The organism is Kitasatospora sp. NPDC032121, from assembly GCF_055580145.1.
This window is the reverse complement of the sequence record NZ_JBVILX010000010.1, coordinates 240,758-296,168: the sequence shown is the minus strand read 5'-3', so window position 1 is coordinate 296,168 and position 55,411 is coordinate 240,758. Positions and strand designations below refer to the sequence as shown.

50 protein-coding genes and 1 pseudogene (1 of these 51 only partly in view) are annotated in these 55,411 nt (G+C 74.1%); 22 read left to right on the top strand and 29 right to left on the bottom strand.

The genetic code is table 11. From position 1 onward, the window contains the following. Positions 1-4: 4 nt before the first annotated feature. A complete protein-coding gene (locus ACZ5OX_RS24995; RefSeq protein ID WP_465633103.1) occupies positions 5-841 on the bottom strand; it encodes an alpha/beta fold hydrolase in 837 nt (278 codons plus the stop codon). Positions 842-1,102: 261 nt separating this feature from the next. On the opposite strand from ACZ5OX_RS24995, the gene ACZ5OX_RS24990 reads away from it, so the two are divergent. Further along, positions 1,103-1,660, top strand: coding sequence for a Dps family protein (locus ACZ5OX_RS24990; RefSeq protein WP_465633101.1), 558 nt, complete (start codon positions 1,103-1,105; stop codon positions 1,658-1,660). A gap of 110 nt (positions 1,661-1,770) precedes the next feature. After that, the gene (locus ACZ5OX_RS24985) at positions 1,771-2,232 is read left to right on the top strand and encodes an SsgA family sporulation/cell division regulator (RefSeq protein WP_465633099.1); all 462 of its coding nucleotides are present in this window, start codon (positions 1,771-1,773) and stop codon (positions 2,230-2,232) included. A gap of 142 nt (positions 2,233-2,374) precedes the next feature. Here the strand turns inward: ACZ5OX_RS24985 and ACZ5OX_RS24980 are convergent, their stop codons facing one another. The 3 genes from ACZ5OX_RS24980 to ACZ5OX_RS24970 all read right to left on the bottom strand — a co-directional run bounded on the left by ACZ5OX_RS24980 (position 2,375) and on the right by ACZ5OX_RS24970 (position 4,453). Then, on the bottom strand, positions 2,375-3,142 hold the full coding sequence (locus ACZ5OX_RS24980; RefSeq protein ID WP_465633097.1) for a GPR1/FUN34/YaaH family transporter: 768 nt from the start codon (positions 3,140-3,142) through the stop codon (positions 2,375-2,377). Positions 3,143-3,278: 136 nt separating this feature from the next. Beyond that, positions 3,279-3,761 carry a DoxX family protein gene (locus ACZ5OX_RS24975; protein ID WP_465633095.1) on the bottom strand — a complete coding sequence of 161 codons (483 nt, stop codon included), beginning with the start codon at positions 3,759-3,761 and terminating at the stop codon, positions 3,279-3,281. Positions 3,762-3,790: 29 nt separating this feature from the next. Then, complete coding sequence (locus tag ACZ5OX_RS24970; RefSeq protein WP_465633093.1) at positions 3,791-4,453, bottom strand: hydrolase; 663 nt, start codon at positions 4,451-4,453, stop codon at positions 3,791-3,793. Between the two features lie 315 nt (positions 4,454-4,768). On the opposite strand from ACZ5OX_RS24970, the gene ACZ5OX_RS24965 reads away from it, so the two are divergent. From ACZ5OX_RS24965 to ACZ5OX_RS24950, 4 genes are all read left to right on the top strand, one after another. Further along, positions 4,769-6,649 carry an amidohydrolase gene (locus tag ACZ5OX_RS24965; protein ID WP_465633139.1) on the top strand — a complete coding sequence of 627 codons (1,881 nt, stop codon included), beginning with the start codon at positions 4,769-4,771 and terminating at the stop codon, positions 6,647-6,649. Positions 6,650-6,743: 94 nt separating this feature from the next. Beyond that, positions 6,744-7,430 (top strand): YoaK family protein, encoded by a 687-nt coding sequence (locus ACZ5OX_RS24960; protein ID WP_465633091.1) that lies wholly within the window; start codon positions 6,744-6,746, stop codon positions 7,428-7,430. A 127-nt stretch (positions 7,431-7,557) separates the two neighbouring features. After that, entirely contained in the window at positions 7,558-10,281 is a 2,724-nt protein-coding gene (locus tag ACZ5OX_RS24955; protein ID WP_465633089.1) for a helix-turn-helix transcriptional regulator, read from the top strand. Between the two features lie 314 nt (positions 10,282-10,595). Continuing rightward, the gene (locus ACZ5OX_RS24950) at positions 10,596-11,024 is read left to right on the top strand and encodes an Ohr family peroxiredoxin (RefSeq protein ID WP_392875088.1); all 429 of its coding nucleotides are present in this window, start codon (positions 10,596-10,598) and stop codon (positions 11,022-11,024) included. 318 nt (positions 11,025-11,342) lie between these two features. On the opposite strand, the gene ACZ5OX_RS24945 is transcribed toward ACZ5OX_RS24950, so the two are convergent. From ACZ5OX_RS24945 to abc-f, 4 genes are all read right to left on the bottom strand, one after another. Further along, on the bottom strand, positions 11,343-11,858 hold the full coding sequence (locus ACZ5OX_RS24945) for a hypothetical protein (protein WP_465633087.1): 516 nt from the start codon (positions 11,856-11,858) through the stop codon (positions 11,343-11,345). A gap of 141 nt (positions 11,859-11,999) precedes the next feature. Continuing rightward, positions 12,000-12,578 (bottom strand): CGNR zinc finger domain-containing protein, encoded by a 579-nt coding sequence (locus ACZ5OX_RS24940; RefSeq protein ID WP_392917784.1) that lies wholly within the window; start codon positions 12,576-12,578, stop codon positions 12,000-12,002. A 1-nt stretch (position 12,579) separates the two neighbouring features. Beyond that, positions 12,580-14,313 carry an ABC-F family ATP-binding cassette domain-containing protein gene (locus ACZ5OX_RS24935; protein ID WP_465633084.1) on the bottom strand — a complete coding sequence of 578 codons (1,734 nt, stop codon included), beginning with the start codon at positions 14,311-14,313 and terminating at the stop codon, positions 12,580-12,582. Between the two features lie 86 nt (positions 14,314-14,399). Next, positions 14,400-16,034: a ribosomal protection-like ABC-F family protein gene (gene abc-f / locus ACZ5OX_RS24930; RefSeq protein ID WP_465633082.1), complete on the bottom strand. Its 1,635-nt coding sequence runs from the start codon at positions 16,032-16,034 to the stop codon at positions 14,400-14,402. A gap of 449 nt (positions 16,035-16,483) precedes the next feature. Between abc-f and ACZ5OX_RS24925 the strand changes: the two genes are divergently transcribed. The 3 genes from ACZ5OX_RS24925 (at position 16,484) to ACZ5OX_RS24915 (ending at position 19,557) form a co-directional block, all read left to right on the top strand. Next, positions 16,484-17,206 (top strand): molybdopterin-dependent oxidoreductase, encoded by a 723-nt coding sequence (locus tag ACZ5OX_RS24925; RefSeq protein WP_465633080.1) that lies wholly within the window; start codon positions 16,484-16,486, stop codon positions 17,204-17,206. Continuing rightward, entirely contained in the window at positions 17,154-17,822 is a 669-nt protein-coding gene (locus ACZ5OX_RS24920) for a cytochrome b/b6 domain-containing protein (RefSeq protein ID WP_465633078.1), read from the top strand. The genes ACZ5OX_RS24925 and ACZ5OX_RS24920 overlap by 53 nt, the downstream gene beginning before the upstream one ends. A 121-nt stretch (positions 17,823-17,943) precedes the next feature. Beyond that, entirely contained in the window at positions 17,944-19,557 is a 1,614-nt protein-coding gene (locus ACZ5OX_RS24915) for a tannase/feruloyl esterase family alpha/beta hydrolase (RefSeq protein WP_465633076.1), read from the top strand. A gap of 183 nt (positions 19,558-19,740) precedes the next feature. Here the strand turns inward: ACZ5OX_RS24915 and ACZ5OX_RS24910 are convergent, their stop codons facing one another. The 4 genes from ACZ5OX_RS24910 to ACZ5OX_RS24895 all read right to left on the bottom strand — a co-directional run bounded on the left by ACZ5OX_RS24910 (position 19,741) and on the right by ACZ5OX_RS24895 (position 22,112). After that, positions 19,741-20,169 (bottom strand): SRPBCC family protein, encoded by a 429-nt coding sequence (locus tag ACZ5OX_RS24910; protein WP_465633074.1) that lies wholly within the window; start codon positions 20,167-20,169, stop codon positions 19,741-19,743. 70 nt (positions 20,170-20,239) lie between these two features. Then, on the bottom strand, positions 20,240-20,593 hold the full coding sequence (locus tag ACZ5OX_RS24905) for a hypothetical protein (protein WP_465633072.1): 354 nt from the start codon (positions 20,591-20,593) through the stop codon (positions 20,240-20,242). A 137-nt stretch (positions 20,594-20,730) separates the two neighbouring features. Then, positions 20,731-21,582, bottom strand: a complete 852-nt coding sequence (locus ACZ5OX_RS24900) for an alpha/beta fold hydrolase (protein WP_465633070.1) — start codon at positions 21,580-21,582, stop codon at positions 20,731-20,733. Positions 21,583-21,740: 158 nt separating this feature from the next. Then, positions 21,741-22,112 carry a hypothetical protein gene (locus ACZ5OX_RS24895; protein ID WP_465633068.1) on the bottom strand — a complete coding sequence of 124 codons (372 nt, stop codon included), beginning with the start codon at positions 22,110-22,112 and terminating at the stop codon, positions 21,741-21,743. A 265-nt stretch (positions 22,113-22,377) separates the two neighbouring features. Here ACZ5OX_RS24895 and ACZ5OX_RS24890 point away from each other — a divergent pair, with 265 nt between their 5' ends. Then, a complete protein-coding gene (locus ACZ5OX_RS24890) occupies positions 22,378-22,572 on the top strand; it encodes a hypothetical protein (protein WP_465633066.1) in 195 nt (64 codons plus the stop codon). A 441-nt stretch (positions 22,573-23,013) separates the two neighbouring features. Next, positions 23,014-24,237, top strand: coding sequence for an MFS transporter (locus ACZ5OX_RS24885; protein ID WP_465633064.1), 1,224 nt, complete (start codon positions 23,014-23,016; stop codon positions 24,235-24,237). Here ACZ5OX_RS24885 and ACZ5OX_RS24880 read toward each other — a convergent pair. From ACZ5OX_RS24880 to ACZ5OX_RS24865, 4 genes are all read right to left on the bottom strand, one after another. Beyond that, positions 24,221-24,880 carry a hypothetical protein gene (locus ACZ5OX_RS24880; RefSeq protein ID WP_465633062.1) on the bottom strand — a complete coding sequence of 220 codons (660 nt, stop codon included), beginning with the start codon at positions 24,878-24,880 and terminating at the stop codon, positions 24,221-24,223. The genes ACZ5OX_RS24885 and ACZ5OX_RS24880 overlap by 17 nt on opposite strands. A gap of 132 nt (positions 24,881-25,012) precedes the next feature. Continuing rightward, positions 25,013-26,308, bottom strand: coding sequence for an MFS transporter (locus tag ACZ5OX_RS24875; protein WP_465633060.1), 1,296 nt, complete (start codon positions 26,306-26,308; stop codon positions 25,013-25,015). A 12-nt stretch (positions 26,309-26,320) separates the two neighbouring features. Next, complete coding sequence (locus ACZ5OX_RS24870) at positions 26,321-26,797, bottom strand: hypothetical protein (RefSeq protein ID WP_465633058.1); 477 nt, start codon at positions 26,795-26,797, stop codon at positions 26,321-26,323. Between the two features lie 123 nt (positions 26,798-26,920). Beyond that, positions 26,921-28,294, bottom strand: coding sequence for a right-handed parallel beta-helix repeat-containing protein (locus ACZ5OX_RS24865; protein WP_465633056.1), 1,374 nt, complete (start codon positions 28,292-28,294; stop codon positions 26,921-26,923). 31 nt (positions 28,295-28,325) lie between these two features. Here ACZ5OX_RS24865 and ACZ5OX_RS24860 point away from each other — a divergent pair, with 31 nt between their 5' ends. Together ACZ5OX_RS24860 and ACZ5OX_RS24855 are read left to right on the top strand one after the other, a co-directional pair. Beyond that, the gene (locus ACZ5OX_RS24860; protein ID WP_465633054.1) at positions 28,326-29,543 is read left to right on the top strand and encodes a Dyp-type peroxidase; all 1,218 of its coding nucleotides are present in this window, start codon (positions 28,326-28,328) and stop codon (positions 29,541-29,543) included. Between the two features lie 152 nt (positions 29,544-29,695). Further along, complete coding sequence (locus tag ACZ5OX_RS24855) at positions 29,696-30,460, top strand: phosphotransferase enzyme family protein (protein WP_465633138.1); 765 nt, start codon at positions 29,696-29,698, stop codon at positions 30,458-30,460. A 122-nt stretch (positions 30,461-30,582) separates the two neighbouring features. On the opposite strand, the gene ACZ5OX_RS24850 is transcribed toward ACZ5OX_RS24855, so the two are convergent. Together ACZ5OX_RS24850 and ACZ5OX_RS24845 are read right to left on the bottom strand one after the other, a co-directional pair. Continuing rightward, positions 30,583-31,842 carry a cytochrome P450 gene (locus tag ACZ5OX_RS24850; protein ID WP_465633052.1) on the bottom strand — a complete coding sequence of 420 codons (1,260 nt, stop codon included), beginning with the start codon at positions 31,840-31,842 and terminating at the stop codon, positions 30,583-30,585. 102 nt (positions 31,843-31,944) lie between these two features. After that, entirely contained in the window at positions 31,945-32,583 is a 639-nt protein-coding gene (locus ACZ5OX_RS24845) for a TetR/AcrR family transcriptional regulator (protein ID WP_465633050.1), read from the bottom strand. 98 nt (positions 32,584-32,681) lie between these two features. Here ACZ5OX_RS24845 and ACZ5OX_RS24840 point away from each other — a divergent pair, with 98 nt between their 5' ends. Then, positions 32,682-33,131 (top strand): DUF4345 domain-containing protein, encoded by a 450-nt coding sequence (locus ACZ5OX_RS24840; protein ID WP_465633048.1) that lies wholly within the window; start codon positions 32,682-32,684, stop codon positions 33,129-33,131. On the opposite strand, the gene ACZ5OX_RS24835 is transcribed toward ACZ5OX_RS24840, so the two are convergent. Continuing rightward, on the bottom strand, positions 33,113-33,448 hold the full coding sequence (locus ACZ5OX_RS24835; protein ID WP_465633136.1) for an aromatic-ring hydroxylase C-terminal domain-containing protein: 336 nt from the start codon (positions 33,446-33,448) through the stop codon (positions 33,113-33,115). The two genes, ACZ5OX_RS24840 and ACZ5OX_RS24835, sit on opposite strands and share 19 nt — an antisense overlap. Before the next feature lie 212 nt (positions 33,449-33,660). Here ACZ5OX_RS24835 and ACZ5OX_RS24830 point away from each other — a divergent pair, with 212 nt between their 5' ends. Then, complete coding sequence (locus ACZ5OX_RS24830; protein WP_465633046.1) at positions 33,661-34,203, top strand: MOSC domain-containing protein; 543 nt, start codon at positions 33,661-33,663, stop codon at positions 34,201-34,203. A 77-nt stretch (positions 34,204-34,280) separates the two neighbouring features. Here ACZ5OX_RS24830 and ACZ5OX_RS24825 read toward each other — a convergent pair whose 3' ends face one another. From ACZ5OX_RS24825 to ACZ5OX_RS24810, 4 genes are all read right to left on the bottom strand, one after another. Next, positions 34,281-34,574: a hypothetical protein gene (locus ACZ5OX_RS24825; protein WP_465633044.1), complete on the bottom strand. Its 294-nt coding sequence runs from the start codon at positions 34,572-34,574 to the stop codon at positions 34,281-34,283. 173 nt (positions 34,575-34,747) lie between these two features. After that, on the bottom strand, positions 34,748-35,029 hold the full coding sequence (locus ACZ5OX_RS24820; protein WP_380355567.1) for a metal-sensitive transcriptional regulator: 282 nt from the start codon (positions 35,027-35,029) through the stop codon (positions 34,748-34,750). 114 nt (positions 35,030-35,143) lie between these two features. After that, the gene (locus ACZ5OX_RS24815) at positions 35,144-35,464 is read right to left on the bottom strand and encodes a heavy-metal-associated domain-containing protein (protein WP_465633042.1); all 321 of its coding nucleotides are present in this window, start codon (positions 35,462-35,464) and stop codon (positions 35,144-35,146) included. Between the two features lie 305 nt (positions 35,465-35,769). Then, positions 35,770-37,344, bottom strand: a complete 1,575-nt coding sequence (locus ACZ5OX_RS24810) for a serine protease (RefSeq protein ID WP_465633040.1) — start codon at positions 37,342-37,344, stop codon at positions 35,770-35,772. Between the two features lie 129 nt (positions 37,345-37,473). Here ACZ5OX_RS24810 and ACZ5OX_RS24805 point away from each other — a divergent pair, with 129 nt between their 5' ends. The 3 genes from ACZ5OX_RS24805 to ACZ5OX_RS24795 all read left to right on the top strand — a co-directional run bounded on the left by ACZ5OX_RS24805 (position 37,474) and on the right by ACZ5OX_RS24795 (position 39,858). Beyond that, a complete protein-coding gene (locus ACZ5OX_RS24805) occupies positions 37,474-38,268 on the top strand; it encodes an RNA polymerase sigma factor (RefSeq protein ID WP_465633038.1) in 795 nt (264 codons plus the stop codon). Then, positions 38,265-39,413, top strand: coding sequence for a CU044_5270 family protein (locus tag ACZ5OX_RS24800; RefSeq protein ID WP_465633036.1), 1,149 nt, complete (start codon positions 38,265-38,267; stop codon positions 39,411-39,413). Before ACZ5OX_RS24805 ends, ACZ5OX_RS24800 begins: the two co-directional genes overlap by 4 nt. Before the next feature lie 226 nt (positions 39,414-39,639). Next, positions 39,640-39,858, top strand: coding sequence for a hypothetical protein (locus ACZ5OX_RS24795; RefSeq protein WP_465633034.1), 219 nt, complete (start codon positions 39,640-39,642; stop codon positions 39,856-39,858). Between the two features lie 379 nt (positions 39,859-40,237). On the opposite strand, the pseudogene ACZ5OX_RS24790 reads toward ACZ5OX_RS24795, so the two are convergent. The 3 genes and pseudogenes from ACZ5OX_RS24790 to ACZ5OX_RS24780 all read right to left on the bottom strand — a co-directional run. Beyond that, positions 40,238-40,525 (bottom strand): annotated as a pseudogene (locus ACZ5OX_RS24790) (DUF6882 domain-containing protein); the annotation flags it as partial. A 184-nt stretch (positions 40,526-40,709) separates the two neighbouring features. Beyond that, the gene (locus ACZ5OX_RS24785) at positions 40,710-43,748 is read right to left on the bottom strand and encodes an AAA family ATPase (RefSeq protein WP_465633032.1); all 3,039 of its coding nucleotides are present in this window, start codon (positions 43,746-43,748) and stop codon (positions 40,710-40,712) included. After that, positions 43,745-44,914: an exonuclease SbcCD subunit D gene (locus tag ACZ5OX_RS24780; RefSeq protein ID WP_465633030.1), complete on the bottom strand. Its 1,170-nt coding sequence runs from the start codon at positions 44,912-44,914 to the stop codon at positions 43,745-43,747. The genes ACZ5OX_RS24785 and ACZ5OX_RS24780 overlap by 4 nt, the downstream gene beginning before the upstream one ends. Positions 44,915-45,217: 303 nt before the next feature. Here ACZ5OX_RS24780 and ACZ5OX_RS24775 point away from each other — a divergent pair, with 303 nt between their 5' ends. The 3 genes from ACZ5OX_RS24775 (at position 45,218) to ACZ5OX_RS24765 (ending at position 48,732) form a co-directional block, all read left to right on the top strand. After that, on the top strand, positions 45,218-46,348 hold the full coding sequence (locus tag ACZ5OX_RS24775) for a hypothetical protein (protein WP_465633028.1): 1,131 nt from the start codon (positions 45,218-45,220) through the stop codon (positions 46,346-46,348). 307 nt (positions 46,349-46,655) lie between these two features. Further along, complete coding sequence (locus tag ACZ5OX_RS24770; protein ID WP_465633026.1) at positions 46,656-47,312, top strand: hypothetical protein; 657 nt, start codon at positions 46,656-46,658, stop codon at positions 47,310-47,312. 625 nt (positions 47,313-47,937) lie between these two features. Beyond that, entirely contained in the window at positions 47,938-48,732 is a 795-nt protein-coding gene (locus tag ACZ5OX_RS24765; protein WP_465633134.1) for an SGNH/GDSL hydrolase family protein, read from the top strand. A 90-nt stretch (positions 48,733-48,822) separates the two neighbouring features. On the opposite strand, the gene ACZ5OX_RS24760 is transcribed toward ACZ5OX_RS24765, so the two are convergent. The 3 genes from ACZ5OX_RS24760 to ACZ5OX_RS24750 all read right to left on the bottom strand — a co-directional run bounded on the left by ACZ5OX_RS24760 (position 48,823) and on the right by ACZ5OX_RS24750 (position 53,507). Then, positions 48,823-49,800, bottom strand: a complete 978-nt coding sequence (locus ACZ5OX_RS24760) for a nitroreductase/quinone reductase family protein (RefSeq protein WP_465633024.1) — start codon at positions 49,798-49,800, stop codon at positions 48,823-48,825. A gap of 490 nt (positions 49,801-50,290) precedes the next feature. Next, positions 50,291-51,448 carry a polysaccharide deacetylase family protein gene (locus tag ACZ5OX_RS24755; protein ID WP_465633132.1) on the bottom strand — a complete coding sequence of 386 codons (1,158 nt, stop codon included), beginning with the start codon at positions 51,446-51,448 and terminating at the stop codon, positions 50,291-50,293. Between the two features lie 232 nt (positions 51,449-51,680). Then, positions 51,681-53,507, bottom strand: a complete 1,827-nt coding sequence (locus ACZ5OX_RS24750; protein ID WP_465633023.1) for an AMP-dependent synthetase/ligase — start codon at positions 53,505-53,507, stop codon at positions 51,681-51,683. A gap of 446 nt (positions 53,508-53,953) precedes the next feature. Here ACZ5OX_RS24750 and ACZ5OX_RS24745 point away from each other — a divergent pair, with 446 nt between their 5' ends. After that, a protein-coding gene (locus ACZ5OX_RS24745; protein ID WP_465633021.1) for a sensor histidine kinase crosses the window boundary here: on the top strand, positions 53,954-55,411 show its 5' portion. Its footprint extends 1,644 nt past the window's final position; the window shows 1,458 of its 3,102 coding nt (coding positions 1-1,458); the start codon lies at positions 53,954-53,956; its stop codon lies off the right edge, out of view.

The window sequence follows — 55,411 nt, the reverse complement described above, 5'->3', positions numbered from 1 at the left end:
CGGGCTACTTGGCGAGGAAGGCGAGCAGCGCGGCGTTGACTTCCTCGGCGTGGGTCCAGAGCAGGCCGTGCGGGGCGCCCTCGATCTCGACGTAGTCCGCGGCGGGCAGGGCCTTGTGGAAGGGGCGCGCGGTGTTCTCGATCGGCAGGGTGCGGTCGCCGGTGCCGTGCAGGATGAGGGCCGGCACGTCGATGCGGGCGATGTCGGCGCGGAAGTCGGTGTACCAGGTGGTCGGCGCGGCCGAGGCGGCGAAGGCGCCGCCCGAGGTGGCGACGTTCCAGCTGTTGCGGACGGCCTCCTCGCTGATCCGGGTGCCGAGGTTCTCGTCCAGGTTGTAGAAGTCGTTGAAGAAGTCGGTGTAGAAGGCGAAGCGGTCGGCCTTCACCGCGGCGACGACGCCGTCGAAGAACTCCTTCGGGGCGGCGCCGTCCGGGTTGTCGTCGGTCTTCAGCAGGAACGGCTCCAGGGAGGCCAGGAAGGCGACCTTGGCGACGCGGGCCGAGCTGTACTCGGACACGTAGCGGGCGACCTCGCCGGTGCCCATGGAGAAGCCCACCAGGACGGCGTCGCGGACGTCGAGGGTCTCCAGCACGGTGTTCAGGTCCGCGGCGAAGGTGTCGTAGTCGTAGCCGGTGGTCGGGTGCGAGGACCGGCCGAAGCCGCGGCGGTCGTAGGTGATGACCCGGTAGCCGGCGTCCAGCAGGGCCGCGCTCTGGCGCTCCCAGGAGTCACCGTTCAGCGGGAAGCCGTGGATCAGCACGACCGGCTGGCCGGTGCCGTGGTCCTCGTAGTAGACGTCGATGGAGGTGGAGTTCTCCTGGCCGACGGTGATGTAAGGCATGGGGTTTCCCTTTCCTAGCGCAGCGGGGGGCTGCAACGGGGCCCACGCTAGGCGCCACCGGATCCGGCCGGTTGCCTGTGAGAGCACCCCGAGTCGTCCCAGAGCGCCGAGCCGGAGCGGGAGTTGACGGCGGGGGCCCGAACTGCCCTTCGGTGCACGGACCGACCGCAGGCAGTGCGCCGTCGGAACAGGCCGCGGCGGCCGCGTTCCTAGCCTGAGGAGCACAGAGCCGCCCCCACGAGCACAGAGCCAAGGAGCACCATGACCAACCAGCAGCCGCGCCTCCACCAGCACGGTCCCGAGATCCAGGAGTTCGGCACCGTCACCCAGCTGCCGATCGCGCTCTCCCACGACGCCCGGCAGTACTCGTGCCAGCGGCTCAACCGGGTCCTCGCGGACACCCAGTTCCTGTACGCGCTGTACAAGAAGTACCACTGGGGCATGCGCGGACCGACGGCCTACCAGCTGCACCTGCTGTTCGACAAGCACGCCCAGGAGCAGCTGGAGCTGGTCGACGCGCTCGCCGAGCGGGTGCAGAGCCTCGGCGGCGTCGCCGTGGGCGACCCCCGGCACGCCGCCGAGATCACGGGCGTGCCGCGCCCGCCGGACGGCATCGAGGGCGTGCACTCGATGCTCTCGCGCCTGCTCGACGCCCACGAGACCATCCTCGCCGACGTCCGCGACGCCGCCACCCGTACCGCGGAGCTCGGCGACGACGGCACCCAGGACCTCCTGGTCTCCCAGATCATCCGCACCGGCGAGACCCAGGTCTGGTTCCTCGCCGAGCACCTGGTCGTCGCTCCCGGTACCGGGGAGTGACCGCGGGCCGGGCCTGTTCGTCGGCAGGCCCGGCTCCGCTCAGTGCCGGGCCCGTTCGTCGGCGGGCCCGGCACTTTTCTCGTTTCCGCTCATCGTCCTCGGAGGTACCCGTGCCCGGCCGCCATCCGTTCCCCGGTCACGGCCCCGCCGCGGCCGGGGACTGCGCCACGCCCGTACTGAACGCGCAACTCAACATCGGGGACGGGAAGTTCATCGACCTGCCGGTGCGTTTCGTGTACCGCGCGCGGGCGCCGTTCTCCGTGGTCATGGAGTTCCCCGGCTCCGACCCGGCGGTCGGGACGTGGGAGTTCTCCCGCGACCTGCTGTGGAAGGGCCTGCACCGGCCGGCGGGGATGGGCGACGTGCGGTTCGCCCCGCCGTGCCGCTGCCACGGCCGCCGGCTGCTGCGGATCACGCTCAGGGGGGACGACGGCACCGCCTCGATCGACGTCCCGGTCGAGCCGGTGCACAGCTGGCTGCGCGAGCGGAGCTTCGCCCTCGTGCCGCGCGGCGACGAGGCCCGACTGATCGACTGGGACGCCGAACTGAGCAGGCTGGCCGGTGGCCGCTGAGCCGGCCCCTGGCGTGGTTCCCACGAACTGCCGACCGGCATGCGCGAATCGGCTGTGCCCGTACCGGAAACCCGGTACGGGCACAGCCGATTCGCGTTCCGCCAGGGGAACCCCGAGCCCGGGAGCCCGTGCGGGACGTCCGCTACAGGGTCCGGCGCACGCCCGCCTGCTGCTCCAGCCGGTTCAGCTGGCCGGTCAGCCCCGCGTGCATGGCGTCCCGCACGGGGCCGCTGCGCCCGATCCACAGGACCTCCCGGCCCCGCAGCTCCTCCAGCATCAGGGCGTAGGCCGCGTACATCGCGACCGCGGCGAGGAGCATGCCGAGCGCCCCGGCGACGTGCCCCAGCCAGGCCTCGCCCGAGACGCCGTAGAGGCCGGCGACGAGGTAGCGCGGAACGGCGATCATCAGGAGCACCCACAGCACCCTCTTCGGCCTCGCCACCGAGGCCATCAGGGCCGCGAAGACGGTGAACACCAGGTTCATCACGCCCAGGACCCGGGCACCGCCGAGGGCGTCCGACGCCGTGACCAGGCCGTTGGCCAGCCAGGCACCGGCGAACCCGCCCATCAGCGTCGCCGCGATGACATCGCGGGCGCCGAACGCGAGGATGCTGACCAGCAGTTGGAGGACGAACGCGGAGAACAGCGTGAGCGCCACGGCCTGCCGGTACGCGCCGTCGACCAGGCCGAGCTGCAGGCTGCTGGCCACGGTGGAGGAGATGGCCACCGTGAAGAAGCCCAGGGGCATCGGCGAGGCGATGGGCCGCAGGGTGAGCCGTGTCATGGCGTGCAGGTCCGGCTCGTGGTCGGGGCCCGCCGCCCGGTCCGCGCCCGTGGGCGCCCCGTTCCCGGCCTCCGTCGGGCCCGGCTCGCGTACGCGCGTCTCTTCCGTCGTCGGTGTCGTCATCATCTCGCTCCCTGCTCTCGGTACTTCGGGTACTTCGGGTACTTCGCATGTATGCCGACGGGCTCGGGCTCCGGGTGGTCTTCCCACCCGGGCCCGAGCCCGTCCGGTGTCGGCTGCCTGACCGCGGTGCTGACCGGGGTCAGTCGCGGTGCAGGGCGAGCCGGGTCGCCAGTCCGCCGCCCACGCCGGCGACGACGGCGGCGGGCAGGCACCACAGGGGCCAGTCGGCGAGGCCGAGCGCCCCGTCGACGGACCACTGTCCGGGGCCGGTGGCGGTGAGTGCCGCGGCGGTGGCGATCAGGACGAACGGGAACTCGTACCCGTCGTGCTGGACCCACAGGCCGTGCGGCCACTTGACCGTCAGGGCGACGGTCATCACCCCCATGACGCCCGCGCCCGCCAGCGGGGTGAGCAGACCGGCGGCGAGCATCAGCCCGGCGCCGATCTGGGTGCCGCCGGCGGCCACCGCGGTGAGCTTGCCACCGCGGAAGCCGTCGCCCCGGAACTCGGCGCTACCGCCGTCGAGTCCGCCGCCACCGAGGTGGAAGCTGACCTTCTGGACGCCGTGGCCCGCGATGAGCAGGCCGACGACCAGGCGCAGCAGGAGTAGACCCGTGTTCATGTCGGACTCCGTCGGATCGATGGGGTCCGTCAGCCGGCGGCGTGCGGGTTGATCATGGACTGGGCGTAGACCAGGCCGATGCCGTAGGCGCCGCCGTGCTCCTTGACGAGCTCGGTGACCGCGACGTAGGTCTCGGCGCGGGCCCAGTCGCGCTGGAGCTCCAGGAGGACCTGGATCCAGGTGACGGGGACGGCGCCGGCGGCGGTCATCCGCTGCAGGGCGTGCTCGTGCGCCAGCGGGCTGACACCGCCGGAGGCGTCGGCGACGACGTAGACCTCATAGCCCTGGTCCAGCGCCGAGAGCGCCGGCAGGACGAGGCAGACCTCGGTCCACAGGCCGGAGAGGATGATCTTCTTGCGGCCGGTGGCCTTGACGGCCTCGACCAGGGCCTCGTCCTCCCAGGCGTTCATCGTGGTGCGGTCGATGACCTCCTGGTCGGGGAAGACGGCCTTCAGCTGCGGCAGGATCGGGCCGGAGAAGGACTCGGCGGCGACGGTCGACAGGACGGTCGGGACGCCGAAGATCTTCGCGGCCTTGGCCAGGCCCTCGGTGGCGTTGATGATGGCGGTGCGGTCGCCGCTGCCGGTGCCGAAGAACATCTGCGGCTGGTGGTCCACGAACAGCATCATCGCGTTGTCCGGGGTGAGCAGGTCCGGGCTCGGGGCGGCGTGGACGTTGGCGAAGTCGACCATGGGTCTTCTCTTTCTCGTGAATGAGGGGAGCGACGCGGGAAAGTGACACCGCGTCAGGCTTGGCCCGGCCGGATCGGCGGGGCTTCACGTCAACGACACTAGCCCGCGATCGGCGGGCGGTTCTGCTCGCTCTGCGCCCGGGACTGTCCCGACAACGCACGACCCACCGCACCCGCCCGGTCGGCCCGCGTCAGTGCGCTGCCGGGCAACCGGCCATGCGCTGCGAAGAACCTCGCCCCACCGCCGCCTGCCTACGTTCGCCGGGTGGCCTCGCGCCGAATCACCCACCCAACGAAGGGGCTTCCCTTGTCCACCATGCCTGTCGCCGGCGTCCGCCCCGGCACCCCCGACGAGCCCGCCGACCTGGTCGTGCGCAACGCCAAGGTTTTCACCAACGACCCGCGCCGCCCGCAGGCCACCGCCGTGGCCATCCGGGACGGACGGATCCAGGCCGTCGGCGACGACGCGGACGTCGTCCCGCTGGTCGGCCCCGGCACCCGGGTGGTCGACGCGCTCGGCCGCCGGGCCGTCCCCGGCCTCAACGACGCGCACCTGCACGTCATCCGCGGCGGCCTCAACTACGTGATGGAGCTGCGCTGGGACGGCGTCCCCACGCTGCGCGAGGCCCTGACCATGCTCCGCCGGCAGGCCGAGCGCACCCCGCCCGGCCAGTGGGTGCGGGTGGTCGGCGGCTGGTCGGCCGACCAGTTCGCCGAGCGGCGCCTGCCCACCCTGGCCGAACTGAACGCCGCGGCCCCCGACACCCCCGTCTTCGTGCTGCACCTCTACCAGTCGGCCCTGCTCAACAAGGCCGCCCTGCGCGCCGCCGGCTTCACCCGCGACACCCCCGACCCGGTCGGCGGCCAGATCGTGCGCGGCAACGACGGCGAGCCCACCGGCCTGCTGATCGCCGCCCCCGGCGCCCTGCTGCTCTACTCCACCCTCGCCAAGGCGCCGATGCTGGACGAGGCCGACCGCATCGGCTCCACCCGGCACTTCCTGCGCGAGCTCAACCGCTTCGGCCTCACCTCCGCGATCGACGCGGCCGGCGGCTTCCAGGCCTTCCCCGAGAACTACGGCACCGTCATGGAGCTCGCCCGCCGCGGCGAGCTGAGCCTGCGCATCGCCTACCACCTCTTCCCGCAGACCGCCGGGCAGGAGCTCGACGACCTCAAGCGCTGGGTCGACACCGTCCGCCCCGGCGAGGGCGACGAGTGGCTGCGCCTCAACGGCGCCGGGGAGAACCTCACCTGGGCCGCCGCCGACTTCGAGAACTTCACCGAGCCGCGGCCGCAACTGGGCTCCTACGAGACCGAGTTCGAGAAGGCCGTGCGCCTGCTCATGGAGAACGGCTGGGGCTTCCGCCTGCACGCCACCTACGACGAGACCATCCGCCGCGACCTCGCCGTCTTCGAGAAGCTCGCCGCCGAGGGCCTCTTCCCCCAGGGCAACCGCTGGCTCTTCGACCACGCCGAGACCGTCAGCAAGGACAGCCTCGACCGGATCGCCGCCCTCGGCGGCGCCGTGTCCGTCCAGAACCGCCTCTCCTTCCAGGGTGAGGCCTTCGTCAACCGCTACGGCGCCCCCGCCGCCGCCGAGGCGCCGCCGCTGCGCGCCATGCTGGACCGCGGCCTGACCGTAGCGGCGGGCACCGACGCCACCCGGGTCTCCTCCTACAACCCGTGGGTCGCCCTGCACTGGCTGGTCTCCGGCCGGGCCGTCTCCGGCCGACGCCTCGCGGCCGAGCACAACCGGCTCGACCGCGCCCAGGCCCTGGAGCTCTACACCCTCGGCGGCGCCCGCCTCACCGGCGAGGAGGACGTCAAGGGCCGCCTGACGGTGGGCAGTTACGCGGACCTCGCGCTGCTCAGCGCCGACTACTTCACGGTGCCCGAGGCCGACATCCCGCACATCGAGGCCGTCCTGACCGTCGTCGGCGGGCGCATCGTCCACGCCGCCCAGGAGCACGAGGGCCTGGCGCCCGAACTGCCGGAGATCTCGCCGTCCTGGAGCCCGGTCACCGAGTTCGGCGGCTACCACGCCACCCCCGCCCCCAGCCTGGCCGCCGGCGTCCGCCAGGCCGAGGGCGTGCTGGAGGCCGTGGCGGCCTCCGGCGAACAGCACGCCTGGCGCCAGGCGCGCGGCCTCGCCCTGCCCGGGCAGTCCCAGACGCCGATGGACCCCTGCTTCTTCTGACGCACTCGCCGGTCCCGTCACGGGGCACCGCCTGCACCAGGCGGTGCCCCGCCCGCATCCCCGATTCCCCCACCTCCCCCCGCGAGGAGCCGTCGTGACCACACCCCCGCCGCCGCAGCCGTCCGGACCGCAGATCCACGACCGCCACCCGCTGGCCCTGGCCCTGTTCGGCCTCACCCTGGTCAGCGGACTGATCGACGCCGTCAGCTACCTCGGCCTCGGCCACGTCTTCACCGCGAACATGACCGGCAACGTCGTCGTCATCGCCTTCGCCCTCGCCGGAGCACCCGGCTTCTCCGTCACCGGCTCCCTGACCTCCCTCGCGGCCTTCCTGCTCGGCGCGGGCGTGGCCGGCCGCCTCGCCACCCGGAACGCCGGATCCCACCGCGCCGCGCGGCTGCGCACGGTCTTCGTCCTGGAGGCCGGGCTGTATGGAGCCGCCGCGGCCGTCACCTTCGTCTGGAGCGCCGACGGGCCCGCGCAGTACCCGGTGATCGCCCTGCTCGCCCTGGCGATGGGCATCCGCAACGGCACCGTCCGCGGCCTCGGCGTGCCCGACCTCACCACCACCGTGCTGACCCTCACCCTGACCGGCCTGGCCGCCGACTCCCGCCTCGCCGGCGGCACCGCCCCCCGCCAGCGCCGGAAGATCCTCTCCGTCGTCACCATGCTCGCCGGCGCCGCCCCCGGCGCGGTCCTCGTCCTGCACGGCCAGATCGCCTGGGCCCTGGTCGCCAGCGCCGTCCTGGCCGGCCTCACCGTCCTGCTCTACCGGGAGTGACCGCAGCCGCGGGACGGCCCGGCCGCGACGTTCCCGCCGCCCGGCCGGCGACCTCGGGAGCGGTTCCGGCGGGCGGTAGCCTTGGGTCCCCGGCGAGCGGACCGGCCGGGGCGAGGGAGAGGCACCAGTGACGGAGGACAGGCGGTTTCCGGTCCTGGTCGGTCGGCAGCGGCAGACGGAGCTGCTGACCGCGGCACTGGTCCAGGCCGAGGACGGCGCGAGCGGCTCCACCGTCCTGCTGCGCGGCGACGCCGGTGTCGGCAAGAGCACGCTGATCGCCTGGGTGGAGCGGATGGCGCGCGAGCGCGGGTTCACCGTGCTGCGCGCGGTCGGCGCGGAGGCGGAGACGGACCTCGCCTTCGGCGCCCTCCACCAGGCCTTCCGGTCGCCGCTCCAGCGTTCCGGCGCACTGTCCGCGCACCAGCGGGAGGCCCTGGAGAGCGCGTTCGGCGTCCGCTCCGGGACCCCGAGCGGCTTCGCCGTCGGCGCCGCCACGCTGGCCCTGCTGCAGGAGGCGGTACGGACCGCCCCCGTGCTGCTGCTCCTGGACGACCTCCACTGGATCGACTCGTCGAGCGGGACCGTCTTCGCCTTCCTGCACCGGCGGTGCGCCGAGCTGCCGGTGGCGGTCGTCGGAGCCACCCGCCCGGACGGCGCGGCCGCCCAGATCTGGTCGGCCGAGGCCGTCGACGTCCCGGCCCTGCCCCCGGCGGACGCGGCCCTGCTGCTGGGCACCTGCTACCCCGAACTCGCGCCGCCCGCGCGGGAACGCGTCCTCGCCGAGGCGGCCGGGAACCCGCTCGCGCTGGTGGAACTGCCGCGCCAGCTGGCGGCCGCCCAGCAACGGGGCGCCGCTCCGCTGCCCGAGCGGCTGCCGCTCGGGCGCAAGCTCGAGCGGATGTTCGCCGAACGGCTGGGCACGGTCACCCCGGAGGTCGGCCGCCTCCTCCTGCTCGGCGCCCTGGCCACCGGCCCCGACTCCGGCAGCGCCGAGTGGCTGCGCGCCCTCGCCGACGAGAACGCGCGGGAGATCCTGGCACGGATCGAGGAGGAGGGCCTGGCCCGGCTCGACCCGGCCGGGCAGCTCGTCTTCCGGCACCCCCTGGTCCGCACCGCCGTCGTCTCCGCCGCCTCCGACACCGCGCGCCGGGAGGCGCACCGCGCCCTGTCCGACGCCCTCGCACCGGAGGACCCCCGGCGACTGGTCCACGAGGCCGCCGCCGCGCTGCTGCCCGACGAGGACCTGGCCCGCCGCCTCCAGGAGGCCGGCCGCGACCTCGCCGGCCGGGGCGGCGAGGCGGAGGGCGCGCTGCTGCTCGAACGCGCCGCCGCCCTCAGCCCCAGCGGCTGCGACCGCGTCCGCAGGCTCACCTGGGCCGCGGTGATGGCGGCCCGCGGCGGGCAACTGCGCCACACCGTGGCACTGGTCGAGGAACTGAAGAGCGGTACCGTCCCGCAGGACATCGACCCGCTGTTCTCCTACGCGGTGGTCTACGCCGACCAGAGCCACCACGTCGACTTCGAGTCCTCCGCCGCGCTGCTGCCCGCCGCCCTCGACACCCTGACCGCGCCGGGCGCCGACACCTTCGGCGGGCTGGTCGAACAGGTCTACTTCAAGCTCCTCCTCGCGGCCACCTACACGGACGACCCCTGGGCCTGGCGCGCCCTGGAACGGCACCGGGAGAACGTCTCCGAGGTCGGCCGGCTCTGCCTGCGCGCCTGGACCGACCCGGGCCCGGACGCCGCCGCCGCCCTGCTGGCGACGGCCGAAGGCCTGACCGGGGCGCAGGAGGCCGGCGCGGCCTGGCTCCTACTGTGGACCTCCGCCGCGCTGGACCGGCCCGACGGCGACCTGTGGCAGCGCTTCACCGGCCTGCACGGCTACGCCACCCAGGGCTCGGTCGCCAAGGCCAGGGCCCACCAGGACTACCTGCTCGGACACTGGGACCGCGCCGCTGTCTGCCTGCGCGAGGCCGAGATCGCGGACGAACTCGGCTACCACACCAACGCCCTGATGTTCCGTCAGTACCACGCCCACTTCCTCGCCGGCCGGGGCGACGAGGCCGCCCTGCGGGAGGTCGAGCGGACCGTCCGGCCGATCGCCACCCGCGCCCGGATGCGGTACGTCCTCGACCGGCTGACCCATCTGCGCGGCCTGGCCGCCCTCGCCCACCGCCGCTACGAGGAGGCGTACGGGCACTTCTCCGAGCTCACCCCGCCAGGGCGGCTGTCCGGCGGCCGGCCCTGGCACCACACGCTGGTCCTCGACCTGGTGACGGCCGCCGTGCACACCGGACGGCACGAGGAGGCCCGGGCCCACCTCGCGGCCGGAGCCGCGGCGCGCTCCGCCGAGATCTCCGCACACCACGCCTTCCTGTGCGCGGCCGCCACCGCCCTGGCCGCCGACGACGAGGCCGACGCCGCCTACGAGGCCGCATACGCCGTCCCGGGCGCCGAGCAGTGGGTGTTCGACCTCGCCCGGCTGCGGCTCGCCCACGGCGCGTGGCTGCGCCGCCGCCACCGGCCCGGCGTCAGGGAGGCGCTGCGCGCGGCCCACCACGCGTTCCGCCGCCTGCGGGCCACCCCCTGGGCGGCGCAGTGCGAGGAGGAGCTCCGCGCCGCCGGGGACTCGGTGGCCCCGCCGCAGACCGGACCGGCCACCGCGGCGCCCGAGCTGACCGGCCAGGAACTGCGGATCGCCCGGCTGGCCGCGACCGGGCTGACCAACAAGGAGATCGGCCGGCAGCTCCAGCTGTCGCCCCGCACCGTCGGGGCCCACCTATACAAGATCTTCCCGAAGCTCGGCATCACCACGCGGGCCGCCCTCGCCCACGCCCTCGACGGGATCTGACCTGCGGCCCCGCCCGCCCGACCGGGCCGGCGGGGCCGCCTCGCCGGACTCCAGGACGGCGACAGGCGGCTTCTGGAGCGGGGCGGTCTCACCTCTCCCACCCACCGCCCCGTCTCCCACTCACCGCCCCGACGACGTTGCACCCGAACGGCACCGTCGCATCCCGTCACGACCGAATCGCGTCACCGGCTTGACTGGTGACGCGCTGAGTTGCCATCATTGCATCACCGGCCGGGCCGGTGATGCTCTCCGGGTTCGAGTGCATCGCCGGACGTGGTCGGACGCCGATCCGATCCAGATGGGGAGCACCAGTCATGGCAGTCAGCTACACCGCCGTCGTCGACGTCGACGGTGAGGGCCGCAACGGCGGCCGGGTCCGTTCCTCCGACGGTCTGCTGGAGACCGGTCTCGCCATTCCGAAGGAGTTCGGCGGCGCCGGCACCGCGACCAACCCGGAGCAGCTCCTCGCGGCCGGCTGGGCGGCGTGCTTCCTCGGGGCCGTCCGCCGGGCGGCCGGCGACCGCAAGGTCCGGCTCACCAGCACCAGCATCACCGCCGAGATCACGCTGAACCACGGCGACGACGACGCCTTCTCGCTCTCCGCGGTCCTCCGCCCCGTACTCGGCGGCGTGGACCAGGCCACCGCCGAGGAGCTGGCGCAGGCCGCCCACCGGATCTGCCCGTACTCCAAGGCCACCCGCGGCAACATCCCGGTCGTCATCCACGCCGGCGTCGTTGCCTGACCCACCCCCTGAACGCGGGCCCCGTGCCTGTTTCCCCCGTCCGGCACGGGGCCCGCTCACACCCGCACACTCACACGTACGCACACCGTCGACCGGAGGGCGAAGGGCCATGGCTTCCTCGACACACACATGTCTCCGGATGGCCGGACGTATCCGTCACGCCCTTGACCGGTGTTCCGGCGTCTCCGGCGGGCAACGACCCCGGAGGGAGCGGCCGTGGCCGGACGCCGCGCAGCTGTGGAGCTGGGCGGAGACCGTCGAGCTGCTGGGGTACGGCCCCGGGGCCTCGTTCTTCGTGTGAGTCCGGGGGCCGGCCGGTCAGTCGGCCAGGCCCGCGCGCACCAGGGTGTACATCACGGAACGCTGCTGCTTGTGGCGCCGGACGCGCCCCTTGGCGACGAGGGACTCCAGGGTGTTCCGCACGACCTGGGGCGTCGGATTGCGCTTCGGGTACGTCGCCATCAGCTCGTCGCGCAGGTCCTTCGCCAGGCACGGTTCCTCGTGTCTGCCCAGTAGTTCCGCCAGCAGGTCGCCGAGCAGAGGCCGGTGCGAAGTCCCCTTCGCACCGGCCTTCGCCGTGCGGGCGGCCGGGGCGGTGGGGGCAGTGGGGACGGCGGCGGGCTCCACCGGCGTCCGCCCGGAAGGAATCGCCCGGCCGGAGCGCCCCTCGTGGCGCTCGGCCACACTCAGGATCTCGGCCAGGAGGGCCTCCTCCTGCTTCAGCGTCCTGAGCTCCTCCGCCAGCTCCCGCTGTCGCTGGTGGTTCTTCTCCAGGTCCGACGCGGCTTGTTCCACGTAGCGGGACCGGAGCGTGGAGGCTGGCTGGCGGGTCACAACCGTTCACTCCCTAAGGCACGGATGGGGTGTTGCATGGTACCCGTGCCGGGGCCGGTGCGCCGACGCCCGTGACGACGCACGGCCCCGCACTCGTCGTGCGGGGCCGTGGCCCGAGGGGGTGCTGAGAGGTTCCCGGGGCTACCGGGCGCCGGCCGCGGACGGCGTCTTCTCGGACGGCGTCTTCTTCCGTGCGCGGTAGGCGGCAGCCTTGATCTTGTTGCCGCAGGACTCCATGCCGCACCACTGGCGGCGCATGCCCCGGGAGCGGTCGATGTAGATCCGGGTGCACTCCGGGTTGCCGCACTCCTTCATCAGCGGGACGTCAGGGCCGCTGAGGAGTTCGACCGCCTGCCGCGCGACGGTCGCCAGCGCCTGCTCGGGGGTCGCCTCGTTGTGCCGCCCGGTCATGGTGAGCTGCGGCGTCACGGGCGTCTTGCGCGCGGCGGCGTTGAGCACGGCGAGCGCCTCGCGGTCGAACGGCTCGTCGAGCCGTCGGTTGGTGACGAGCCGGTAGATCGCCTCGCGGACGGTCGTCGCCTCGCGGACGTCGTGCTCGTCACCAGGCGTGATCGTGTCCACGAGCCCGGAGTCCAGGTACCAGGCGTTCAGGCGCTCCGGCGTCACGAACATCTCGAACCGGACCGTGCGCCGGGCACGGAGCGTAGCGGCGAAGTCCAGGGCGGGGTGCCCGCAGACGAAGACATGGTCAAGGTTCACATCACCATGCTGACAGGTGACTGCGCGGCGGTGCAATAACGCGGGCGCCGGCTGGGTCGAGCCGCAGCTCGCGCCCCTGCCAGCGCCGGCGCAGCCAGCGGTCGTGACTCGCGAGGACGATCGCCCCGGGACCGGTGCCGAGTGCTTCCTCCAGTTCGTCGCACAGGCGCGGGGAGAGGTGGTTGGTGGGTTCGTCGAGCAGCAGCAGCCGGGGTGGGTCGGCGACCAGGAGCGCCAGCGCGAGCCGTCGGCGCTGCCCGACGGAGATCCGGCCGACGGGCTTGTCCAGGTCCGCGGGGTGCAGCAGACCGAGGGATGCCAGCGGCACCCGCTCGGCCCGGGACGGGCCCAGCGCCAGCAGGTAGGTGTCGCGGACGGTGCGGTCGGGCCGGTCGAACACGGTGTCCTGGGTGAGCAGGCCGACCGTCAGCCCGGGCCGCCGGTGCACCGTGCCCCGGGCGGTGAGGTGTCCGGCGAGCACGGCGAGCAGCGTGGACTTGCCCGTCCCGTTGCCGCCGGTGATCAGCAGCCGGTCGTCGGCCGCCACCTCCAGACCGTCCAGCGCGAGCCGCCCCGGCACCCGGACGTCCCGGAGCGACACCAGCGGCCGACGGTCCTCGCCGGCGCCCGCGGCCGGCAGCGCGGTGTCCGCGGCCAGGCCGTCGCCGGTGTCCGCGGCCGGTAGCCCGGTGTCCGCGGCCGGCGCCCCGACGGCGAACCGCAGCGGGCGCGGCGGCTCGGGGACCTGCGCGCGCTCCAGCTCCTCCAACCGCCGGGTGGCGTTGCGCACCCGGCGGGAGACCTGGTTCTGCACCCGGCCCGCCCGGTGGCCGTAGCCCATCTTCTCGTGGTCGCGCGGCCCCCGGTCCGGGGCGACCAGGTGCGCCGTCACCCCGGCCGATCGGCGCAGCTGCGCCAGCTCCTGCTGCTCCTCGGCGTACCGCCGCTCCCAGCGCGCCCGCTCGGCGCGCCGCTCGCCCAGGTAGGCGCTGTAGTTGCCGCCGTAGCGGACCGGCCCGTCCACCGCCGGGTCCAGGTCGACCAGGTCGGTGCAGACGGCGTCCAGGAACGCCCGGTCGTGGGAGGCGAGGACCACGGTGCCGGGCAGGGCGCGGAGCTGCTCCTCCAGGAAGGCTGCGCCGTCGTCGTCCAGGTGGTTGGTCGGTTCGTCCAGCAGGAGCGCGGACGGCCGGCGGACGAGCAGCGCGGCGAGCGCCAGCCGGCCGCGCTGCCCGCCGGACAGCGAGCCGAGTGTGCGGTCGTGCCCGAGCGCGCCGAGGCCCAGCCCGTCGAGGACCAGGGCCGCGCGGCGGTCGGCGTCCCAGGACTCCCGGTTCTGCGCCAGCTCCAGCCGCCTGCCGTAGGCGTCCAGGAGGTCCGCGTGGCCGGGGTCGGACTCCGGGATCCGGGCGATCTCCGAGCCGAGCCGGTCCAGCTCCGCGAGGTCCTCGCGGGCCTCGCGCAGCGCGTCGTCCAGCACGGCGGCGACCGTCGCCCCGGGCTCGTGGGGCAGCTCCTGGTGGAGGAAGCCGAGGTCCTCGGGGCGGGAGACGCTTCCCGCGTCGGGGCGGTCCACGCCGGCGAGCACCCGCAGCAGGGTGGACTTGCCGGCGCCGTTCTCCCCGATCAGGCCGATCCGGTGGCCGGGGGCGGCGGTCAGGCCGACGCCGTCGAGGACGCGCCGGCCGCCGAGGTTGCGGACGACGTCGTGGGCGAGCAGGGCGTGCTGGAGCACGGGGAAACCTTCCGACGTGGGGGTGGGGGCCGCCGGGCACGGGGGCTCGACGGCCCTGGGCGCGGGCCGTGTCACACGTCGGCGGCTCACACCGCGGGCGCCCCGGTCTCCTTCAGCGTGCCGTCGGCCAGCCGGAGCCAGCGGTTCACCCCGATCTCGGCGAGGAACCGCTCGTCGTGACTGACCACCAGGAAGGCGCCCTGGTAGGAGTTCAGGGCGCTCTCCAGCTGGCCGGCGCTGACCAGGTCGAGGTTGTTGGTCGGCTCGTCGAGCAGCAGCAGGTGCGGGGCGGGCTCCGCGCACAGCACGCAGGCCAGGGTGGCGCGCAGCCGCTCACCGCCGGAGAGCACCCCGACCGGCAGGTGCGCCCGGGCGCCGCGGAACAGGAAGCGGGCGAGCAGGTTCATCCGCTCCGTCTCGGGCCGCTCGGGGGCGAAGGCGGCGAAGTTCTCCGCCACGGTGCGGTCGAGGTCCAGCAGGTCCAGGCGCTGCGAGAGGTAGGCGATCCGCCCGTCGTTGCGCGTGATCTCCCCGCCGTCCGGGACGAGTTCGCCGGTGACCAGCTTGAGCAGGGTGCTCTTGCCCGCGCCGTTGGGGCCGGTCAGCGCGATCCGCTCGGGGCCGCGGACGCTGAGGTCGACGCCGCCGTCGGCGAACACCGGCCGGCCGGCGTGGCGGACCTGCAGGCCCTCGCCGAGGAAGAGGTTGCGTCCGGCGGGCACCTGGGTGTCGGGCAGGTCCAGGGAGAGGCGCTGCTCCTCACGCAGGGCGCGCCCGGCCTCGTCGAGCCGGGCCCTGGCCTCGCTGACCCGGGCCGCGTGCATCTGGCCGGCCCGGCCCGCGGACTCCTGGGCGCCGCGCTTCATGTTCCCGGCGAAGATCCGGGGCAGGCCGGCGTTCTTGAGGTTGCGGGCGGCGTTGCTCTGACGCCGCTCGGCGCGTTCGCGGGCCTGCTGCATCTCCCGCTTCTCCCGCTTCAGCTCCTGCTCGGCGTTGCGGACGTTCTTCTCGGCGACCTCCTGCTCGGCCTGCACGGCCTCCTCGTAGGCGGTGAAGTTCCCGCCGTAGAAGCGTAGTTCGCCGTTGCCGAGTTCGGCGATGTGCTGCATCCGGTCGAGCAGCGCGCGGTCGTGGCTGACCAGCAGCAGGCAGCCGTTGAAGTCCTCGAGCGCGTCGTGGAGCTTGTGCCGGGCCTCGGCGTCGAGGTTGTTGGTCGGCTCGTCGAGCAGCAGGACGTCGGGGCGCTTGAGCAGCTGGGCGGCGAGGCCGAGGGAGACGATCTGGCCGCCGCTGAGCGTGCTCAGGCTGCGGTCCAGGGCGAGGCCGGTCAGGCCGAGACGGTCGAGCTGGGCGCGGGTGCGCTCCTCGATGTCCCAGTCGTCGCCGATGGTGGTGAAGTGCCGCTCGTCGACGTCCCCGGACTCGACGGCGTCGATGGCGCGGATGATCCCGGCGATGTCGAGCACCTCGGCGACGGTGAGGTGGGAGGTCAGGGGGAGGCTCTGGCGGAGGTAGCCGAGCCTTCCGGTGACCGTCACCGAGCCGGTGGCGGGCTTGAGTTCACCGGCGATCAGCTTGAGCAGGGTGCTCTTGCCGGCGCCGTTGGGGGCGACCAGGCCGGTCCGGCCGGCGGGCACGGTGAAGGACAGGTCGTGGAAGACCCGGGTGTCGTCGGGCCAGGCGAAGGAGAGGTTGGAGCAGACGACGGCAGCGTCGGACATGGAGATGACCTCGAAGGGAATGAGGGCAGGAAGGTAGACCCCTGCCCTGAGCAGACGTGCGGAAAGTGGGTACGACGAAACGGACCATCCCGGCGGCGGCGCTCCTGAAGCACCGGCCGATGGCCGTCAGATCCGGATCTCACCCGGAGATGTCGTCGTCACCCGCCACGTCTGCCACTCCTCGATCACGAACTATCAGGTCCCGGCCACTGTAGCAGGCGTTCCGGAGGCGGCAACTTTCTTTTCCCGCGCCCTCGTTCGCCCCGGCCCGAGCCTTCCGTCGCCTCGTTGACAGGCCGGGCGCGGCCGTGCCAGCATCGTCACCAGTTGAACCGGTGACGGGGTCGAGGTGGCTCGATCGTGTTCACACGTGTGAACCGCCCGCGACCGGGCCGGCCGTGGGCGGCCGCCCACCGGGACCGCCGCCACCCCGAAGGAGCGCAGTGACCATGGCGGGAAAACCGAAGCGGAGGGCCGAGGGCGCACCCGTGGGGAGGCGCGCGGTCCTGGGCATGCTCGGTGCGGGTGCCGCGGGGCTCGCCGCGGCGCCGTACCTCCAGCGCGGCTGGGAGAAGGCGCTGTCCGTCGCCTCCGAGAAGGACGCGACCGGCCTGACCGGGCTGCTGCCCAACCCCGGCGGCTTCCGGTACTTCAGCGTCGTCGGCTCGGTGCCGCACAAGGACGAGAGCGACTACGAACTTCGGGTCGACGGACTGGTCGAACGTCAGAGGACGTACACGCTGGCGGAACTGCGCGCGATGCCGCAGACCCGAGTGGTCCGCGACGTGCTCTGCACGGACGGCTGGCGGGTGAACAGCACCCCGTTCGAGGGGGTGCCGCTGGCGGTCCTCCTCGATGCCGCCGGAGTGCGGTCCCCGGGCGCGGCGGTCCGCTTCACCTGCTTCGACGGCGAGTACACCGAGAGCCTCACTCTGGAACAGGCCCGCCGCGCGGACGTCCTGGTGGCGCTGAACATGCAGGACAAGCCCCTCACCCACGCGCACGGCGGACCGGTCCGCCTCTACGTGGCACCCATGTACTTCTACAAGTCGGCCAAGTGGCTGTCCGGCATCACGGTCACCGACAAGGTCGTCCCCGGCTACTGGGAGGAGCGCGGCTATGCCGTCGACGGCTGGCTCGACGAAGCCGACCAACGCCCCGAAGCGGCCTGAACCCCCGGACCGGGTCCGCAGGTTCGGCGCCGTCGAGCGAATGGTCCACCGGGCCACCGGCATCCTGATGCTGCTCTGCCTGGCCTCCGCGGCCTGCCTGTACCTCGGGCCGCTGGCCCAACTCGTCGGGCGGCGCTTCCTGGTGGCCACCGTCCACAAGTGGTCGGGCATCCTGCTGCCGCTGCCCCTCCTGCTCGGGCTGCTCTGCGCCGAGTTCCGCGCGGACCTGCGCCGGCTCAACCGCTTCGCACCGTACGACCGCGAGTGGCTGCGGGCCGTCCGCAGGCGCTGGACGTGGCCGGAGGCCCGCCCGGCCGGCAAGTTCAACGCCGGGCAGAAGCTCTTCGCGGGCTGGATCGCCGGCGCCGTGCTGGTGATGGCCGCCACCGGTCTGCTGATGTGGTTCAGGGGCCTGCTGCCGTTCGTCTCCCGCACCAGCGCGATCTTCGTCCACGACGTCCTGGCCTGGGCGATCGCCCTCGTGCTGTACGGCCATCTGCGCAAGGCGTTCCAGGACCCGGAGGCGAGGCGCGGGATGCGCACCGGGTACGTCAGCCGTGCCTGGGCGCAGCGGCACCACGCCCGGTGGCTGTCCCGGGACCGGACCGACTCCTGACGTCCCGATCACCGCCGGCCATCGATCGCCCCCAGTCATCCCCCCGCTCGACACCCCGGCTTCCGAACGCCCCTTTCTCGACCGAATCCTTTTCCACCGAACGCACTTGGACGGGACACCCATGAAGAGACTCCTGATCGTGCTGGCGACCGGCGCCGCGCTGGCCGCCGTGAACCTGCCGATGGCGGCGGCGGACACCCGGAGTGCCGCCGCACCCACGACGTTCAGCTGTACGGCGCCGTCCGTGCGGGCCCCGGCCGGCACGGCGGTGGAGTCCGTGACGGCGCTCCGGCGCGAGGGTGGCACCATCGACGGCGCCGGGGTGGTGGGCGGCACGGTCACCGGTGTCCCGGCCTTCTGCGAGGTGACCGTCACCCTGACCCACCCGGGCGACAACGACCATGCCAAGGTGCTGACCTGGCTTCCCGTCAGCGACTGGAACGGCCGCTTCCAGGCGCTCGGTGGCAGCGCCTTCGCGGTCGGGGACAACGGCGTCGGAATGGGCACCGCGGTCAAGAACGGGTACGCCGCGACCACCACCGACGGCGGGCTCGGCGACGCCGTCGACGTCGGCTGGGCGCTGGACGCCAAGGGCGAGGTGAACCGCGCGCTGCTGAAGAACCTCGCGTCCCGCTCCCAGCACGAGGCGTCGATCCTCGGCAAGCAGGTGGTCGCCGCGCACTTCGGCCGGCGGGCCTCCTACTCCTACTTCAACGGGTGTTCCACCGGCGGGCGCCAGGGCTACCTGGAGGCCCAGCGCTTCCCCGACGACTTCGACGGCATCCTCGCCGCCGCGCCCGGCGTCAACTGGGACGAGTTCGAGGTCGCCACGCTGTGGCCGCAGGTGGTCATGAACAACGAGAAGACCTACCCGTCCGCCTGCGAGTTCAAGGCCTTCACCGACGCCGCCGTCGCCGCCTGCGACCCGCTCGACGGCGCCAGGGACGGCCTGGTGAACGACGCGTCGCGATGTGACTTCGACCCGCGCCGGCTGATCGGCACCACGGTGGTCTGCGACGGGAAGGAGCTGACCATCACGGCGGCCGACGCGGCCGTGGTGCGCAAGATCTGGGACGGCCCGCGGAGCACGTCGGGCCGGAAGCTGTGGTCCGGCGTCCCGGTCGGCGCGGACCTGACGGGGCTGGCCGGCACCGTGCTCGGCCCGGACGGCCGGTTGGAGGGCGCGCCGTTCCCGGTGCCCCGGCTCTGGGCGACGACCTTCCTGAAGAAGCAGCCGTCGTTCGACGTCTCGACGATCACCTACGACCAGTTCACCCGGCTGTTCGAGCAGTCCCGGGCCGAGTACGACGAGATCATCGGCACCGACGACCCCGACCTCTCCGCCTTCCGCGACTCCGGCGGCAAGCTCCTGAGCTGGCACGGTCAGGCGGACCAGTTCATCCCCACCCAGGGCACCGTCGACTACCGCCGGCAGGTCGAGCGGACGATGGGCGGCACCCAGCGGGTCGACGACTTCTACCGCCTCTTCCTCGTCCCGGGAGCGGCCCACTGCGGCCTCAACAAGGGCGCCGGCACGGTCGACGACCTCGCCGCGCTGGTGACCTGGGTCGAGCAGGGCAAGGCGCCCCGGACGCTGTCCGCCGGTCTGATCGACGCGGCCGGACAGACCGTCGGCCGCGACCTGTGCCGCTACCCCGAGGTGTCCCGCTACCGGGGCTACGGCGACACCGGCGCCGCCTCCAGCTTCCGCTGCGTCCTCCCCTCCCGGCACTGATCCCCTCCCGGCCCTGATCCCCTCCGGTGCCCGCCCGGCCCGCGCCCCTCGGCGCGGGCCGGGCCTTTTCGTGTCGGCGCCGACGCGAGGGCGGTGCGCCGGACGGCCCGTCGGATCACCGTGCGGCGAAGGGGAATGCCGAAGGGGCCGACAGCGGGTGCTGTCGGCCCCTCGGAGTGGCGGTCACTTGGCCTGCAGGGGCCCCGCGAAGGACTTGCGCAGGGCCGGGGGAGCGGCGACGGGGAGCAGGGCGGCGAGCATCCTGCGCTTGAGGGTGTCCGGCTGCCGCGTCAGCTGGACGTCGACCCGGGTTCCGTCGTCCTCGGGGGTCATCCGGAAGACCCAACCGCCGCCGGGGCCGAAGAGCTTGGAGTCGAGGGTGGTGACGGTGACGGTGTCGCCGCCGGGCTCCCAGTCGTAGCGGGCGCGTTCCCAGGCGGCGGCGGTTCCCTCGGTGACCTCGGCCCAGGTGTCGCCGAGCGCGTGGACCTCGAAGTGTTCGGCGTCGATCGTCGGCCAGGCCTCGGAGCGGGAGGGGCTGAAGTCGGTCAGCACCGCCAGGACGCCCTCGGTGTCGAGCGTGGAGACGAGATGGAACCGTACGACTGCCATGGTGGGTGTCCTCATCGAGAGTAACTGTTCTGACCGGTGACGATAGATTTCCATGGGGCTCCGTCACCTGTCAAGGTGGTGACGAACAAGTGTGGCGGGTCACGCCTCCGGGGAGCGGCCACCCGGCCGAGGGCGTCGCGCAGGGCGGCGCGAGCGTGATCCCCAGCTCGGGGAACGCCCGGTAGAGGTGGGAGCCGACGGCGCGGCGGGACCACTCGTCGGCGTCCGCCGGGTCCTCGGAGGTCAACGCGAGCGCGCCGTATGTGATCAGGGCGAGACGGGGGGAGAGGTCGGGCGGACCGGCCTCGTGAGCGGCCAGGGCGTGCCGACGAGCCTGCTCGGGGAGGCCGGCGCCCAGGGCCGCCTCGACCAGGTCGAGCAGCGCCCGGGGGGCCTGGTGCGCGTGGGGCGGCCGATGAGCCACCTGTTGACCGGTTCCACCGTGTGCCCACGGCTCCTTCCTGTCGGTCCGCGCCGGCCGAGCTCCCGTGTGCCGCCCCGTACACGGCTGTGCCCGGTACCGCCGGGTGGCGGTACCGGGCATGCGGGCTGGAAGGGCCGTCAGCGGGCGGTGGCGCGGGCGGCCCGCTCGATGACGTCCGCGACGAGGCGCGGGTGGGAGACCGCGACCGAGTGCGAGGCGGCTACCTCGGTGGTCGCGGCGTGGGCGCGCTCGGCCATGAAGCGCTGCGCGGCGGCCGGGATGTTGAGGTCCTGGGTGGTGACGACGGCCCAGCTGGGCTTGGTCAGCCAGGCGGCGGAGGTGGCCTTCTCCGTCAGGGCGGCCTGTGCGATGGGCCGCTGTCCGGCGGCCATCTGGGCGGCCTGGCCGGCCGGGACGTCGGCGGCGAACTGGTGGCGGAACGCGTCCTGGCGGATGTACAGGTCGGTGGCGGTGGTGCCGTCGGCCTGCGGGTGGGCGACCGGGTCGAGGGCGTCCGGGAGGGTCGAGCCCGGGTACTTGTTCGTCAGCTCCAGGGCGCTCTCCCCCGGGGCGGGCAGGAAGGCGGCCACGTAGACGAGGGCCTTGACCTCGGGGTCGTCGGCGGCGGCCTGGCTGATGACGTTGCCGCCGTAGGAGTGGCCGGCCAGGATCTTGGGGCCCCTGACGTGGTCGAGGACGGTGCGCAGGGCGGCGGCGTCGGAGGCCGGGCCGCGCAGCGGGTTGGCCGCGGCGACCACCGGGTAGCCGTCGGCGCGCAGGGCGGAGATGACGCCGTTCCAGCTGGAGCCGTCGGCGAAGGCGCCGTGCTCCAGGACGATGGTCGGCCTGGCGCGGTCGCCGAAGGCGTCGGTCACGGTCGCGCCGTCGGCGGCGCCGCCGAGGGTGAAGGCGCACAGGGCGAGGCCCGCCGTGAGTGCCGAGACCGCGCTCGCCGCCAGCCGTCCGCGTCGGCCCTTGATGCTCACCACGACAGATCCCTCCCAGGTGTTCGGCATGGGGTGGCCGGCATCACCGATACCGTCACCACCCTGACAGGTGATGAGATTGCCGGACATCGGCGTCACCTGTCAAGGCAGTGACGGTCGGGAGGGGGTGCGACGCCCGGGGGGCGCCGCACCGGGCGTCGCTACGCCGGGACCACCCGGTAGCTCAGGGCCGCCATCGGGAGGTTGGACTGCGCCAGCGAGCCACTGGCCCACGCGTACGGGCCGGTGCAGTCGGCGCCCGGGTACAGCACCACGGACGCGGCGCCGTCGGCGATCTGCATCGAGCGGGCGGGCGTCGACAGCGTGTGGCAGGTGCCGAGGTCGGCGAGGTCGACGGTGGTCACCGCTCCCCGTCCGTCGGTGGCCGAGTAGAGGTGCGCGCCCGGCTCCAGTGGCGGCCAGCCGGCGGCCTCGGCCGAGCCCGCGCCGAGCGCGATCAGGGCGGCGGCCAGGGCGGTGGCCACGGCTGCGCCGCGGAGCTTCGCCTTGGGTGTGAGCTTGGGTGTGGACATGCGGACCCACCTTCTCGTGTGTGGCGGAACTGCCTGGAAGCCGGTGCGCGGCCCGTCGGCCGGGCCCGACTGGGAGCAGATCCTGACACCGTCGACAGGGTGCGGGGAGTGCGGAATCGGCCAAACACGTGTGAACGAGTGGCGGGCAGGTGTGTTGGCCGAATCTGCCATCACCACCTTGACGGGTGACGAGTCGGAGTGCATCCTGAGGCCGTCTCCGGCGCCGTGCGGGCGCCGTCCGTGATCGGCGATCTGGAGAGCGACCATGAGCAACCGGCCCACGGGCGACCCCGCCGCCGAGGCGCGGCACGCGCGCTACGGCACCCTTCCCGAGCGCATCCGCTTCGAGGACATGACCGAGGAGGCCGCGGCCGGCCCGGGCGGTGCGGCGAACTCCGCGTACGACCCGGAGAGCGCCTGGAAGTTCTACAACTGCCTGGCCGTCGACCTGGCCCTGTGAACCCGGCCGGCACGGCTGCGGCGTGAGGGTGGCGCCTGAGGGTGGAGTGTGAGGGCGGAGCGGCCCCGGCGCACGACCCGTCGGGGAGAGGCGCCGGATCGACGGGGGAGCGATCCGGCGCCCGGCTCGGAGGCGAGGGCGAGGCCTCGCGGTGCCACCCGGCGAGGGTCGACCGGAACGCAACGTCACCGCGCGTCCGAATCTGTCGACCTGTCAGCAGATGCTACCGGGGATTTGTTGATCTGTCCATGAGGAGGGAGGTCGGTGGAAGCCGGCCCGTTCGACCTCCTGTGCGAGATCCGCACCGAAGTGCCCTAGCATGGCCCCGTGTTCCTCTCTCGTGACTAGGGCCCCAGACGGCGACCGCACCCCGGTGGTGCGGCCCTTCGGCGTCCCGGTACACCGGCGCGCGGTGCGCGCCAACCTTCGAGGAACCCCTCCATGTCTTCGTCCTACGCGACGGTCCTGCGCACCCCTGGCGCGGTCCGGCTCTTCGGCGCGGCCCTGATCGGCCGCCTCTCCTACGGCATCGTCCCGCTCTCGCTCCTGCTGGCCGTCACCGGCGCGACCGGCTCGTACGCCCGGGCCGGCTGGCTGACGGCGCTGTTCGCCGGCTCCAACGTGCTGCTCTCGCCCGTCCGGGCCGGGCTGGTCGACCGCCACGGCCCGCGCCGGGCGCTGCCGCCGATGGCGGCCGGGTACGCGCTGGTGCTGCTCGCCCTGGCCGCCGCCACCTGGCGTCCCGGCGTCCCGTACTGCGCCCTGCTCGCCCTCGCGGTGGCGGCCGGTGTGCTCGCGCCACCCCTCGGGCCGGTCACCCGGGCGCGCTGGAGCGCCCTGCTGCCCGATCCCGAACTGCGCCGACGGGCCTACAGTCTGGACACCGTCGCCGAGGAACTCCTGTACGTCACCGGCCCGTTGCTGGCCGGCCTGATCGCGGCCGGGACGGCCCGCCCGGGGCTCGGGCTGGTGCTGGGCGCCGTCCTGGTCCTCTCCGGCACCCTCGCCCTGGCCGCCTCGGTGCGCGGCGGGCCGAGTCGGGCGTCCGTGAACACACCTGCGGCCGCTGACCGTTCGCGCCCCTGGCGGCTGCTGTCCCGGACCCGCCAGCCACTCGCCGCAGCGGCCGGCGCCGGGGCCGGACTCGGCGCCTTCGGCCTGCTGGCGGTTGTCTTCGCCCAGCGGCACGGGCAGCCGGCCGGCGCCGCCTGGGTGGAGGCGGCGCTGGCGGCCGGGAGTGCGGTCGGCGGTCTCGCCCTGGGCTCCCTCGACTGGCGCGCTCCGGCCAGGGTCCGGCTCGCCGTCCTCTCCGCGGCCTTCGGCGGCGCACTGGCCCTGACCGCCCTCGCCCCGACGCTCCCGCTCCTCGCGGCGACCGCCGCCCTGGCGGGCCTGACCGTCGCCCCGACCCTCACCACCGCCTACCTGCTCACCGACGAACTCGCCGAGCCCGGCCAGCACACCCGGGCCGGTGCCTGGGTCAACGCCTGCTTCAACGCGGGGAGTTCTGCCGGAACGGCACTGGCCGGCCTGCTCGCCGAGCGCCTCCCGCTGCCACTGTGCCTCGTCCTCGCCGCGACCCCGGCCCTGGCCTCCCTCGTCTCGGCCCCCGCCCGGGCTGCCACCCCGCCCGACAGTCGCCCGTCGGTCACGCCCCGCGCGTGATCAGCTCCTTCACGCCCTCCGCGAGGGCCTTGCTGGTCCGCCACCTGCGGAGGAGCGGGTCCGTCGCCAGCTCCGCGACGACCGAGGACAGCCAGGCGTCGTCGCCGAGCCGGTCGACGCGTCCGAGATCGACGATGTCGCCCAGCAGTTGCTGCAGCACCGTGATCTCGGGCGCCGGGTACCAGCGCCGGTGGTGGACGAACCGGGGGCTCCACCTGTCGTAGGGGTGCCGGACCATGGCGTGCAGGCAGGAGCCGTGGGCGCCGATCGCGGAGCGGTGGCCGCCCGCCAGGAGGCCGCCGACCGGTGTGCTGAGGAACCGGCCGCTGGTGACGGCGAGTTGCAGACTCATCAGGCGCTTCCACGGCACCAGGAACGGCTCGTGCCCGGCGACGCGGTGCTCGAACCCCTCGGGGAGGACGGCGAGGTACGCCCTGCTCCCGTGGTCGCCGATGAACCAGGCGCCGTCGATCCGCACCAGCGGGCCGAGGCCGACCGGCGGCGCGTCGGCGTCGAGCGTGCCGGTGTCCGGCGCGTCGGCGTCAGGCGCGTCGGGGTCGGGCACTTCGGTGTCGGGCACTTCGGTGTCGGTCACGTCCGAGGTGGTCGACCGGTCAGCGGCGGTGGGGCGGTTGGCGTTCACGGCTCTCCTCAGGACGGGCGGCAGTTGCTCGCCGACCAGGCTTCCCGGTGCACCCCCTGGCCACCATACCCGCGGACCGGGGGCGTTGAGCGGGAGGACGCGAACTTCCCCCCGTCGGAGCCGCCGTGGACGCTACTCCCCGGAGTCCGCGGCGGCGGTGGGCCCGGCCTCGGTCCCGGCCGGAGCCGGTGCGGCCTCCAGCGCCGTCATCCGGGGGAGCAGGAGCAGCACCGCGACCAGCAGGACCAGCAGCAGGGCGCCGCCGACGAAGAGCGGGGTGCGGATGCTGACGGCGGAGGCGATCCAGCCGCTGAGGGCGGCGCCGGTCATGATGCCGAGGCGGCTCAGCAGCATGTAGCAGCTGTTGACCCGGCCGAGCAGTTCCTTCGGTACGGCCTGCTGGCGCAGCGAGATCGCCTGGATGTTCCAGGTGACGATCCCGAAGCCGATCACGCCGTAGAGCGCGGCCACTTCGGCCACCGAGGTGCTCAGGCCCATCAGGATCAGCGAGACGCCCATCAGCAGGAAGGCGAGGGCGATCCGGGTGCCCCGGCCGAGCAGTCGGCTGAGCCGGCCGGCCAGGGTGCTGGCGGCGGTGCCGCCGATGGCGCCGGCCGCGAGCACGATGCCGTAGGAGGCGGCCGGTGCGTGGATGACCTTGGTGACCATCAGGACCATCATGGTGGTGCCCATGAAGCAGGCCAGCGCGCCGAGGGTGGAGAGCACGGCGAGCATCCGCACGTCGCGGTGGTGGAACAGCCAGTCGACGCCCTCGCGGATCTCGGTGAGCACCGGTCGGCGGTCGGCCCGGGTGCGCGGGGCGGTGGAGCGGCCGGTGGCGGCGACCAGGACGGCGGCGAGCGCGAAGGACACGCCGTCCACCGTGAACGGGGAGGCGACGGCCACGGCGAACAGCGCCGAGCCGAGCAGCGGGCCGACCAGGTTGCCGCCGACCAGCATGTTGGCCTGCATCCGGCCGTTGGCGGCGTCGAGTTGGTCGGGTCGGACCAGCTCGGGCACGGCCGAGGTGGCGGCGTTGGAGAAGACCGTCTCGCCGCAGCCGAGCACGAAGGCCAGCGCGGCGAGCGCGACCAGGGGCGGATCGGCGAGGAAGACCCAGCCGGCGAAGCCCAGGACGACGACGGCGCGTGCGGCGTCGATCGTCCACATCAGCCGCCGCCGGTCGGCCCGGTCGGCGAGCACCCCGCCGTACAGCGACATCACCAGGAAGGGCAGCGACGCGGCGACGGAGACCACGGAGACCGCACTGGGGGAGTCGGAGACGGCCACCGCCAGCAGCGGCAGGGCGGAGTCCCGCATGCCGTCGCCGACCGAGGATATCGCCGACGCGGACCACAGCAGATTGAACTTCCGGCCCAGTTGGGGGCGGGTCTTGGACGGTTTTTCGGCCACGTCAGCTGAGGTCACCGACGCAGTATGTCATGTCCGCGGAGGACTGTTCGGGTGGTTTCTGAACTGCCCGGGGTGTCCCGAACTTTCCGTGTCGGCAAGGGTGTCGGGCTCATCCGGGGGTGTCCGGAGTGTCCGGTGGGTTCCGGCTTCCGCCGGGTTCCGGGCGCCGGCGCTCCCGCCGGGCGTTCGGCCGAGCCCCGAGACGCCCTTGACCAGCGTCGTCGCCCCGCCGGCCGGGGCCAGGCCCGGCACCACCGGCCGGGCGCGGTGTTCGGGCACCCGGTCGGCGAGCAGCCGGCCGACCACCGCGCCGCCCGCGGGTGCCGCGGCCACCGGCCACCGGGCCGGCCCGGACGGCGTGGGCAGTCCCTTTCCGGCCAGCGAGAAGGCGTTCACCACCACCCCGTGGAGCCGGGCGTCGGGCAGGAGCTCCCGGGCTGTCCAGCCGGTGTTGACGGCGTACCGGGAGACGGCCGGGCCGCCCACCCCGGCGGCCGCGTTCATGAAGCCGCCGGCGGCTCCCGCGACCAGGGCGCCGCCGGTCGGGGGCGGCGCGGCCGCCCGGCCCGTGCACGGCCGTCCGCCCCCTCGGGCCCGCGCGAGCGCGAGCCCGGACGGGGGCGGGGGTCAGTGCTTTGGGAGGGCGTCCGCGGACTCCGGCAGCGGGTAGGCGCCGGCGTCGACCGGGCCCGGCAGGTCGGTCGCCGGGACGCCGGGCGCGCCCGGGTCCGGCAGCGAGGGCTGGGCGGGCGGGGCCGGCACCTGGCTGAACGGGATGCCGGGCGGTGACTGGACCGGGCTGGTGCGGCCGAACGGCGGGGCGGTCCGGCCCTGGACGGCGCAGCCCGCCAGCGTCTCCAGGCCGTCCGGGCTCTGGACACCCGGCTGGTTGCCGGTGAAGCAGTTGCCCGGGTCGGCGGAGGCCAGCACCAGGTCGGTGCCGTTGCCGGTGGCCCGGTTGCCCTCGATCCGGTTGCCGCTCGCCGGGTGCCCGGGCGGGTCGGTGACGACGATGCCGGCCGCGCGGTTGCCCTGGACCAGGTTGCGCCGCACCTGGTTCTCCGTACCGCCGCCGATCCCGATCCCGATGCCGTACGCGCCGTCGGCCTGCTGGGGGGTGTCGGTGGCGTTGTTGTCGGTGACGACGTTGCCCACGATCACCGCGCCGTGCTGCGGGGCGAGGGCCTCGAGGTCATTGGAGTTGACGGTGACGCCGACCCGGTTGCCGGTGACCCGGTTGCCGACCACGGTGAGCCCGTCGGAGGCGTTGGTGATCTCGATGCCGACGGCGTTGCGCTCGACGGTGTTGCCCCGCACCAGGGTGTCGCAGGGCTTGCACTGGCCGACGTAGATGCCGGAGTCCGCGCCCCCGGAGGCGTACGAGTTCTCGATGACACCGCCGCGCGCGTCGAAGGCGTAGATGCCGTACAGGCCGTTGTTGTACGCGGTGACGTTGCTGGCCCGGAAGCCCTGGACGACCGGGAAGCGGACGGTGTCCAGCGGGTTGTAGGCGGAGCCGCCGGCGCCGTGCTGCTGGAGCTTCTCGTCGGTGACACCGGTGAACAGCACGCCGTTGGCGAGGTAGCCGTGGACGGTGAGGTTCTCCACCACCGAGCCGGGGCCGGAGGCCGTGATGCCGTTGACCAGCCGCAGGCCGCCGTCCAGGACGACGGTGTTGCGGTCGCTGCCGCGCAGCACGATCTTGGGCTTGGTGAGCCGGACGCTCTCCCGGTAGGTGCCCGGGTCGACCAGCACGGTGTCCCCTTCGCGGGCGACGTCCACGGCCTGCTGGATGGTCGGGAAGTGCTGCGGGACGCGGATGACCGGGCCGTCCGGGTGCTTGGCGTCGGAGGAGGACGAGCCGCCCGAGGAACAGCCGGAGAGAACGGGGACGAGGGCGAGCACGGCGGCGGTGAACAGCGCGGGCAGCCGGCTGACGGTACGGGCCCCGCGTGGGGGAGTTGCGGTCGGGTCGGGATGACGTGTGGTCAAAAGTTGCATACGGCGTGTTCTATCGTCTCCAATGTCGCCCATGCATGCCGAAGCCGGAAAGGCGCAGGACCAGCCACCGACCGTCGGGACCGGTGTGGGGCGAAGGGCTCTGATCACGGGCGGGGCGCTGGCGGCCGCCGGGATCGGCGCCGGCGTCACGGCGCTGGCCCTGGACGGCGGCGGCCGCCACGGCGGCGGGACCGGACGGGAGGCGCCGCCGGAGCAGCCCCCGGTGTCCTTCCACGGCGAACGGCAGGCCGGGGTGACGGTCGCGCAGCAGCCGGCCACCCAGCTGCTGGCCCTCGACCTGGCGCCCGCCGCGACCTCGGACGGACGGGCCGCCCTGCGCGGCCTGCTCGGCGAGTTGACCCGGCTGCTGGCCGAGGCGTCGGGCGGCAGCCCGGCGGACGCGCGGCTGCAGGGAGCCCCGCCGGCCCGGCTGAGCAGCCTGGTCGGGGTCGGGCCCGGGCTCGCCGCCCGGCTGGGGCTGAACGTTCCGCCGGTGCTGCTGACCGAGCTGCCCGCCTTCCCCGGCGACCGGCTCGACCCGGCGCGCGGCGGCGGCGACCTGGTGCTCCAGCTCTGCGCGGCGGACCGCTGGCCGCTGTCCGTGGTCGCCGAGCAGGTGGACGCCGTGGCCCGGGCGGCGGGCGCGACGGTGCGGTGGACCCAGTCCGGCTTCCTGGCCCGGACGGCCGGCGGCGCCACGCCGCGCAACCTGTTCGGCTTCAAGGACGGCACGGCGAACCCGGACGGCGAGCAGAGCGGGCAGTGGGTCTGGGGGCCGCCGGGGCCGCACGAGCACGGGACGGTGCTGGTCTACCGCCGGATCAGGATGGACACCGCCGCCTTCGCGGCCCTCCCCGGAGACCGCCGGGAACAGGTGATGGGCCGCCGGGCCGGCGACGGCGCCCCGCTCACCGGCACGGCGGAACACGACGAGCCGGACATCTACGCCAAGAACCCGGACGGCTCGTACGTCATCCCGGCCACCGCGCACGTCCGCCTCTCCAGCCCCCGGCTGGACGGCGGCGCCCGGATGCTGCGGCGGGGCTACAACTACGACGACGGCCCGGGCGACCGCGGCCTGCTGTTCTGCGCCTTCATGCGCGACCCGGCCCAGTTCACCCGCGTCCAGAACCGGCTGGCCGCGCGCGACGCCCTGAACGCCTTCGTCGAGCACACGGCCTCGGCGGTGGCCTACGTGCTGCCGGGCGTGCCGGAGGGCGGGACGCTGGGGGAGGTGCTGTTCGGATGAGCCGGGAGGGGGAGCGGCCGCCGGCCTCGTCGGCCCAGGAAGCGCCCGTGCCCGGTGAGGAGTTGTTCGCGCCCGGTGAGGAACCGCCCGTGCCCGGTGAGGAACCGCCCGTGCCCGGCGAGGAGTTGTTCGTGCCCGGTGAGGAAGAACCGCTGTCCGGCGGGAACACGAGCGCCGGCGTGGTCCGGGTCGGGGACACCGTGCGGCGCCCGGCCGGGCCGTGGACGCCCGCGGTGCACGCGCTGCTGGAGCACCTGCACGCGGTGGGGTACCGGGCGGCGCCGCGCCCGCTCGGCCTCGACGCGCAGGGGCGCGAGGTGCTGACGTACCAGCCGGGCCGGGTGCTCTGGCCGGACCGCTTCCACCTGCTGGACCGGTCCGAGCGGCTGGCCGGGGTGGCCCGCCTGATCCGGGAGTTCCACGACGCCGTCCGGGACTTCACGCCCCCGCCGGACGCCCGTTGGCAGGTGCTGATGCCGCCCGACGGCGCCGACATCATCGCCCACAACGACCTCGCCCCGTGGAACCTCGTGGTCGGCGCCGAGCACCAGTGGTCCTTCATCGACTGGGACACGGCCGCCCCCGGCACCCGCCTGTGGGACCTCGCGTACGCGCTGCACGGGTTCCTGCCGCTGTCGGCGCAGCCGGACCGGCGGCTCGCCGACGCCGACGCGGCGGCCCGGCTGCGGGTGTTCGTCGACGCCTACGGGCTGGACGAGGCCGAACGGCGCGCTCTGGTACCCCTGTTGGGCCCGCGGACCCGGGCCATGCACGACTTCCTGCGGGACCGGGCGGGTCGTGGCGTCCAGCCCTGGGCGAGGCTCTGGGAGGAGGGGCACGGGGAGGTCTGGCGCGGTGACGCCGAGTACATCGAGCGGCGCCGGGAGCTCTGGCTGGGCGCCCTGCTCGACGGTTGACGCCGAGCGGGGCGCCGAGGGTGCTCCCGGTCGCGGGTCGGGCGGGGATCGGCCGCGGGTCGGCCCGGGTCGGCTGCGGGTTGGCTCGGGCTGGCCGCGGGTTGGCTCGGGTCGGCTGCGGGTTACCAGCCCACCGGCAGGCGGGCCGGGCTGCGGGTGGTGCTGCCGAGCTGCCAGGCGAGTTCCGCGACGGGGGTGGTGAGGCGCAGGCCGGGCAACGCGGTGGCGAGGCGGTGCAGCGACTCGCGCATCTCCAGCCGGACCCGCCAGGCGCCGATGCAGTAGTGCGGGCCGGAGCTGAAGGCCAGGGTGGGGGCGGGCAGCGGGAGGCCGAGGTCGGTGTGGAGGCCCTCGGGGTAGACGGCCGGGTCGCGGTTGGCACTGCCGAGGCTGACGGCGACGACCGAGCCGGCCGGGATGGTGACGTCACCGACCTCGATCGGCGCGATGGTGCGGCGGACGGTGGCCTCGTCGTCGCCGAGCGGGATGTAGTGCAGTAGGCGTTCGGCGGTGTGCTCGGCGACGACCGGGTCGGCGAGGAGCGGCCAGTGCTCGGGGCGTTCGCCGAGCACGTACACCAGGGCGTTCGCGAGCGCCCCGGCGACGCTCTCGTTGCCGCTGGCGGTGAGTCCGGCGACCAGGAAGACGAGGGAGTCCTCGGGGACGCCGCCGTCCTGGTCGGCGGCCCGGACCAGCCGACTGACCAGGTCGTCGCCGGGCTCGCGGCGCCGGCGGGCGACCAACTCGGCCATGAAGGCACCGAATTCGGCGAGGGTGTCGCCGTGGTCGGCGCCCGCCTGCTGCTCCGGCCCGTTGCCCGGCCTGTCGTCCGGCCCGTTGTCCGGCCCGTCGCCCGGGTCCTCGCCCTGGGCGAGCAGGGCGAGGGTCCAGCGGTGCAGCCGTTCCTCGTCCAGGTGGTCCGGCCCGTCCCCGTCGAGCCCCATCAGCCGGGTGGTGACGGCGAACGGCACCGGCCGGGCGAACGCGGGGACCAGGTCGGCCGGAGGCCCGGCGGCGACCAACCGGTCCACGGACTGCTGGACGGCGGCGGCGACCCACGGCTGCCAGCCGGCGATGGCGCGCGGGGTGAAGGCCCGTTGGACGGTGCCGCGCAGTCGGCGGTGGGCGGGCCCGTCCTGGTTGAACAGGGACGCCGGGTTGGCGGCCACGTCGGCGGTGGTGCCGGCGGTGCCGACGTCATGCAGGTCGGCCCGGGTGACCCGGGGGTCGCCGAGGACCTGCCGGACGTCGTGGTAGCGGGTGATCAGCCACGCGGGGGTGCCGTCCGGGAGGGTGGTGGGGTGGGGCGGCTGGGCGGGGGTGGTGGGGAGCCGGTGGAGTGGCGGGAGGGTGGTCCGGGGGGCGGCTGTGACGGAGTCCATGGGTCCCTTCGCGGGTTCGGAGGTCCGGCTGGTCGAGGGGAGTCGAAGCGTTCAATTGTCGTATATTCATAGGTAATTGGATGCTTGTGGCGCTTCTCCCCGTTACGCCCCGATGGTATGCCCTGGACGCCCCCAGTCGGGTGCCGGATCGGCGGGCAGCAGCGGCCGGAGCGCGCCCAGCACGGCGCCGACGCAGACGTCCCGCAGCTCGGTGCGGGTGCAGCTCTCCTCGGTCAGCCAGTCGATGACCAGCACCCGGACGAACACCAGCCAGCTGCGCAGGACCTGTGACACCGCCCGCCGCGCCCGCTCGTCCGCGAGCGGGAGGACGCCGAGCAGCCGGCCGCGCAGGGCGTCGAGTTCCTCGTCGATGATGGTCTGGATCACCTGGTCCCCGGCCAGCACGCGGTTGGCCGCGAGCACGGCGTGCCGGTTGGCGATGAAGTAGTCCAGGTGGGCGTCCATGCCCTCCACCAGCTGCTCGACCAGGGTGTCGGCCGGGTCGAAGCGGGTCCTGGCGAGCAGGCCGTCGGCGGCCTCCCGGTAGACCGCGGCGAAGAGGTCGTGCTTGCTCGCGAAGTGCCGGTAGAGCAGCGCGCGGGAGACCCCGGCCTTCTCGGCGACCTCCTCCATCAGCACGTCCTCGTACGGCCGTTCGGCGAAGAGCCGGGCGCCGGTGGCAAGCAGCTGGGCGCGTCGCTCGGCGGGGGAGAGGCGCCGGCGTCGTTCGTGGACTGGCATGCGCGCCAGGTTACTTGACACGCGTCTACTTGTCGGCGCAGGTTAGTAGACACGTGTCAACCAGTGTCAACCAGACCTCTGGAACGGGTGGGTGGGTCATGGCCAAGGCGTTACGGGTGCTCACGTGGACGATGGGGGTCGCCTGCGTGGCGATCGGCTTCGTCCACATCCTGCTGGGGAACGCCGCGATGCCCGGCGTCGCGGACGCCGGGCCGACGGCCGCCAGCTTCGGCCGCTTCATGGGGGCGGTCTTCGCCGGGTACGGGGTGGCCTGGATCCAGGCCGCCCGGCAGGCGCCGGTGCCTGCCCGGACGGTCCGGTGGCTGGCGGCGGTGTTCCTGCTGGGCGGCCTCGCGCGGGTGCTGTCCATCGTGGTCGACGGCCGGCCGCACTGGTTCCAGCTGGTGCTGATGGCGCTCGAACTCGGGCTCGCGCCGGTTTACTTGTGGTTCGCCGACGCGGACGAGCGGGCGGCGCGCGGCGGGAACGGGGCCGGGGCTCGGCCCGGCGGGGCTCAGCCGACCGGGGCTCAGCCGACCGGGGCGTAGCCCGCCGGCTGCGCGGCGACGGTGGCCCGGTCGGCGGTGGCGCCGGTGAGCGCGACGTAGCCGTCCGGGCGGACCAGCACGACGCTGTCGCCGCGCAGCCCGTACGCCCGGGCGACGTGACCCTCGGGGTCCAGCACGGCGGCCCGGCGCAGGCCGGGGGCGGCGGGGTCCGCGTTCTCGCGGACGTCGGCCGGCGCCGGGTGCTCGCCGACGGTCAGCAGGGTGAAGTGCGGGCCCCGGAACAGGTCGAAGAGTCGGGGCGGGGTGCCGTCGGCGGTGGTGCAGGGCGCGTCGGGAGCGCGGTCGCCGGCCCGGATGCCGGTGGTGTCGTCGAGGTCGCGGCCGAGCGGCCCGCCCCGGTAGCCGACCGAGAGCCCGGTGAAGTCGGCCCCGCCCGCGGTGGACGGAGGAGATCCTGGACGAGGTCGTGCCCGCCGCTGCTGCGGGCGCCCTCGGAGGGCTGACCGTACGGCCGCGGCGGAGTAGGCTCCTGGCCGATCGAACGTGCGTCCGCGAGGAGGGCCCGAACATGAGCGGCACCGTAGTGGCGGTCAGCAGCAACGCCGAGTACTCGTTCACCAAGACGAACCGCGACGGCATCATGCTGCTCGCCGGGCTGGGCGTCGAGGGGGACGTGCACGCCGGGGCGACGGTCAAGCACCGGTCCCGGATGGCGCAGGACCCGACGCGGCCCAATCTGCGTCAGGTCCACCTGATCCACCGTGAACTGCTCGCCGAACTCGGCGAGTCGGGCTTCGACGTGCGGCCGGGCGCGCTCGGCGAGAACATCACCACCGAGGGCGTCGACCTGCTCGGCCTGCCGGTCGGCGCGGTGCTGCGGATCGGCCCGCAGGCCGAGGTGGAGATCACCGGCCTGCGCAACCCGTGCGCCCAGATCGACAACTACCGGCCAGGGCTGCTCAAGCAGGTCGTCGGTCGCGCCGCGGACGGCACGATCGTGCGCCGCGCCGGAATCATGGGCACCGTCCGCGCCGGCGGCCCGGTCCGCCCCGGCGACCCCGTCACCGTCACGCTCCCGGACGGCCCGCACCGTCCGCTCGGCCAGGTCTGAGCAGGTTCGAGCGGGTCTGAGCAGATCTGAGCGGGTCTGAGCAGGTCCGAGCCTGGAGGTCGGCCGTGGCGGCGGCGTCAGCGCGGTGGCTCTCCGTCGACTCGGCGCAGGCCGTGGAGGTATGACCTGCCCGCCTTCCAGCTGCGCCACGGACCGGTGGGCGGGTGCTCCCGGTGTCGGCTCGCGGCCGGTAGGGGGCCGGAGTTGGGCACTCCGTCGGCATCGACCGCGCACCAGCCCCGGTCCGGCGGCCACCGGCACCGCAGGTCCAGGCCCCGCCGCCGGTAGGACGGGCGGCCGTTGAAGGTGCCGTCCGGGTCGAAGCGGTGGACCAGGCCGTCCAGTCGGCGGACGAACTCGATCGACTCCACGGTTGATCGCCCCGATTCGACTGCCCGGTAAGGCGGTTGACCGCCGGGCATACCCCTACCCCGTAACGGCTCCGGCTCCCGGCGCGGGAGCTGCCGGGAGCCGGGGGTCGTGCTTCGGGCGCCTTGGGTGCTGTGGATGCCTCGGGTGCCTCGGGTGCCGGATCGGGGTCGGGTCAGGACCTGACGAGGCGGGCGATGGCCTGGTTGGCCTCGCGGATCTTGGTGCCCGCCTCCTGGCCGCCCTCGGCGATGGCGTCGCGGACGCAGCATTCGATGTGCTCGTCCAGGAGTTGGAGGGCGAAGGACTGGAGGGCGCGGCTGGCGGCGGAGACCTGGGTGAGGACGTCGATGCAGTAGGTGTCCTGTTCGACCATGCGCTGGAGGCCACGGATCTGGCCCTCGATGCGGCGGAGCCGCTTGAGGAAGTCGTCCTTGTGGGAGCTGTAGCTGGCCATAGCCGTCTCCGGTTCCTGTGCGGTGAGGCGTGCCCTCACTCTACCGGCGGCGCGGTGGTGGGGAGTCGGCCCGAACGGGCGTGGTGGTGCCCCGCCCGGGCCGACGCGGGCGGGTCAGCCCTCGACGCGGCCGACCAGGTCGTAACCGGCCTCGTCGATGGCGGCGGCCACGTCGGAGTCGGTGAGCGGAAGGGTGCTGCCGACGGTGACCCGGCCGGTCGCGAGGTCCACGGCGACGTCCTCGACGCCGTCGATCTTCTTCAGCTCGGCGGTCACCGAGGAGACGCAGTGGCCGCAGGTCATGCCCTTGACCTGGAACACCGAGGCCCGGGCGGACTCGGCGGCCGGCGCCGCACCGGCGCTGGTGCCGCACGAACCGCAGCAGGAGGAGGCCTCGGTGGTGGCGGACTCGACGGTGACAGTGGTCTCGCTCATGGGTGTGCTCCTGTCATGGGTGTCCGGCGCCGACCGGACGGCCCGGGCGGCTGCTTCACTTCGAACATACCCTACCCCCCTAGGGTAATAGCTAGCCCCTGTGAAGCCCCTCCCCGCCCGGCCGCTCACCGGCCAGCAGATCGTCAACGCCTGGCAGAAGCAGCACGGTTGAGGCACCGAAGTGTGAATCCGGAAGCGGAGTCGAGGGAGCGAGTGGACGGAGACCCGGGAACGGCATGGGAAGAGAAGACGGCGCCGGCCTCCTCGATCGAGGAGGCCGGCGCCGTCTCAGGCGTTCGCCGTCGTCACCGGGTGCGGTAGGCGTCGGCGATGGTCTGCTCGAGGGTGTTGCCGTCGGTGTCGGTCAGTTCGGCGCGCAGGGAGACGGCGGTGCCGGCCGGCGGGTTCTGCACGGTGACGGCACCGGCCTCCAGCGGGAGGCGGGTCCACGAGGCGCCGCCGTCGGTGGAGGCCGAGACGGTCAGCGAACGGGTACGGCCGTCGGCGGCGGCGCCCTGGACGGTGACGGGGATCCGGAGCGGGCTGCCGGCCGTCGCGGTGCCGGTCAGGCCGAGATCGGGGGAGAACCGCACCACGCTCACCGGAAGCGCCGTCGGCCCGGCCGTGGTGGCCGAGGCGAAGGTCCAGGACGCGTTCACGCGGGTGGTCGCGCCGGCCGCGGCCTTGCGGGTCACCGTGGTGGCCAGACGGTACGAGCCCTGGCCCGGGGCCACGGTGAACTCGCCGCGCCCGGGCGCGGCGGACGCGGTGCCGACCAGCACGCCGTCGCGGTACAGCGCGGTGTACGCGGTGTCGAACGACGGGCTCCACGACGCGTGGCCGTCGCCGTCGGCGAGCAGCGGGACGTCGGCGGTGATCCGGTCGCCGTCGCGCGAGACGGCGGGACGCTCGGTGAGCGCCGGGCCGAACACCGGGCCGTCGAAGGTGTGGGTCGTCGTCGTCCCGGCCCGTACGGCGACGCGGTCGGCGGCGTAGTGGTTCCGCGTCACGTCGTCGGCGCCCGGGACGGTGACACCGATGTCCCAGGTGCCGCGCTCGGGCGCGACGAGGAAGGTGGCGGTGCCCGGCGTCTTCATGACCCGGGGGGCGCCGGCGACCGTCCCGGTGCTCGGCAGGACGCTCAGCAGGGCGGTTCCGTTGCTGCCCGGCCCGGCGGCGCCACGGATGTTCAGGGTCGCCAGCTCCTGCGCGGCGTACTGCCGGGCGAGCCCGGTCAGGGCGCGGGTGCCGGAGAAGGTCTGGCCGAGCAGGTAGCCGCCGGTCTCGGTCGCCCAGTGCGCGTCGTACCACTGATTGACCGTCCCGGCCTCGGCCTCGGGCCCCAGGTGGGCCACACGCAGGTTCGTCGACCTGTTGCCGATGTTGGCGCTCCTGGTGACACCCTCGTGCGTGACCTCGACGAACATCGAACTCTGCAGGAACCGTGCGGTGCCGTCCGGGGGCCGGACGTCGACGGGGGCGGTGGTCCGCGCGTCGACGGTGACGGTGGTGTCCCGGTCGAGGTCGAGGCGCGGCTGGACGACCCAGTCCGTCCAGGCCGGGCCGCCCGCCTCCGGGCCGTCGGGCAGGGTGCTGTCCAGCAGGTACCGGCCCCTGGGCAGCCGCATGGTCGTGACCCCGGAGGCGTCCTGCTGCTCGAGGAACTCCTCGACCCCGGCCTCGAAGACCCCGCTGATGTGGGTGCGGTACTTCCCGGCCGGTTGGCCGGCGCGGTCCAGGTGCTTGATCGTGAGGGTGTACGTCTCCGGCTCGGCGGCGAAGGCCGCACTGCCGAAGGCGGGAGTCGAGGCGCCGACCAGTGCGACGGCGACGGCCAGGGCGCGGAGGGCGTTGCGGCGGGGAAGGGAGGTCGTGGTCATGCCCTGTACTGCTCGGCCGGGCACCGGAGTTCCCGTGATCAGGGCCACATCCCGGGCGGGCCGGCGGCTGTGACGCGCATCACCGGAACCCGGGCGGCGGACCGGGCAGAGCAGTGTGTGGAAGCACTCATGAGAACGCGTCTTCGCCGCGGCGACCCCGATGCCCTGGGCGAGCTGTACGACGAGCACGCCCAGGTGCTGTACCGCTACGCCCTGCGCGTGACGGGCGACTGGGCGGAGGCCGAGGACGTCGTCTCGACGACCTTCCTGGAGGCGTGGCGGGGCCGGGAGCGACTGCACCCCGCCGGTCACGGGCCACGCCCCGACAGCGACGGGCCGCACGCCGACGGTGACGGGCTGCACGCCGACGGCGACGGGCTGCGCCCCGACGGTGACGGGCTGCGCCCGTGGCTGCTGGGGATCGCGACCAACATCATGCGCCGCAACGCCCGCGCCCGCCGGCGCCGCGACATCGCGCTGGCCCGGACCCCGGAACGCGGCTCGGTCCCGGACTTCGCCGACGACCTGGTCGCGAACCTCGCCGACGTCGAACACCTGCGGGCCGCGCGTCGCGCGCTCGCCCGCCTCCGGCGCCGCGACCGGGAGGTCTTCACTCTCGTGGTGTGGGCCGGACTGGACTACGCGAGCGCGGCCGAGGCGCTCGGCACGCCGGTCGGGACCGTCCGCTCGCGGCTGTCCCGGGCCCGTGCCCGGCTGCGCGACCTCACCGAGGCCGAAGTCGCGGCGGAGGCCGGGGCCTCGGCCAGGGCTTCGGCCAGGGTCTCCGCGCGCGAGCGGCACCGGCCGGACGGCACCGGAGAGCCCACCGCGGCGGAGGGCAGGACCTCCTCCGCCGTCACCACCTTGCCCGTACCCGGCCGTGTCCCCGTGCTCCGGCCGTCGACCCAGGAGAGCCACGGATGAATGCCACCCCACGGCGCGGTACGCAGTGCCCGTCGTCCGAGGAGTCCGAGCGCCGAGAACTCGCCGAGCTGCTGCCGCCGCCGGCGGTGCCCGGCCTGGACGAGGAGCGTCAACTGCTGCTGAGATGGGAGGTGTTGCGCAGGGCCGTCGCCGATGGCGCCGAGGCTGCTCCGCCTGCCGTGTCCGCCGGGTCCGCCGCGTTTGCCGGGCGGGCGCCGTCCGGACGTCCGACCCGTCGTTCGCTCCGGTTCCGGATCGCCGTGCCGGCGCTCGCCTGCGGCCTGGCGGCCGTCGGCGTCGTGGCGCTGGACCTCGGGGGTGCGGTCGAGCCCGACCGCGCGGTCGTCGAGAGCAGTGCCGCCGGGACCTCCGAAGCGGGACGGCTCCTCGGCCGCATCGCGCTCGCCGCCGCCGAGGCGGAGCAACCAGCGGTCCGCGCCGACCAGTTCGTCTACATCGAGAGCAGGGTCGCCTTCGCCGGGCAGAGCGCCGCGGGCGGTCCCGTGACGACGGCGCCGGCGCACACCCGGCAGGTCTGGCTGTCCGCCGACGGCAGCCGCCCCGGTCTGCTGCGCGAGGACGGCGGGCCGGACAGCCCGCTCCGCGAGGACGGACCGGTCTTCGAGCTCGACCGGCCGGGCGCGACGCCCCGGCCCCACAGCGCACGCCCGGTCGGCCCGTCGATCGCCGAGCCGACCCACGCGTACGTCGCCTCCCTGCCCACCGACCCGGACGCCCTGCTGAAGCTGATCCGGGAACAGACTGGCACCGAGGGCCGGACCGGCGCGGGCCAGGACCCCGACCAGCGGGCCTTCGCCGCGATCGGCGACCTGCTGGCCGAGACCTGGGCGCCGCCGCAGGTCGGCGCCGCGCTCTACCGGGCCGCCGAGCGGATCCCCGGAGTCACCGTGGTCCCCTCGGCCGGCGACGCCGCCGGGCGCGAAGGCGTCGCCGTGGCCCGCACGGCGCACGGACAGCAGACGCAGTGGATCTTCGACCGGACCACGTACGCGTTCCTCGGCGAGCGCATGGTCCTCAGCGAGGCCGGCGACGCGGGTCCGGCCGGGACGGTGCTCGGAACCTCCGCCGTCCTCACCAGGGGCGCGGTCGACCGCGTCGGCGAACTCCCGCTGGAGGCACGGTGACCAGGCGCTCGCGCGACGACCGCTGGGGGTGACAGCCGCCCCCGGCTCCGGCACCGACCCTCGCCGCCCCGGGATGTCAGCGAACAGACTTCAGCGAACAGACGTCAGCGAACAGACGTCAGCAAACGTTTGCTGAAATCTGTTCGCTGACATTCGTCCGCCGTGGCCACGGGCCGCCGGGACCGAGCTTGTTGCGCTTGAGCGGGGAGCGGAGTAGTAAGGCGGCATGAGCGACACCCGTACGATCCAGGAAGCGGTCGTCTGCGAACTCGCACCCGAGGACGGAGCGGAGGCCGCGCTGCGGCACGACCCGGACGCGACCGGGCCCCGCGCCGACTGCGTCCTGTGCGGCGAGCCGACCGAACTGCCCGCCGACCACCCCGGCGGCACCCTCTGCCCGGTGTGCGCCTGGCAGCAGGCGCAGCGAATCGCCTGCTCGGGCTGACCTCGGGCCGCGTCGAGATCCACGGTGGAGTACTGGGCAGGAACCGGTCCCGCGTTGATGCCCGAGATGCGGCCGGCGGAGTCGAAGAGAGCACCGCGGCGCCCCCGCTGGGCAGAGGCACGGCGATCCGGTCGGCGGCTTCCTGCACCGGGATGCCGTGCAGGGCGAACCAGCCGTTGACCACAAGCCGCGGCGAGCGCGCGAAGAGCTGTGCGCCGGTGAGCAGACGGCGCGGCATGGCGACCGGGTCCAGCCGCGCGGGCCGAAGTCGCGGATCTTGCGGTACGGAGGAGACCCGGGTCTCCGGACCGGCCTCCTGGCCGATGTAGCCGGGCGCGCCGAGCACTGCCATGCCGAGGAAGGCCAGCGCCTCCGCCGCCCGGCGCGGGTCGGCGAAACGGGCCGGCTCCACGCCCTCCTGCTGCGGCTCCACGATGCCGTGACGGCGGCCGAACCCGGGGATCCGCGCGCCGGCGGCAGCCACTTCACCGCCGCGCAGCCCCGGATCGACCCAGCCCCACAGCCAGGTCTGCTCGGCCAGGTCGTAGCTGCCCAGCAGTCCCAGCCGAAGGCTTCGGCCGCCGGACTCGTAGTGGCACTGGTCCAGATCGTGGCACTGGTCCAGATCTGCCGTCCACGGCCCAGCCGGGAAGGCCTGGGTGATCATTTCCAGCTGTCGTACGCCCCAGGCCGCGTGGTACTCGGCGTCCAGGAAGGCGTCGGAGAAGGCCACGGTCATCGGGGCGGCTCGGCCCCTGTCAGGTCGACGGCCCTCAGAGGTCTCAGCCCAGGACCAGCAGGGCGAGGCACTCATGAAGGCCACGATGTTCGGCTGGAGTACTACCGGAGTACTAAGCGTCCTCCCGTCCGGCCAGTGCCAGGGTCGAGCCGTGCCGCCCCTTGCGGACCAGCAGCTGGGCGGGGATGCGGCTGCGCAGGTCGGCGACGTGGCTGACGATGCCGACCGCGCGGTCGCGCTCGCGCAGGCCGTCCAGGACGTCCATGACCTCCTCCAGGGCGTGCTCGTCGAGGGTGCCGAAGCCCTCGTCGATGAAGAGGGTGTCCAGCGGCATCCCGCCCGCCTCGTCGGTGACCACGTCGGCCAGGCCCAGGGCGAGGGAGAGCGAGGCGAAGAAGCTCTCGCCACCGGAGAGGGTCGCGGTGTCCCGCTCGGTGCCCGTCCAGGCGTCGACCACCCGCAGGGCCAGGCCCGAGCGCTTGGTGCCGGTGCCCCGGTCGTCGCTGTGCACCAGGGTGTAGCGCCCGCCGGACATCCGGACCAGCCGGTCGCTGGCCGCCGCCGCGACCTGCTCCAGCCGGGCCGCCAGGACGTACGACTCCAGGCGCATCCGCAGCCGGTTCTCGGCCGAGGTGCCGGCCGCGAGCGCGGCGAGCCGGTTGATCCGCCCGTACCGGTCCAGCGCCGGGGCCAGTTCGGCAGCGAGCCCGTCCAGTTGCCGACCGATCGCGGCCAGCGCCGCGCAGCGCTCACGGGCCGCCGCGTGGGCGGCGTGCGCCCGGCCGAGCCGGTCGGTGGCCGCGCCGAGCGCGGCCGCGACGCCGGTCAGGTCCACTGGCGGACGGGCCGCGGCCTCGGCCAGTTCCGGCAGCGCCAGCTCTCGGCGGACGGCGGCGGTCTCCGCGCGGTGCCGTTCCAGCCGCTCCTCCAACCGCTCGCGCTCCTCGCGCGGCAGCAGCACCGCCAGCGCTGCCGCGGCGTCCGGGAAGCCCGCCGCGGCGGCGGCCTTGCCCAGCTCGTCCTCGGCCTCGCCGAGCCTGGCCTCCGCCTCCGCGTGCGCCCTGGCGGCGGTGGCCGTGGCGGCGACCGCCTCGGTGAGCCCGGACAGGGCCGCGGCCCTGTCCGCGACCGAGGCCGCCTCGCCCCGGGCGGCCGCCACCCGGGCCGTCAGCGCCCGCTGCTCGGTGCCGAGCGCCAGCAGGCGGTCGGAGAGGACGGCGGCGCGCTCCTTGGCCTCGTGCAGTTCGTCGACCCGGCGGGCGCGGTCCTGCGACAGCCGGACGATGTCCTGCTCGACCCGGCCGAGCGCCTCCGCCGCCTGCCGTGCCTCGCGGTGCTCGCGCTCCAGCCCGGCGAGGGCCTGCGCGAGCGCCTCCGCGCCGTCCGGCCCGGCCGCGCCGGCGGCAGTGGCCTCGCGTACCCGCAGCGCGGTGAGCGCCTGGTCGGCCTCCGTCCAGGCCCGCTCGGCGGCGGCCTGTGCCCGGCGCGCCCGCTCCTCATCCTCGGCGCCGACCCGGCCGCCGGGCGTGGCCTCGGCGGGCGCCGGGTGCTCGGGCGAGCCGCAGACCCGGCAGGCCTCGCCCGTGCGCAGCTGCTCGGCCAGCTCGGCGGCCATACCGCTCAGCCGGCGGTCCCGCAGGTCCAGGCTGTGCTCGCGGGCGTCCAGCGCGGCGGTGCGCAGCGCGACCACCCGGGGCTCGGCCGCGGCGATCTCGGCGCGCAGGCCGTCGCGTTCCCTGGCCGCTCCAAGGCGGACCGTCAACTCGGCTCGCTGCCCGTCAAGTTGCTCGACCCTTGAGCTCGCTGACCGGGCCTCGGTGTGCTGCTGTTCCAAGCGGCCCAGCTCGTCCTCGAACTCGGACAGCCAGTCCTCGGCCTCCTCTGCCCGTTCCTCGGCGGCGCGCCGGTCCTCCGTCAGGGAGCGCTGTTCGTGGGCGAGTTCGGCGCAGCGTTGCTCCTCCACCCGGGCCGCCTCCAGCCGGACCACCTCGGCCCGCAGCCGCAGTTCGGCCTCGGCGAGCCCGGCGGCGTCCGCCCCGGCGAGCTCCCGGCCCTCGCCACCGGAGCCGGCCAGCGCCTCGCGGTGCCGGCGCTCCGCCAGCCGGGCGCGTCCGAGCGCCTCGGCCGCGCTCTCCCGCAGCCGCAGCGCCGACTCCACCCCGACGGCCTCCTGAGCGGCGGCCAGTCGCCGCCGGTCCGCGGCCGCGGCGGCCTCGAAGCCGGCCAGCCGCTCGGCCCGGTCCAGCGCCTCCCGGTGCCGGCGCTGGCGACCGGCCAGCTCCTCCGCGGCGCCGCGGTGCTCCTGGGCGGCGCGCTGAGCGGCGCCGGCGCCCGCGAGGGCGGCCTCGGCGACGGCGAACTGCTCGGCCGCGCCGCTGCGCAGGACCGCCGCCCAGCCGAGCACCCCGGCGGCCAGACCGGCGTCGTCCTCCTCGGCCGGCACCCAGCCGGCGGCGGGCTCGGCGCCCGGACCGGCCGCCTGCTCGGCCTTGCTGGCGAGGTCCCGCAGCCGCCGCCGGCCGGCCTGGACGACGGCCTCCTGACCGCGACGTTGCTCGGCCAGCCAGGCCTCCACGTGCTGGAACCGCTCGGTGTCGAACAGCCGCCGCAGCAGCTTGCCGCGCTCCTCCGAGTCGGCCTTGAGGAAACGGGCGAAGTCGCCCTGCGGCAGCAGCACCACCTGGCAGAACTGCTCCCGGTTCATGCCGATCAGCCGGTGGATCTCCTCCCCGGCCTCCTGGTGCGACTTGCTGAGCCCCCGCCAGCCGGGCGCGCCGTCGCCCGTGTCGGCGACCCACTCGCGCAGCAGCGTCTGCGCCCGCTCGACGGTGGTGCCGGTGCCGACCTTCTTCGGCCGACGCTGCTCCGGCAGCCGGGTGATCTGCAGCCGCCGGCCGCCGAGGGTCAGCTCCAGCTCCACCGAGGTCAGCCGCTTCGGATCGGCGTGGTCGCTGCGCAGCCGGTTGGCCCGGCGTGCGCCCGGCGTCTCGCCGTACAGGGCGAAGCAGACCGCGTCCAGCACGCTGGTCTTGCCGGCGCCCGTCGCGCCGCGCAGCAGGAACAGCCCGCCGGTGGCGAGCGCGTCGAAGTCCACCGTCTCGCTGCCCGCGAACGGGCCGAAGGCGGTGACGGTGAGCCGGTGCAGCCTCATCGGGGCAGGTCCGCCTTCCGGTCGGTGGTCTCCCGGACGCGCTCGAAGCCCTCGCGCAGCCAGCCGAGCTCGTCCGGCGCCGGCTCGGCACCGGGGCGGACGTGCCGCAGGAAGCCCTCCGCGACCTCGAGGTCCCCGCGGCCGCTGACTCGCGCCGCGTACGACAGGGAGGGCTCGGCGTCGCCGCGCTCGGGGTCGAACAGCAGCTGGAGGGTGTGCGGGAAGCGGCGGCGCAACCGCTCCATCGGCTCGCTCGGCCGGGCCGCGTCGGTGAGCGTGGCCTGCACCCAGGACTGCTCGTGCTCGGCGTACCGCTCGTCGGTGAGCAGCTCGTCGAGGGTGCCGCGCAAGGTCGCCAGTCGGCGCGGCTCGGGGCAGGGGACGCGCTCGGCCGTCACCGAGCCGTCGGCGGCGAGGTCGACCAGCCACATGGTCTTGCGCTGGTTGGCCTCGGAGAAGGAATAGGCGAGCGGGGAGCCGCTGTAGCGCAGGTGCGGGGCGAGCGTCTGGCAGCCGTGCAGGTGGCCGAGCGCGGCGTAGTGCACCCCGTCGAAGACCGAGGCGGGCACGGAGGCGACGCCGCCGACCGCGATGTCCCGCTCGCTGTCGCTCGGCGCGCCGCCGGTGACGAAGGCGTGCGCCAACACCACCGCCCGGGTGCCGGCCGGGCGTGCCGCGAGGTCCGCCCTGACCCGCTCCATCGCCGCCCCGAGCACCGCGGCGTGCCCGCCCTTCGCGAGCCCGAACCGCTCGCGCACCAGCGTCGGCTCCAGGTACGGCAGCCCGTACACCGCGACCGGGCCGTGCTCGTCCGCCAGCAGGACGGGCTCGGCGCACCCGTCCGGGTCGGTCCGCAGGTGGATGCCGGCCCGCCCGATCAGCCCCGCCCCGACCCCGAGACGGCGGGCCGAGTCGTGGTTGCCGCTGATGAAGACCGTCGGCACCCCGAGATCCGCGAGCCGGTGCAGTACGTCGTCGAACATCGCGACCGCTTCCAGCCCGGGCAGCGCCCGGTCGTACACGTCCCCCGCGACCAGCACGGCGTCCACGCCCTCGGACCGGACCACTGCCACCAGGTGGTCCAGGAAGGCGCGCTGGGCGTCGTGCAGGCTCTCCCGGTGGAACGAACGCCCGAGATGCCAGTCGGAGGTATGCAGCAGTCGCATGGTCCCCGACCTTAACCCGCACCACTGACAATCCCGGCCGGCCCTGTGGAACCACGGACCCCGGCGGCCTCTGGGGGAACGGCAGTCGGTGGGCGGCGGCATCTGTCAGCCGCGTGCTGTTCGGATGCCCCGGCGGTGCGGTCCCCGGCGCTCCGCGGCGGCGGCCAAGGGCCCGCGCTGAGCTTGTTCGATTACCTGGGGTGAGTTGTCAGTGGCTCTGTGTATGTTCCTCGATGTCGGCCACTCCCAGCCGGGGTGGTCGGCACTGTCCGGTGTCGGGCGAGTGAACGAGAAGGAGGAGCCATGGCTGCTGTGCGGGAGTCGGTGTGCGAGGTGCTGGGCGGTGCCGCGGCGGGGCGGCCGTCGCTGCGGCGCCGGCGGGTGCTGGTGCTGTCCGGGCGGAGGCCCGGTGTCGGCGGGGCCTCGGCCGGTGGGCCCGGCGGGGCGGTGCCACCCGGAGACGGCCGGCCGCCGGGGGCGCGGGCCGGCGGGCGTGGTGCGCGGGCGGCCGGGCGCGGCGGGCGGGCCCGGGGTGCGCCGCCGCCCCAGCCGGTGGCGGTGGCCCTGGCCGTCGACGCGGGGGACTTCGCCGGGCTGGCGCGGTACGGGCTGTTCGGCGGGCTCGGGCACGCGGCCTACCTGCGGCAGGCGGAGGAGCAGCTGACGGCCCTGCACCGGCAGGGGCTGGAGGTGCATCTTCGGGTCCTGGAGGCGGGCGACTTCGAGGACTACTGCGAGGCGCTCGGCCTCGATCCCCGGATGCCCGCCGCCCGGGTCGCCTACGCGGGTGATCCGGAGCTGGCCGGTGAGCCGTTCGTCTACGCGGGGGAGCGGCTGGCCGAGCTGCTCCCGGTGCTGCTGGACGACCACCGGGCGCGGGTGCGGATGTCCGTGGCCTGCGCGGCCCTGCTGGACGCCATCGGCGACGACCCGTCCGGGCAGCTCCGGATGGCGGCCGTGATGCGGTACGTGACCTCGGTCTACCTGGCGCTGGCCGAGGGCGCGGGGGAGGGCTGCCACCTGCTGACGCTGCGCTGCCACGGCCCTGAGGACGGCGAGGAGCTCACCTCCGCGGTGGACGTCTGTGTGGAGGAGGGCCGGCTGTACCCCGCCGGGCGGGACGCCGAGGCGTTCTGCGTCACGCTCGCGGCGGGTGTCGCTCTGGGCGGGGAGGGGGCGCTGCTGCTGCACGGCGATCCGTCGGCGGGCGTCCGGGTGGACGGCGAGGAGTCGGGCGCCCGGCTCCGGCCGCCGGTCCGCGGCTGGGCGCTGACCGGTGGCCGCCTGCGGGCGATGACGGCGCACGAGGTGTTCGACGAGCTGGCCGACGACGCCGCGCGCGGGCTGCCCTTCCCGCCCGGGGTGGATCCGCTGCCCGGGTTCCCGCTGCCCGTCTTCCGGGGCGCCGGGGAAGGGGGTGGGCCGCTGGGCTGACGAGGGCGTTCATCGCCTCCGCGTTCACCGCGTTCACGGCTTCCGCATCCGCCATGCGGCGCTGGGGACTGTTCATCGACCGCGTGTTCGGGGAAGATTCGGAGAAGATCAACAGCAGGAGCGAGCGGTGCCCCACGCCGCCGCTCCGGCCGCTCCGCTCCGTACCGTGCCCTGCAGGTCCTCCCCGTGCACCGCCGGTCCGGCGAAGCCCGACAGCGAGAGGGGGACGGATGAGCGAGCGGAGTGCGCTCGGTGCCAGGGGGTGGGCGCGGGCCGGTGCCCCCGCCGAGCGCCGCGGGGCGAGTGCATGAGCCCGATCGAGTACAGCGCGGAGGTCGCCGAGCTGCTCGGGAAGGTGCGGCGGCGCCCCACGGCGGGCTGGCCGTGGCGGCCGGGCGAGCAGGTGCCGGAGGGGCTGCCGGTCAAGCAGTCCTGGGGGTGGCTGTTCGCCCCCGACGGGCGGGTGCTGACACTGGTGAACCCCAGGGACGGGATCTGCTCGCTGCCCGGCGGCTCGCTGGAGCCGGAGGACGGTGGGGATCCGGCGGCCGCCCTGGCCCGGGAGGCGGCCGAGGAGGCACAGGCCCTGATCAGCCGGCCGTACTACCTCGGCTACCTCTACGACCGGGTCGGCTCGGCGAACGGCGGGCACGAGTGCGCGCGGGTCCGGATGGCGGCGGTGCTGCGGGCGGTCGGCCCGAGCACGGCCGATCCGGCCTCGGGCCGGCACTACCGGCGGCTGCTGGTCGCACCGGGCCTCGCCGTCGAACTGCTCGGCTGGGGCGGGCCCGGGCTGCGCCAGGCCCGGACGGCGGTGGCCACCGCCGTCCGCTGGCTCGGCGTGCCCGGGGCGGCGAACGAGGCGATCGAGGAGCTGCCGGTCGAGGGCTGCACCCTCGCCCCGGGCACCGTGTACCCCGGGGCCGTGCACCACGGCGGTGGCCACTCCGGCGTGCAGGGCTGACCGCGCGCGGCGCCGTACTCCTGGACGACGTCCCGGTAGTGCTGTCCCGACACCACTGCCCCGACACCACTGTTTCGGCACCACTGTCCCGGCACCGCTGTTTCGACAGCGGTGTCCCGACGGCAGCGTCTCGGCACCACCGTTCCGGCAGCAGCATCTCGGCATGACGCCGCCGCGCGCCGCCCTGAGGCGTTGTTCGCTGCCCTGACGCCCCGCCAGGGCCGATGTCAACATCCGTCGCACGGCTCGGAGCGGCCCCAACGGTGAATTCCAGCCGTGCCGTTGATGTCCCTTTTCGCCCACCTCTCGGCGCGCCTCGGGAGTTCGATCAGCCCCCCCGGGGCTCGCTGACACCTGCTCCGAATCTGACTCGGCGATGTCCGGGCGGCGGCCCCCGGCTTATCGTGCAAGAAATTTCCGCAAGTTGCCGGTCTACGCGCGCAGCGCTACGCGCGTCACCGCGTACCCCTGTTGACCTGCGCGAAGTCACGGATTGTCAGGGGCAGTTCATCTCCGAGCAATCAGACGTCCCGTCAATATCCCTGGCATGACCGCTTCCAGGTTCGGCTACCGCCTGGTATCACTTCTGTGACCCTCACCACGCCACCCCACTGGAGCTGTGATGATCCGCCGTGCCCGTGCTCTGTCCATCGCCGCCATAGCCGCAGGCCTCACCATGACGACGCTGTTCGCCGCGTCCTCCGCGAACGCCGCCGGCGCCAACTACGTGGCCCTCGGCGACTCGTACTCCTCCGGTGTCGGCGCCGGCAGCTACACGGCCGAGAGCGGTAGCTGCAAGCGCAGCACCAATGCGTACGCGTACCTCTGGAAGAACGCGCACGCGCCGTCCTCCTTCAAGTTCGTTGCCTGTTCGGGCGCCAAGACCGGCGACATCCTGAACAACCAGATCTCCGCCCTGGACGCCAGCACCACGCTGGTCAGCATCTCGGTCGGCGGCAACGACGCCGGCTTCGCCGACACCATGCAGACCTGTGTCCTCGGCTCGGACAGCGACTGCATCAGCGCCATCAACACGGCCAAGAGCTACGCCACCAACACCCTGCCCGCCCAGCTGGACAACGTGTACTCGGCGATCAAGGCCAAGTCCCCGAAGGCCCACGTCGTGGTGATGGGCTACCCGCACATCTACAAGATCGGCGGCAGCTGCATCTTCGGCATCAGCGACACCAAGCGTGCCGCGATCAACGGCGCCGCCGACACCCTCGACGGTGTCCTCGCCAAGCGGGCCGCCAACGCCGGCTTCGCCTTCGGCGACGTCCGCAGCATCTTCACCGAGCACGAGATCTGCGGCTCGCAGACCACCTGGCTGAACAGCACCACCCTGCCGGTCGACGAGAGCTACCACCCGAAGGCGTCCGGCCACTCCGGTGGCTACCTGCCGGTCTTCTCGGCGCTGTAAGGATCGCCGCGACGGACCGCCCCGGCGCGGGCCCGTACCGGAGCCGCCGTCCCCTCCCACGACTCGGGAGGGGGCGGCGGCAACGCCGTTTCAGCTGCCGGAAGGCGCCGGGTCGGACGCCGGGTCGGGCGCCGGGTCGGGCGCCGGGCCGGACACGGGGCCGGGCGCCGGTCCGCGTGTCGCGGACCCGGGCGGCGGGAAGGGGATGCCGGAGAGGACCGGCAGCAGTTCCGCCTCCTCGAAGTCGAGGTGGGCCTCCAACTCGGCGGACATCCGGTCCAGTTCCGTCCGGAGCCGCTCCGGCTCGGTGACCGCGATCCCGGCCAGCAGGGCCACCAGTTCCTCCTTGATCCGGCCGATGGCCCGGTGCTGTTCGCCGAGCCGCACCAGGACGTCGGCCAGCTCCGGATGGCTGCGCGCGAGCGCGGGGAAGACGGCTGTGTCCTCGCCGGTGTGGTGGTGCGTCAGCCCGTCGCAGAAGGCCAGGCAGTGCTGGCGCAGCTGCAGCCCGAGCGTGGCCGGTCGGCCCGGGACGTGGGCGTGCGCCTCCTCCCGTACGTGGCGCAGCTGCGCGCGCAGCCAGGTGTGCGTCTCCACCAGCTTGTCGGCGAGGCTGCGCACGGCCGGGGCGGTGGCCGGGGTCGGTCCGTCGGCGGGCGGTTCGGGGCACTCCAGGACGACGACCGGCAACTCCCGTTCGGTGTGCGCCTGGTAGTCCCCGTAGCCCGGGGCCTTCCGGACGACGGCGGCGAACAGCCGCTCCCGGCGGTCGCCTTCGGCGGGTACGGCGACGGTGTCGAAGGCCTCGGTGCCGACTTCGACCCGGACGACCGGGTGGGCGAGGAGGTTGCGGTACCACTGGGGGTGTTCCGGAGCACCGCCGGCCGAGGCGACGACCAGGAGCTGCCCCTGCGCCCGGACGTATCCGAGCGGCACGGTGTGCGGCCGCCCGGAGCGGGCTCCGGTGGTGGTCAGCAACAACAGGTCGCCGCCCTCGAACGGGCCGCCGACCCTCCCGCCGTTGGCGCGGAACTCCTCGATGACGTTCAGATTGAAGGACATGGGCATGCGTGTGTGATGGATCTCCAGAGAGGAAAGGGGGGTTGCGGCCACACGCGGTGTCGGTGCGCTGCCCGAACCGGTGACACGGCCGGTCCCCCGCACCCGGCGCGTCCGTCACGGGACATCGGACACAGGGCACAGGACACAGGGCACAGGACACCGGGCGCGGGGCACGGGGCTCGGAGCGCAGGGCTCAGAACACGGAACACACGTCGCGGAACACCGGATGCGGTTCGCGCCCGCGGGTACAGCGGTACCGCGGTGACCGCCTGGCGTCAGATCAGGGAAGCGGAGAGAGTGCTCATCGCGCATCGACCCTTCGGGAAAGGTGCCCGCTCGGCTGTCGGCCGGCCCACTGCTCTTTGGCCGACGCCGCGCTGCACGCCCCCATTAGAGTCAGCCAGCGGACGCGCTGTCAACGTGCGAGGTCGCCCCGAGAGAAGTCGAACCCGCCGTGCCGCCGCCTCCGCGGGGGGCGGCGGCACGGCGGTGCCCGTCAGCGCAGGTAGTCGACCAGGCCGGCCGGCTTGAGTCCGGCGGCGTCGGCGGCGGCGACGGCGCGCTGGAGGTCGGCGGCGAGGGTGTCGGTCCAGTGCATCAGGACGACGTCGCCCGGCTGCAGCAGGCCAGGGTGCCAGATGTTGGAGGCGCCCCAGCTGAAGTCCGCGTTGGCGGTGAGCACGGTGCGGATGCCGCAGTTGGCGGCGGCCTGGAGGGTGTCGGCGTTCCAGGCGAAGAACGGCGGGCGGAAGAACGTCGGCGCGGTGCCGAAGAGGCGGGTCATGGCGTCCCGGGCGTCGCAGATCTCGACCTGCTGCTGTTCCAGCGGGAGCTTGCTGAGGTCGGCGTGGGAGACGCTGTGGTCCTGGACCGAGGAGCCGGGCACGGCGGTGACCCGCCGGAAGAAGGCCGGGTCGGCGGCGGCCGGCATCGGCAGCGGGAAGGCGGTGATCGGCAGCCGGTGGTCGGCGATGAACCGCTCCGCCTCGGGGGTGCGCTGCCAGCCGTCGTCCACGGTGAAGAAGACGACCTTGTCGTCGGTGGGGACGGAGCCCGCGGCGACGGCCGGGGCGGGCGCGGGGCCGTCCACCCGGACGTCGTCCACCGAGAACGGGCCCTGCTGGTACCAGCCGTGCACGTACAGTCGGACGCTGTGCGCGTTCGGGCCGGTGGTGAACCGGGTGCTCAGCCGCTGCCAGCCGCCGCCGGTGGTCTCCGTCCAGGCGGGCGCGACGTCCTTGCCGGTGCCGGTGGCGCCCAGGTGGACGAAGTCGCCGCGCACCCACGCGGAGGCGGTGTAGGTGGTGCCGGGCCGGACCGCGACGGTCTGCGCGCACTCGCCGGTGGAGTCGGCGTTCGCCGGGGTGACGGTCAGCGCCGAGGCACCGGTGTGCGGGGCGGTGGCGGTGACGGCCGCCTCGGCCGGTCCGCCGGTACAGGTCCAGCCGGGGATGCTGCCCCAGTCGGCGAGGTCGGGGGAGGGCGCCTCGAATCCGGGGTTGGTGGCGAGGTTGACGGTCTGTGCGGCCTGAGTGGCTTGAGTGGCTTGAGTGGCCTGAGTGGTCTGCGCGGTTTGTGTGGCCTGCGTGCTCGGCGCGGCGAGGCCGGTGAGCAGCGCGACCGAGGCGGCCAGCGCGGACAGGCGCATGGACATCGACACGTGGGGACTCCAGCAGGTGGGGGCACGCCCGTGGGGAGGGCGTGAGCGGAATCGGACCGTGGAACTCGGGAACGTGTCGCAACAATGGACTAGACCAATAGGGTCGTCAAGGGAACGGTGGATGAACCCGGCGGTCGTCGATAGGCCACCGCGCCCGCGATACAGGGGACAAGACGGTACGTCAGGGGCCGCGCGGAAACGTCGGGTTCGGGCGGGGCAGGCCGGTTCAGGACAGGTACAGCTCCTCGATGTCCGCCGCGTAGTACTCGGCGATCGCCGCCCGCCGCAGCTTGAGCGAAGGGGTCAGCAGCCCCTGCTCCTCGCTGAACTCCCGTGGCAGCAGCCGGAACGCGCGGATCGACTCGGCCCGTGAGACCGCCGTGTTCGCGGCCGCCACCGCACGCTGGACCTCCACGTGCAGGTCCTCGTCCGCGAGCACCGCCCAGGGGTCCCGCTGCTCCCGCCCGCGCGTCTTCAGCCAGTGCGCCAGCGCCGACGGGTCGAGCGTGATCAGCGCCGCCACGTACGGCCGGTCGTCGCCCACCACCAGGCACTGGGAGACCAGCGGGTGCGCCTCGACCCGCTCCTCCAGGGCCGCCGGGGCCAGGTTCTTGCCACTGCTCGTGACGATGAGGTCCTTCTTGCGGCCGGTGATGCTGAGATAGCCGTCCTCGTCCAGCCGGCCCAGGTCGCCGGTCGCGAACCAGCCGTCGACCAGGGACTCGGCCGTGCAGCGCGGATGGTTGAGGTAGCCGCCGAAGACCGAGCCGCCGCGCACCCACACCTCGCCGTCGTCGGCGATCGCCACCGAGGCGCCCGGCACCGGCTGCCCGACCGTGCCGAGCTTCTGCCGGCCGACCGGGTTGGCGGTGATCGCGGCGGTGGTCTCGGTCAGCCCGTAGCCCTCGTACAACTGGAGGCCGGCGCCGGTGAAGAACAGACCCAGTTCGCGCCGGAGCGTGGAGCCCCCGCACATCACGCTGCGCACCCGGCCGCCGAACACCGCCCGCAGTTTCGGGTAGACCGTCCGCTCGTACGCGAGGTGACGCAGCCGAAGGGCCGCGCCCGGGCCGGGGCCGCGGCCGAACGCCTTCTGCTCCCGGGCGGAGGCCCAGTCGACGGCCACCTGCCGCGCCTGTTCGAAGAGTTCGCCGCGTCCGGCATCCTCGGCGGCCCGCCGGGCCTGCCGGAAGATCTTCTCGAAGACGTACGGGACGGCGTGCAGGAAGGTCGGGCGGAAGGTCTCCAGCGCGGGCAGCAACGCGTCGGTGGAGACCTCGGGGACGTGCCCGATCCGGAAGCCGCCGCGGATCGCCGCGATCTGCACGGCCCGTCCGTAGACGTGCGCGAGCGGCAGGAACAGCAGGGTGGCGGGACGGCCGCCGCCGGTGTCGCGCAGGACGTCCCCCCAGCCGGCGAGCAGGGCGTCGGCCTCGGCGGCCAGGTTGGCGTGGGTGATCAGGCAGCCCTTGGGGCGGCCGGTGGTGCCCGAGGTGTAGACGACCGTGGCGACGTTCTCGGCGGCGACGCCCAGGCGCTGGCGGTGCACCAGGGCGTCGGGCACGCCGCGGCCGTCCTCGGTGATCGCGGCGACGCAGTCGCGGTCCAGCTGCCAGATTCCGGTGAGGTCGGGCAGCGCGTCACAGACCGCGCCGACCGTCATCGCGGCGTCCTCGTCCTCGACCAGACAGGCCACCGCCTGGGTCTCGGCGAGGATCCAGCGCACCTGCTCGGCGGCGGCGGTGGGGTAGACGGGGACGGTGATCGCGCCGATCGACCAGAGTGCGTAGTCGAACAGTGTCCACTCGTAGCGGGTGCGGGACATCAGGGCGACCCGATCGCCGTAGCGCACGCCATGGGTGAGCAGGCCCTTGGCCAGGGCGAGCACCTGGGCCCGGAACTCCCGGGCGGTGACGTCCCGCCACTGGCCGTCCTCGGCCTGCCGGGACAGCTGGACCAGGTCGGGGGTGCGTTCGGCGGTGTCGTAGAGGGAGTCGGCGAGTCCTCCGGTGGCCTCGGACGCGGCCGGGGCGGGAGTGGTGAACTCGCGCACGGTCCTCCCCAGTTCGGTGCCGGTGGTACGGGGTGGGCCGAAACTATCGGATCGTCCCGGCACTGCCCAGGGTTGTGACGGTGACGCGACGAGATCGGCACGGGTCGCCTCGGGTGGTGCCGCCCACGGGGAGGAGCGGGGGAGGAACCGAGGAGGACGCGGGGGAGGAACCGGGGACGGTGCGGGGGAGGAGCCGGGGAGGAGCGGGGGAGGAACCGGGGAGGACACGGGGCCCGCTGTCAACCCCGCCGTCCGGGCACCGGCGGGCGTCACCGCCTCTCGAAGGAGTGGTGACGGCGTAGTAGAGTCTCGCAGACCTGTGGCCGGGAACCCTCCTCCGACCTTTCCCTCAGCACCTCCACGCCGCCCCACGCCGCTGTCCGGCCCGGCCCCACGCCACCCCACCGCTCCCCGTCCGCGCCTGGCCATCCCCGACCGAGGACTCCATGCGTCTGCGCAGCAGCTCGATCCGCGCGAAGATCATCGCGCTGCTCCTGGTGCCCATCATCGCGCTCGCCGCCCTGTGGGCGTACGCGACGATCGCCACCACCGGGGACGTCTGGAGCCAGCTCGGCATCAGCCGTACGTACAAGGAGTTCGCGGGCCCGGTCGACCAGTACACCGGCGACCTGCAGAACGAGCGCCGCGCCGCCGTCCAGCGGCTGGCGGACCCGCGCTCGCCGGTCGCCAGGGAGGCCTACGAACAGGCCAAGGCCGCCACCGACCGCAGCCTGGAGGTGTTGCGGCAGAAGAAGGACGGCTCCGCGGGCAAGCTCTCCGCCCCCCAGCGCGGCCGCTTCGTGCAGATCATCGCGGCCGCAGACCAGCTCGGACCGCTGCGCGCCCAGGTCGGCCGCTCCGCGCTGAACTGGGAGTTCGCGCTGGGCCAGTACAGCGACCTGGTCAAGCCGGTGTTCGGCTTCCGCTCCGCCTACGTCGCCCGGCAGAGCGGCCAGCTCCCCCGCCAGGGCACCATCCTGATCGAGCTGGTGCGCGCCCGCGAGTACCTGTCGCAGGAGGACGCGGCGATGGAGGGCCTGCGCACCGGCGTCGCCAGGCCCACCGCCGAGCAGTACCAGGCCGCGCTGGACGCCCTGCACAACCAGCAGGCGCTGTTCACCGTCTACGTCGCCGAGCTGGACCCCGCCGACCAGTCCGACTACATCGCGCTGCGCGGCGGCGAGGCCTGGGGCGCGCTCGCCCGCGCCGAGGCGGACTTCGTCGGCGCCGGCGGCCCCGACCGGGTGGTGCAGGCGCTCAACAGCGACTCCTGGCGGGAGACCGCCGACCGGGCGCTCGGCGACCTCGCCTCGATCAACAGCCGGATCTCCGCCGGGCTGGACGAGCGCGCGCGGTCCACCTCGATCGGACTGCTGTGGCGCGGCGGCATCGCCGGCGCCATCGGCTTGGTCGCCGTGGTGCTGTCGATCATGATCTCGTTCCGGATCGGCCGGGGCCTGGCCCGGCAGCTGATCGGCCTGCGCAACGCGGCCGACGAGCTGGCCGGCACCCGACTGCCGTCCGTCATGCTGCGGCTGCGCCGCGGCGAGCCGGTGGACGTGGCGACCGAGGCCCCCGAGCTGCACTTCGGGGACTCCGAGATCGGCCAGGTCGGCCAGGCCTTCAACGCGGTGCAGCGGGCCGCCGTCGAGGCCGCCGTCGAACAGGCCGAACTGCGGCGCGGGGTCTCGGCGGTGTTCGTCAACCTGGCCCGGCGCAGCCAGGTGCTGCTGCACCGCCAGCTCACCCTGCTCGACACCATGGAGCGTCGCACCGAGGACCCGGCGGAGCTGGAGGACCTCTTCAAGGTCGACCACCTCACCACCCGCATGCGCCGGCACGCCGAGGGCCTGATCATCCTGGCCGGCGGTTCGCCCGGGCGCGCCTGGCGCAAGCCGGTCCGG

Excerpts from the sequence above, each read along its gene's own strand:
- ACZ5OX_RS24840 (WP_465633048.1), top strand. The coding sequence starts at position 32,682 with ATGGCCAAGGCGTTACGGGTGCTCACGTGGACGATGGGGGTCGCCTGC.
- ACZ5OX_RS24975 (WP_465633095.1), bottom strand. The coding sequence starts at position 3,761 with ATGAACACGGGTCTACTCCTGCTGCGCCTGGTCGTCGGCCTGCTCATC.
- ACZ5OX_RS24970 (WP_465633093.1), bottom strand. The coding sequence starts at position 4,453 with ATGGTCGACTTCGCCAACGTCCACGCCGCCCCGAGCCCGGACCTGCTC.
- ACZ5OX_RS24915 (WP_465633076.1), top strand. The coding sequence starts at position 17,944 with ATGAAGAGACTCCTGATCGTGCTGGCGACCGGCGCCGCGCTGGCCGCC.
- ACZ5OX_RS24895 (WP_465633068.1), bottom strand. The coding sequence starts at position 22,112 with ATGTCCACACCCAAGCTCACACCCAAGGCGAAGCTCCGCGGCGCAGCC.
- ACZ5OX_RS24820 (WP_380355567.1), bottom strand. The coding sequence starts at position 35,029 with ATGGCCAGCTACAGCTCCCACAAGGACGACTTCCTCAAGCGGCTCCGC.
- ACZ5OX_RS24860 (WP_465633054.1), top strand. The coding sequence starts at position 28,326 with ATGCATGCCGAAGCCGGAAAGGCGCAGGACCAGCCACCGACCGTCGGG.
- ACZ5OX_RS24795 (WP_465633034.1), top strand. The coding sequence starts at position 39,640 with ATGAGCGACACCCGTACGATCCAGGAAGCGGTCGTCTGCGAACTCGCA.
- ACZ5OX_RS24770 (WP_465633026.1), top strand. The coding sequence starts at position 46,656 with ATGAGCCCGATCGAGTACAGCGCGGAGGTCGCCGAGCTGCTCGGGAAG.
- ACZ5OX_RS24830 (WP_465633046.1), top strand. The coding sequence starts at position 33,661 with ATGAGCGGCACCGTAGTGGCGGTCAGCAGCAACGCCGAGTACTCGTTC.
- ACZ5OX_RS24865 (WP_465633056.1), bottom strand. The coding sequence starts at position 28,294 with ATGCAACTTTTGACCACACGTCATCCCGACCCGACCGCAACTCCCCCA.
- ACZ5OX_RS24995 (WP_465633103.1), bottom strand. The coding sequence starts at position 841 with ATGCCTTACATCACCGTCGGCCAGGAGAACTCCACCTCCATCGACGTC.
- abc-f (WP_465633082.1), bottom strand. The coding sequence starts at position 16,034 with ATGTCCGACGCTGCCGTCGTCTGCTCCAACCTCTCCTTCGCCTGGCCC.
- ACZ5OX_RS24910 (WP_465633074.1), bottom strand. The coding sequence starts at position 20,169 with ATGGCAGTCGTACGGTTCCATCTCGTCTCCACGCTCGACACCGAGGGC.
- ACZ5OX_RS24850 (WP_465633052.1), bottom strand. The coding sequence starts at position 31,842 with ATGGACTCCGTCACAGCCGCCCCCCGGACCACCCTCCCGCCACTCCAC.
- ACZ5OX_RS24755 (WP_465633132.1), bottom strand. The coding sequence starts at position 51,448 with ATGTCCATGCGCCTGTCCGCGCTGGCCGCCTCGGTCGCGCTGCTCACC.
- ACZ5OX_RS24950 (WP_392875088.1), top strand. The coding sequence starts at position 10,596 with ATGGCAGTCAGCTACACCGCCGTCGTCGACGTCGACGGTGAGGGCCGC.
- ACZ5OX_RS24785 (WP_465633032.1), bottom strand. The coding sequence starts at position 43,748 with ATGAGGCTGCACCGGCTCACCGTCACCGCCTTCGGCCCGTTCGCGGGC.
- ACZ5OX_RS24845 (WP_465633050.1), bottom strand. The coding sequence starts at position 32,583 with ATGCCAGTCCACGAACGACGCCGGCGCCTCTCCCCCGCCGAGCGACGC.
- ACZ5OX_RS24870 (WP_465633058.1), bottom strand. The coding sequence starts at position 26,797 with ATGAACGCGGCCGCCGGGGTGGGCGGCCCGGCCGTCTCCCGGTACGCC.
- ACZ5OX_RS24800 (WP_465633036.1), top strand. The coding sequence starts at position 38,265 with ATGAATGCCACCCCACGGCGCGGTACGCAGTGCCCGTCGTCCGAGGAG.
- ACZ5OX_RS24810 (WP_465633040.1), bottom strand. The coding sequence starts at position 37,344 with ATGACCACGACCTCCCTTCCCCGCCGCAACGCCCTCCGCGCCCTGGCC.
- ACZ5OX_RS24980 (WP_465633097.1), bottom strand. The coding sequence starts at position 3,142 with ATGATGACGACACCGACGACGGAAGAGACGCGCGTACGCGAGCCGGGC.
- ACZ5OX_RS24805 (WP_465633038.1), top strand. The coding sequence starts at position 37,474 with ATGAGAACGCGTCTTCGCCGCGGCGACCCCGATGCCCTGGGCGAGCTG.
- ACZ5OX_RS24885 (WP_465633064.1), top strand. The coding sequence starts at position 23,014 with ATGTCTTCGTCCTACGCGACGGTCCTGCGCACCCCTGGCGCGGTCCGG.
- ACZ5OX_RS24815 (WP_465633042.1), bottom strand. The coding sequence starts at position 35,464 with ATGAGCGAGACCACTGTCACCGTCGAGTCCGCCACCACCGAGGCCTCC.
- ACZ5OX_RS24920 (WP_465633078.1), top strand. The coding sequence starts at position 17,154 with ATGCCGTCGACGGCTGGCTCGACGAAGCCGACCAACGCCCCGAAGCGG.
- ACZ5OX_RS24775 (WP_465633028.1), top strand. The coding sequence starts at position 45,218 with ATGGCTGCTGTGCGGGAGTCGGTGTGCGAGGTGCTGGGCGGTGCCGCG.
- ACZ5OX_RS24990 (WP_465633101.1), top strand. The coding sequence starts at position 1,103 with ATGACCAACCAGCAGCCGCGCCTCCACCAGCACGGTCCCGAGATCCAG.
- ACZ5OX_RS24760 (WP_465633024.1), bottom strand. The coding sequence starts at position 49,800 with ATGCCCATGTCCTTCAATCTGAACGTCATCGAGGAGTTCCGCGCCAAC.
- ACZ5OX_RS24965 (WP_465633139.1), top strand. The coding sequence starts at position 4,769 with ATGCCTGTCGCCGGCGTCCGCCCCGGCACCCCCGACGAGCCCGCCGAC.
- ACZ5OX_RS24925 (WP_465633080.1), top strand. The coding sequence starts at position 16,484 with ATGGCGGGAAAACCGAAGCGGAGGGCCGAGGGCGCACCCGTGGGGAGG.
- ACZ5OX_RS24780 (WP_465633030.1), bottom strand. The coding sequence starts at position 44,914 with ATGCGACTGCTGCATACCTCCGACTGGCATCTCGGGCGTTCGTTCCAC.
- ACZ5OX_RS24890 (WP_465633066.1), top strand. The coding sequence starts at position 22,378 with ATGAGCAACCGGCCCACGGGCGACCCCGCCGCCGAGGCGCGGCACGCG.